This window comes from Kitasatospora sp. NPDC058218 (assembly GCF_042882445.1).
In the GTDB taxonomy this organism is placed as follows: domain Bacteria; phylum Actinomycetota; class Actinomycetes; order Streptomycetales; family Streptomycetaceae; genus Kitasatospora.
Map to the genome: position 1 here is coordinate 69,647 of NZ_JBHVWC010000006.1, position 57,671 is coordinate 127,317.

Genomic DNA, 57,671 nt, shown 5'->3' on the forward strand with positions numbered 1-57,671 from the left:
CGCAGCACGTGCGTGATCCTCTCGGGCCACTTCTCCAGGTCGCGGATGAACTCGTAGGCGTCCTCGACCGTGCCCGGGAAGGTCTCGCTGTCGCTGAAGTCGACGAGCAGTTCCTCCTCGTCCGCCGCGCGTTCGGCCGCGGCCTTGAGCGCGGCCAGCTCGGAGCGGCTGTTGGTGTCGACAGCGCGGGAGATCCGCTCCAGGGCCTGCGGATCGTCATCGATCGCCCGGTAGTGGTGGTCGAGGAACACGGTGCAGCCGTCGGCGCCGCGGTCCTCCAGTCGCCAGGCGCCGCCCATCGAGGCCACCGGGTCCGTCGGCGTGGTCTGCTCGAACTCGACGGTCAGGGCGACCTCATCCAGCCGGCGCCGGGAGGTCCAGGTGCGCAGCTCGCCGTTGGCCAGCGCCCAGATGCGGATCAGCTCGCCGTCCGCGTCGCGGGAGACCTGCTCGGCCCGGACGGTCGGAGGGAAGTAGAGCGGCCAGGAGGTGACGTCGGAGACGATGCGGTGGACGACCTGCGCGGGCGCCACGACGTCGATCCGGTGGGTTACTCGGGTGGTGGTCACAGTTGTCCCTATCCTGCTCAGAAGTTGCCCAGTCCGCCGCAGACGTTGAGCGCCTGGGCGGTGATCGCGTCCGCGGTCACGGTGGTCAGGTAGCCGACCAGGCCCGCGACCTCCTCAGGGGTGCTGTAGCGACCGAGCGGGATCTTCGCGTTGAACTTGGTGAGCACGGCGTCCTCGGTGACCTCCCAGTGCTGCGCGTACCCGGCCCGAATGCGCTGTGCCATCGGCGTTTCCACGTAGCCGGGGCAGACCGCGTTCACCGTGACGCCGGAGCCGGCCAGTTCGAGGCCGAGCGCCTTGGTGAAGCCCACCACGCCGTGTTTGGAGGCGGAGTACGGGGCGCCGTACACCACGCCCTGCTTGCCGGCGGTCGAGGCGATGTTGATGATCCGCCCCCAACCGCGCTCGGGCATACCGGAGTTGAGGACGGCCTGGGTCGTCCGGAAGACGCTGGTCAGGTTGGTGTCCAGGACGTCCTGCCAGAGCTCCTCGGGGATCTCGGCGGTGATGCCGCCGCCGCTGCGGCCAGCGTTGTTGACGAGGATGTCGATCGGGCCGAAGGCCACCGCCTCCTCGACGGTCCGCCGGACCGCGTCGGCGTCACGCACGTCGCAGACCGTACCGGCGACGTTCAGGCCCTCGGCCCGCAGCTCCTTCACGGTCGTCTCGACCACCTCGGCGTTGCGGGCGCAGAGGAACACGGCGGTCCCCCGGGTGGCCAGTTCGCGAACCACGGCCAGACCGATACCGCTGGTTCCGCCGGTGACCAGGGCGGTCCTTCCATTGTGGGGCCCCATGGGTGTTCTCCTTACGTTGTAGGTGGGTTGGTTCCGGTCACTCATAGGATCGGGAGGCCCAGGGATGCTGGGTGTGGCTGTGCTGTTCCAGCCCAGTGGTGGCTTGAAAGGATCGGCCGCCCGACATCCCGCGACGACTCGACCACTCATTGGGATGCGCGCGACAAGATCGCTTGGTAAGGGCACGCTGGCGAGGTCGTCTGCTGGGACCGGCACAGGAACGACTTCGGAGGTGGCCGTGCCCGAACTGTGGGCCGGTATGGACGCGGGCAAGGTCGATCACCACTGCGTGGTGATCGACAGCGAAGGGAAGCGCAAGCTGTCGCGGCGGGTGGCCAACGACGAGACCGCACTGCTCCAACTGATCAGCAACGTAATGAAGTTGATCGATGGGCAGCCCGTGACGTGGGCGATCGACCTCAACGCCGGCGGGGCCGCGTTGATGATCGCGCTGCTGACCGCCAACGGCCAGAAGGTCCTCTACATCCCCGGCCGCACCGTCCACCACGCGTCCGGCTCCTACCGGGGCGACGGGAAAACGGACGCCAAGGACGCCTTCGTCATCGCCGACCAGGCACGCATGCGTCGTGATCTCCAGAGGATGCACCGCGGTGACGACATCGCGGTGGACCTGCGGATCCTCACCTCGCGCCGCCTGGACCTGGCCGCCGACCGCACCAGGACCATCAACCGGCTGCGGGCCCAGATGCTGGAGTATTTCCCAGCCCTGGAGAGGGCGTTCGACTACAGCACCTCGAAGGCCTCGCTGATCCTGCTGACCGGCTACCAGACCCCGGCCGCCCTGCGAGGCATCGGCGTGAACCGGCTCGCGGAGTGGCTCAGGAACCGCAAGGTCCGCAACTCCAAGCTCGTCGCGGCCACCGCGGTCGAGGCCGCCCAGGCCCAGCAGAGCGCCGTCCCCGGGGAGAAGCTGGCCGCCGCCGTGGTGGCCAAGCTGGCGAGGGAGGTGATGGCCCTCGATGAGGAGATCGCCGAAACCGACGCCCTGACGGGCAGGTTTCGCGACCACCCGCACGCCGAGGTCATCCTGAGCATGCCCGGTATCGGCCCTGTCCTGGGCGCCGAGTTCATCGCCCCCACCGGCGGCGACATGGGCGTCTTCGACAGCCCGGACCGCCTCGCCGGCGTCGCCGGCCTGGCACCGGTCCCCAAGGACTCCGGACGGATCAGCGGCAACATGCGCCGGCCCCGACGCTACTGCCGACGCCTGCTGCGGGTCTTCTACATGTCCGCCCAGGTCGCCGCCCGCTGCTGCCCCACCTCGAAAGCCTTCTACGAGCGGAAGAAGGCCGAGGGCAAGGGTCACAAGCAGGCCACCATCGCCCTCGCACGCCGCCGACTGAACGTCTTGCGGGCGCTCATACGCGACGGCCGCACCTTCGAGATCGCCGCACCGTCCAGCCCTGTCGCGCTCGGCTGACACGCTCACAGCGGGTCACCAGACAGGCTTGACAACTTCATTGGGAATCCTTTCGCGGGACGCCCCGACTGTGGCAGGGGCGCTTCGAGCCCCGATCGAGGACGCGTGGTACGTCGTCGCGATGCGGGGAGGGACGGGGCGGGGCCCACGGCGGGTGCCGCAGGCCCCGGTGGTTCAGGTGCTCCGGGTGCCGGTACGCCGAGGGTCAACGCTCGGCCAGGCGGGCCAGCATGAACGTGACCAGGAGTTCCGGGGTCGGGCTCTCGATGACGGCCTCGGCGGGCAGCCGCAGACCCGTGACGGCGTTGAGCCGGTTGCGCAGGTCCACGCCGAGGAGCGAGTCGAAGCCCAGCTCCTTGAACGTCGCCCCGGGCTGGATCTCCTCGTCGGCGGCGTAGCCGAGCACCTCCGCGGCGTGGCTGCGGACCAGGCCCATCAGCTCGGCGGCCGAGGTGCCGGCCTGCGTCCGCTCGGACGGGGCGGGCACGGTCGACGCGGCGTCGGCCGACGCCTGCACCTCGACGGGGGCCGGTGCCGCGACGCCCTCCGCCGGCTCGGGCAGCAACTCGCCGAGGAGGACGGCGAACCGCCCGCCGCGCGAGGTCTCCAGGTCCAGCCGGATCGGTACCGACAGCGCCCGCCCGCCACCCAGCGCGGCGTCGAACAGGGCCAGTGCGCGATCGGTGGCCAGCGGCGCGATGCCACTGCGGCGCAACCGGGCGACGTCCTGGTCGGACAGGTGGGCGGTCATCCCGCTGCGCTGCTCCCAGAAGCCCCAGGCCAGGCTGGTCGCCTCCAGGCCGAGCGAACGCCGGTGCTGCGCCAGCGAGTCCAGGAAGGTGTTGGCCGCCGCGTAGTTGCCCTGTCCCGGGTCGCCGAGCACACCGGCGGCCGAGGAGAAGAGCACGAACGCGGACAGGTCGAGGTGCCTGGTCAGCTCGTGCAGGTGCCAGGCGGCGTCGACCTTCGGACGCATCGTCCGGGCCAGCCGGTCGCCGGTCATGCCGACCAGCAGGCCATCGTCGAGGACCCCGGCGGTGTGGACGACAGCGGCGGGCGGGTACTGGCGCAACAGCTCGGCGAGCGCGGCACGGTCGGTGACGTCGCAAGCCACGACCGTCGCCTCCGCGCCGAGCGCCGCCAGGTCGGCAGCGAGGCGCTCCGCCTCGCCCGCCGCCGGACCGCGCCGGCTGACCAGCAGCAGACGGCGGACGCCGTGCTCGGTCGCCAGGTGCGTGGCGACCAGGCCACCCAGCGCCCCCGTGCCACCGGTGATCAGGACGAGGCCCTCCGGGTCGAGGCGGCGCGGCAGGGTGAGCACCATCTTCCCGCGGTGCTTCGCCCGGCTCAGGTGCCGCAGCGCCTGCGGGCCGTCGAAGACGTCCCAGGTGGTGAGCGGGGGGTGGGACAGGGCGCCCCGGCCGAAGAGAGCGATCAGCTCGTCCAGGACCTCACCGATCCGTTCCGGCTCCTCGCCGAGGATGTTGTACGCCTGGTACGCGATCCCCGGGTGGTCCGTCTCCGTCTTGAGGGTGTCGCGGATATCGGTCTTGCCCATCTCGGCGAACCGGCCGCCGGGGGCCAGTAGCCGCAGCGAGGCGTCGATCGCCTCGTTCGCGAGGGAGTTGAGGACGACGTCGAGGCCGCGGCCGGCGGTGGTCGCCCGGAACTGCTCCTCGAAGGCGAGGGAGCGGGAGGAGGCGATGTGCGCGTCGTCCAGGCCGAGCGAGCGGAGCATGTCGTGCTTGGCCGGACTGGCAGTCGCGAAGACCTCGGCGCCGAGGAAGCGGCAGAGCTGGATCGCGGCGGTACCGACACCGCCGGTCGCGGTGTGGATCAGCACCGACTCGCCCGGCTGAACCCGGCCGATCTCCACCAGGCACTGGTAGGCGGTGATGTAGGTGATCGGCACACCCGCCGCCTGTGCGAAGGACCAGCTCTCCGGCATCGGCCGGACCATCCGCTCGTCGGCGACCACGACCGGGCCGAGCGAGCGCTCGAAGACACCGAACACCCGCTGCCCGACCGAGACCGCGGTGACGGCGGAGCCGACCTCGGTGACTACGCCGGCGCCCTCGCTGCCCATGGTCTTCTCGGTGGCGACCAGCCCCAGGCCGACCGCGATGTCGCGGAAGTTCAGCCCGGCTGCCCGGACCTCGATACGTACCTCGCGCGCGCCGAGCGGGGCGTCGGCCTCCGGGTGCGGCAGCAGGGCCAGGTTGTCCAGGGTGCCCTTGCTGGTCACGTCGATCCGCCAACTGCCCTTGCCAGGATTGGTGCTGAGCTCCGATGCGGGCGGCGTGGCCAGGCGCCGGGCGTAGATCCGGCCGCTGCGGATCGCGAGCTCGGGCTCGTCGCAGGCGAGGGCAGCCGGCAACGCAGCAAGTGACTGGGCGTCCCGGTCGAGGTCGATCAGGACCACCCGGCCGGGGTGCTCTGCCTGCGCCACCCGGACCAGCCCGGGGACGGTCGCCTGCGGGAGTCCCTCCAACGACTCCCGGCCGAGCACAGAGACGGCGCCGCGGGTCACCACGGCCAGCGTGCTCGCGTCGAACCGGCTGTCGGACAGCCAGCGCTGGAGCGTCTCCAACGCGGCCTCGGCCGCGTCGTGGGCGGCGCCCGGCAGCGGGCCCGCGCCGGTGATGACCGTCGTGATCACCTTCGGCGCCGTTCCGGCCACCGCGTCGAGGTCGAAGTAGGTGCGCAGGCCGCCGAGTTCGCCAGAGCCGAGCTGCGCCCACTCATCCGGCTCCAGCACGCCTTCCGGGTTGACTGGCCGCCAGGCCACGTCCAGCAGGGAGCCACGGTCCGAGTCGGGCACCGGCCGAAGGGTTAGCGACCCCACCGAGGCAACCGGCGTGCCCTGCTCATCGGTGACGGACAGCGAGCAGCGTCCGTTGGCGAAGCGCCCGGAGACCCGCAGTAGCTCGGCCTTGCTCGGCCGCAGCTCGACGTCCCGCCAGGCGAAGGGGAGCTGGAGTCCGGCGGAGGAGCACAGCGCCAGCGGGTGCAGGGCGGCATCCAGCGTCGCGGGGTGCGGCCCCGCCCAACCCTGCTCCACCGACACACCCGCGCCGAGGGCGAGTTCGGCGAACACCTCGGAGCCGCGCACCCACATCGCCCGCACGCCGGTGAAGGCTGGGCCGTAGTGGTAGCCGCGCGCGGCGAGCTGCCGGTAGCCGTCCCGGACGTCCACGGCGGTGGCCCCGGCCGGAGGCCATTCCGCCGGCGAGAGCTGCGGCGCCGGGCCGGAGGCAGCCAGAACGCCGCTCGCGTGGCGTGTCCAGACGCCATGACCGGTCCGGGCACTGACGGTCAGCGACCGGCGGCCAGAGGCGTCGGCCGGGACCACCGTGACGCACAGTTGTGCCTCGGTGCCGTCCTCGGCCACGGTCAGCGGCTGCTCGACCGTCAGCTCCTCGACGACCGGGCAGCCGAGCCGCGCGCCGGTCTCGGCGAGGAGCTCCACGAAGGCGGTCGCGGGCAGCAGGACGGTGTCGCCGACCCGGTGGTCGGTGAGCCAGCGGTGACGGGTGGCGGAAACGGTACCGGCCAGCACCACCTCGCCGGAGGGCAGGTCGACCGCCTCGGCCAGGAAGGCGGACTGCCGGCCTGATCCGGTCGCCACAGGCGGTTCGAGCCAATAGCGGCTGCGGTGGAAGCGGAACGAGGGGAGCCGGACCGAGCGGGCCCGAGGCCTCGCCATCGACCAGTCGACCGGCACACCGGCGACGTATGCCGCGGCCGCGGAGGCCAGGAACTGATCGATGCCGCCGCTGCGCCGCCGCACGCTGCCCAGGACCGTGCCGCACACGCCCAGCTCTTCCAGGGTGCTCTGGACGCCGAGAGTGAGGACGGGGTGCGGGCTCATCTCCAGGAACACCCGGTGGCGGGCCCGGACCAGCTCGCGCACCGCGGGGTCGAACAGCACGGGGTTGCGCAGGTTCTCAAACCAGTGGTCGGCGCCCATGGTCGAGGTGTCGGCGAGCTTCCCGGTGAGCGTCGAGTACAGCGGGACGTGCGAGGGGCGGGCCGCCACGCCGGCCAGGTCGGCGGCGATCCGCTCGCGGAGCACCTCCATGTCGGCGGTGTGCGAGGCGTAGTCGACGTCGATCCGGCGGGCATCGATGCCGTCGCGCTCGCAGCCGGCCAGCAGTTCGTCGAGGGCACCCGGCTCGCCGGCCACCACGGTGATCGCCGGTCCGTTGACCGCGGCGATGTCGGCCCGCCCGGCGAGCCCGTCGAGCAGCCGCTGCGTACGGTCGGCCGGCAGCGGGACGGACACCATGCCGCCGGTGCCTGCAAGGCTGCGCAGCATCTTGCTGCGCAGCGCCACGATGCGCGCGGCGTCCTTCAGGTCGAGGGCCCCGGCCACGTGGGCGGCGGCTATCTCGCCCTGGGAGTGCCCGATCACCGCGCCCGGTTCCACGCCGATCGAGCGCCACAGCCGGGCGAGTGAGACCATCACGGCGAACAGGGCCGGCTGGACGACGTCCACGCGGTCGTTGAGTTCGCCGCGCAGGGCGGCCGTCAGGTCCCAGTCGCAGTAGGGGGCCAGGGCCTCGGCACACTCCTTCATCGCGTCCCGGAAGACGGTGGAGGACTCCGTCAGCTCCAAGCCCATGCCCTGCCACTGCGAGCCCTGCCCAGGGAAGACGAACACTGGCTGCACCCGGCCGGGGGCCTCGCCGCGGCTGACGAAGGACGAGACGTAGCGGCTGGGGACCGAGGGCGCCGGACGGCCGTCGGCGAGCGCGTCCAGGCCGGTCAGCAGCCGGCCGAGGTCATCGGCGACCACCACGCCGCGGTGCTTGAATGCCGTACGGGCGGCAAGCGAGTGCGCGACGTCCTGGGCGGGCACGCCGGGGTTCGCCCGGACGTGCTCGGCGAGCGCGGCGGCCTGGTCGCGGAGGGAGTCGGCGTTCGGCGCGGAGACCGTCCAGACGAACGGGCCCTCTGCCGACGGGCCCGGCTCGGGCTCGGCCATGCGGACCGGCTCCTCCAGGATGACGTGCGCGTTGGTGCCGCTGATCCCGAAGGAGGAGACCGCGGCCCGGCGCGGACGGCCGTTCGCGGGCCAGGGCCGGGCCTCGGACAGCAGGGCGAGGCCGCTGTCCGCCCAATCCACGTGCCGACTGGGCGTGCCCACGTGCAGGGTGGCCGGCAGGACGCCGGCGTGCATCGCCCCGACCATCTTGATCACGCCGCCGACGCCGGCCGCGGCCTGGGCGTGGCCGATGTTGGACTTGAGCGAGCCGAGCCACAGGGGCCGGTCCGCGGACCGGTCGCGGCCGTACACCGCGGCGAGCGCGCGGGCCTCGATCGGGTCGCCCAGCGGCGTGCCGGTGCCGTGCGCCTCAACGGCGTCGACGTCCAGCGGTCCGAGGCCGGCCCGTTCCAGGGCCCGCCGGATGACCTGCTCCTGCGCGGTGCCGTTGGGCGCGGTCAGGCCGTTGCTGGCGCCGTCCTGGTTGACGGCGGTGGAGCGGAGCACGGCGAGCACCCGGTGGCCCTTGGCGACGGCTTCCTCGGCGCGCATCAGCAGCAGCAGGCCCACGCCCTCAGCCCAGGCGGTGCCGTCGGCCTCGTCGGAGAACGCCCGGCACCGGCCGTCGGTGGACAGGCCGCTCTGCTGGCTGAAGTCAATGAACAGGCCCGGAGTCGGCATGACGGCGACGCCGCCGGCCAGGGCGAGGTCGCAGTCACCGTCGCGCAGCGCCCGCGCCGCGAGGTGGATGCCAACCAGCGAGGAGGAGCAGGCCGTGTCGACGGTCAGCGCCGGGCCGCGCAGGCCGAAGAAGTACGCGATGCGGCCGGAGGCGACGCTGGTGGTGCTACCGGTGATCCGGTAACCGCCCGCGCCCTGGTTCTCCTCGTACAGGCGGGGGCCGTACTCCTGGGCCATCGCGCCGACGAACACGCCGGTGTTGCTGTCGCGCAGCGCCCGCTGGTCGAGGCCAGCGCGTTCGAAGGCCTCCCAGGCGACCTCCAGCAGCAGCCGCTGCTGGGGGTCGATTCCGGCGGCCTCTCGCGGCGAGATGCCGAAGAAGCGGGCATCGAACCGGTCGGCGTCCTCCAGGAATCCGCCGTGGCGGGTGCAGGACTTCCCGGGGGTGCCGGGGTTCGGATCGTAGACGGAGGCCAGGTCCCAGCCACGGTTCGTGGGGAACTCGGTGATCGCGTCCACGCCTGCCGAGGCGAGCTGCCAGAGGTCTTCCGGAGTGCGGACGCCCCCCGGATATCGGCAGGCCATGGAGACGATCGCGATCGCGTCGTCCGGGTAGGGCCGGGGGCTTTCGGTGGCGGTCATCTCTTCAGCGGACCCTTCCTCTGGTGCGTAGACGCCTAGCGGGTGGATCCCGACCCGAGGGCTTCGATCAGCCGGGCCGGGGTGGGGTGGTCGAACAGGAGGGTGGCCGGGAGCGGGATGCCCAGCGCCTGGGCCAGCCGGTTGCGCAGGAGCAGGCCAGAGCGGGAGTCGAGGCCCATGTCGTTGAAGGACCGTTCCGGGTCGAGCTGCCCGTCGGTTCGGTGGCCGAGCGCCTCCAGAGTGTGGTGGAGCACCAGCTCCGCCGGGTCGGTGACGGCCGGGGCGGCCGCCGGCTCGGGAGCCGGACGCGGGGTGACGGCGCCCAGCCGGTACGGGCGGCGCTGGAAGGCGTAGCCGGGCAGGTCAACGAGGGACACCTCCGCGCCGTGGTAGCCACGCCAGTCCACCGGGCAGCCGAACACATGAGCAACGGCGGCCAGTTCGGCGGTGCCGCGCAGTTCGTCGGCGGTGGACAGTGGCGCGGTGAAGACCTCCGGGCCCGTCCCGGCGACCTCCTCGGCCATGGTGGTGAGTCCGTGTCCCGGTCCGACCTCGGCGAAGAACCGCGCGCCCACCTCGTGCGCGGTGCGGACGGCCCGGCCGAAGCGGACGGTGGCGCAGAGGTGGTGCGCCCAGTACTCGGGACTGCGTAGTTCCTCGGGCCGCGCCGGTTCCCCGGTGACGGCCGAGACGACCGTCGGTCCGGTGGGTTGGCGGAACGTCATCGCCGCCGCGACCGCACGGAGTTCGTCCTGAATCGGGGCCATCAGCGGTGAGTGCCCGGCCCGGCTGATCCGCAGCCGGCGCACCCGTCGGCCCAACGCGGCGAAGTACTCGGAGACCTCCAGTACGGCTCGCTCCTCGCCCGAGACGACCAGCGAGCGGGGACTGTTCACGGCGGCCACCCCGACCAGCCCCGGCCGGTCGGCGAGTACGGTGAGCACCTCGTCCTCGACGGCCTGCAGGGCTACCATCGCCCCGCCGGGGGGCAGTTCGGAGATCAGCCTGCCGCGCTCCGCGACAAAGCGGGCGGCGTCCTCCACCGACAGCACCCCGGCCAGGTGCGCGGCCGTGATCTCGCCCTGCGAGTGCCCGACCAGCAGGGCCGGGACGATGCCCCAGGACTCCAGCAGCCGGTAGAGGGCGACCTCCAGCGCGAACAACGCCGGCTGGGCGTACTCCAGCCGGTCCAGCAGGTCCTCGCGGTGCCAGACGACCTCGCGCAGGTCCGCCCGGATGATCGGCGCCGAGGCCTCGGCTATCTCGTCGAAGGCCCGCGCGAACACCGGGTAGCTCTGGTGGAGTTCGCGGCCCATCCCGGTCCGCTGCATGCCCTGGCCGGGCAACAGGAAGGCGGTGCCGCCGCTGCCGCGCAGGCCCTGGAACACCGCGTCCGAGGACTCGCCGTCGGCCACCGCGCGCAGCCCGGCGGCCAGTTCCGCCCGGTCGGTGCCGACGACGGCGGCACGGTGGCGCAGCTCGGCCCTGGTCGTGGCCAAGGTGAGGGCCAGCGCGGCGGTGTCCGTCGCGGGGCCGGCCTCGACGCGGACCGCCAGGCGCCGGGCCTGGTCTCGCAGCGCGGCGGATGTGTGGCCGGACAGCACCAGCGGAACCACGCCCGCGGGCGCCGGGTGCCCTGTCGGCTGCTCTGCGAGCTGCTTCGCCGGGGCCGGGAGCTCCGGCGGGCCTTCGAGTACGACGTGGCAGTTGGTGCCGCCGAGGCCGAAGGAGGAGACGCCGGCCAGGCGACGGCCGGACGGCCACGGGGTGGTCCGGCGGCAGACCGCGAGCCCGAGCGCATCCGGGTCGATGGCAGGGTTGGGCTGCTGGTAGTGCAGGCTCGCGGGCACCTGTCCGTGGAGCAGACCCAGGGCGGTCTTCACCAGCCCGGCCATTCCGGCCGCGCCCTCCAGGTGGCCGATGTTGGTCTTCACCGAGCCCACCAGCAGCGGCCGGTCGGCCGGCCGCCCTACGCCGACGACCGCGCCCAGGGCCGCGGCCTCCACCGGATCGCCCGCCGGGGTGCCGGTGCCGTGCAGCTCGACGTATCCGACCTCGCGCGGCTCCACCCCCGCCCGGCGGTACGCCGCACCGAGGACCCGCTCCTGGGCCTGTCGGCCCGGGGCGGTGAGCCCGGCGCCGCGGCCGTCGTTGTTGACGGCACTGCCGCGGATGACGCAGTAGACGCGGTCGCCGTCGGCGACGGCCCGGTCGAGCGGTTTGAGCACGATCACCGCGGCACCCTCCCCGCGGGCGATGCCGTCGGCCCGGGAGTCGAAGGTCCGGCACCGCCCGGTGGGCGACAGCGCGCCGAGCGCCTCGATCACCGCGTCCCCCTCGGCGGTCGGGTTGAGCTGGACCCCGCCGACCAGGGCGAGGTCGCACTCGCCGTCGCGCACGCTACGCGCCGCCTGGTGGACCGCGACCAGCGAGGACGACTGCCCGGTGTCAGTGAGCAGGGACGGCCCGTGCAGGCCGAAGACGTACGAGACCCGGTTCGCCAGGAAGGCCCGGCCGGTGCCCGTGAGGGTGTACGCGGACAGGGCTTCGGCTCCGGCGGTGCGGGTCAGGAAGGTGTGCTCGTCCGAGCAGGAGCCGACGAACACACCGGTGTCCGTGCCGTGCAGGGAGTCCGGGGCGATCCGGGCGTCCTGGAGTGCGTCCCAGCACAGCTCCAGGAGCAGCCGCTGCTGGGGGTCCGCCGCGGCGGCCTCGTGGGCGGAGACCCCGAAGAGTTCGGCGTCGAAGAGGTCGGTGTCCTCCAGGTACCCACCCGGTCGGCGCCCTACCCGGGAGCCGGTGCCCGGTGCGACCGCGTCCCGTCCCTCTACGAGCAGTCGCCAGAACTCGTGACGGTCGGCAGCGCCGGGGAACCGGCACGCCAGACCGACGACCGCGACCGGGCCGTCGGCCGGGGTCTGCGGTCGCTGCTGGTCTCGGGACATGGAGTCCTCCGTTGGGGGCTTGAAGCGGGGCGGGGGCACCGGGTCAGGACTTCGGCGCACGGCGGGGCGTGCCGGTGACGGCGTGGCGGGCAGAGCGGACCGACTCCAGGTCAGCGAGATCGCCCCGCTGCCGGTCGGGCAGCAGCGGCAGGACCCGGCTGCGGCCACGCACCACCGTCGGGTGGCGGCGGGCGAGCATGCTCAGGCTGTTGCCCGGCCCAGCTTCCAGGAGCAGACAGTCGTGGTCGGTGAGAAGCCGGTCCAGGGTGGGCGCGAACATCACCGGCTCGGCGGCCTGGCGGGCCCAGAACCCCGGGTCGATGACATGGGGTTCGGCCAGCACGCCCTGGGTGTAGGCGGAGTAGACGGTGATCCGCGCCGGCCCCAGCGCGGTGGCCCGCCACTGCGGCAGCGACGCGGCGGCTGCGCCGTCCACCACCGGGCTGTGGAAGGCCTGCCGGGCACGGACGTCCCGGCACACCACGCCCCGGCCGCGGAGCACCCCGGCGGCCCGGTCGAGCGGCTCGCGCTCCCCGGCCAACAGCAGTTGTCGGGCCGCGTTGACCGCGGCCAGATGGACGTCGGTGCCGAGGAGGTCGCGGACCCCGTCCAGTGAGGTCGCGACCGCGAGCATCCCGCCGTCCGGGGTGCCCGTGAAGCAGCGGGTGCGGTCGCGCATGAGCCGGAACCCGTCCTCGGCGGAGAGCACCCCGGCGAGCGTCGCGGCCGCGAGTTCGCCGACGCTGTGTCCCAGCATCGCGACCGGCTGCACGCCCCAGTCGAGAACCATCCGGCCGAGCGCCAGGTCGACGGCGTAGAGCAGCGGCTGGGCTACCGACACATCGTCGTAGTTGTCGGACGGTTGCTCCGACAACCATTCGGCCCGGATTCCCGTTCCGGCCTCGCCGAGCATTCCGAAGGCCTCGTCCATGGCCTTCGTGAAGACCTCGGATTCGCCGTACAGCCCCGCTGCCATCCGGGGGTGCTGTGCCCCCTGGCCCGGGAACAGCAGAGCGACCCGAAGCGGGCGTTCCTCGGTCGGTGTGGCCATCCCTCCGCCTTTCGTCGCGTTGACGGCATTGCACGGGGAAGGGTTCAAGCCTCGTACGAGGATGCTTCGAACGCCGTGACCTCCGTCGATCCTGGATCCCGTCGCGACCAGCCCCGCGCACACTCCGGCCAGGACCTGTCCGTCACTCGAGAGGAGAAGCGGTGAGGGCTGACAACCTCTTCGTGTCCGGTACCGGGGTTGATCTCCCGCCGTCCATGGCTGTCAATGCCGCGGTGGAAGCGGGGCTCTACGACGCGCGGGCTGCCCGCCGCAACGGAGTTCGGGCGGTGTGCGTGTCCACCGACTCAGGCCCGGAGATGGCGGCCCGGGCCGCCCGGCGGGCGATCGCCCACCCGGAGGAGATCGATCTGGTGCTGCACGCCAGCACCTACTTCCAGGGGCACGACCTCTGGGCGCCGGCTTCGTACGTCCAGCGGATCGCGGTCGGCAACGACTGCTTCTCCGCGGAGGTACGCCAGCTCTCCAACGGTGGCATGGCCGCCCTGGAGCTCGGCGCGAGCTACCTGAAGGCCGATCCGGCCCGCAGGTCCGTCCTGATCACCACCGGCGACCGGTTCTGCCTCCCGGGCTTCGACCGCTTCGACACCGACCCCGGCACGGTCTGTGGTGACGGCGGCACGGCCCTGGTGCTGTCCGCCCACCAGGGCTTCGCCCAGGTGCTGAGTCTGGTCACCGTCTCCGCGCCGGAGCTGGAAGGCATGGGCCGGGGCGCCGACCCGTTCGCGTGCGCGCCGCTGGCGACGCGGGCCCCGATCAGCGTCGAGGAGCAGCGCGCCCTCCTGATGAAGGAGTACGGCGCCGGCCCGCTGCTGGAACGGATCCAGGCGGGCCAGCTCGACGCGTACCAGCGGGCGTTGAAGGAGGCGGGGGTGGAGCACAGCGATGTCCGGTGGTTCGTCCTGCCCAACCTCGGCCGCCCCAAGATGACCTTCCAGTTCTTCGAGCCGCTGAACATCGACCCGGCCAGAACCACCTGGTCCTGGGGCAACGGAATCGGCCACCTCGGCGCGGGGGACCAGATCGCGGGGCTGGATCGGCTCGCCTCCACCGGGGCGCTCGTTCCCGGGCAGCTGTGCGTCCTGGTCAGCGCGGGCGGCTCGTTCGCCTGGTCTGCGGCCGTCCTGCGCGTCCTGTCCCATCCTCGGTCGGTGGCCGGCCGGCCCGCCACCGACCGGTTCGCCAACGACACCCGAGGAGCCTGACCGTGGACGACATCCGCGACGCCGTACTTTCCGGACTCCGGTCCCCCGAAGCCTTCGCCGCGCTGCCGGTCCCGGACCACTACCGCGCGGTGACCGTCCACCGCGACGAGGTCGACCTGTTCGAGGGCGTGGCACACCGGGACAAGGACCCGCGCAAGAGCCTGCACATCGAGGAGGTGCCCGTCCCCGAACTCGGCCCGGGCGAGGCCCTGGTGGCGGTGATGGCCAGTTCGGTGAACTTCAACACGGTGTGGAGTTCGATCTTCGAGCCCTTCCCCACCTTCCGCTTTCTGGAGCGCTACGGGCGCACCTCGCCGCTCGCCCGCCGCCACGACCTGCCGTACCACGTGCTCGGCTCCGACCTGGCCGGGGTGGTGCTGCGCACCGGCCCGGGTGTGCAGGCCTGGAAGCCCGGGGACGAGGTGGTCGCGCACTGCCTTTCCGTCGAGCTGGAGCACCCCGACGGCCACGACGACACCCTGCTCGATCCCGAGCAGCGGATCTGGGGGTTCGAGACCAACTTCGGTGGACTCGCCGAGCTAGCCGTGGTGAAGAGCAATCAATTGATGCCCAAGTCGGCCCACCTGACCTGGGAGGAGGCCGCCGCGCCCGGTCTGGTGCACAGCACCGCGTACCGGCAGCTGGTCTCCCGCAACGGCGCCGGAATGAAGCTCGGTGACGTCGTACTGATCTGGGGTGCCGGCGGCGGGCTCGGCTCGTACGCGACGCAGCTGGCGCTTGCCTCCGGCGCCACCCCGGTCTGCGTGGTGTCCGGCCCGGACAAGGCGGAGATCTGCCGGGAGATGGGGGCCGAGCTGGTCATCGACCGATCGTCGGAGACCGGCGAGGGCTACCGTTTCTGGCGGGACGAGGAGACCCAGGACCCGTCCGAGTGGAAGCGGCTGGGCGCGCGGATCCGCGAGCTCACCGACGGCCGGGACCCGGACATCGTCTTCGAGCACCCGGGCCGGGAGACCTTCGGCGCGAGCGTGTACGTGGCCCGCAGGGGCGGCACCGTGGTCACCTGCGCCTCCACCAGCGGCTACCGGCACGAGTTCGACAACCGCTACCTGTGGATGCACCTGAAGCGCATCGTCGGCTCGCACTTCGCCAACTACCGGGAGTCCTGGCAGGCCAACGAACTGGTCCGCCGCGGCATCGTCCACCCCACGCTGAGCCGGACGTACCGTCTGGAGGACGCCGCTCAGGCGGTCCACGACGTCCATCGCAACGTCCACCGCGGAAAGGTCGGCGTCCTGGCCCTGGCCCCGGACGAGGGCCTCGGCGTCACGGACGCGGAGCTGCGCGCCCGGCACCTGTCCGCGATCAACCGCTTCCGCCTGGGGTGAACACCCACAGGGCCGGGCCAGGCTCCCGGGCGCATATTTGGATATGGTCATGACAGACTTGCCCAGCGGAACGAACGCCGTTCCGAACCCCTTCGCGCACCTCCTCACCCGGATCCTGAGGTCGGTGTGGCACGCCGTCGTACTGTACGGCGCGCTCCACATTCCTCCGATCACCCCTTTCGACCCGCCCGCAAAGCCGCCGGACGGGCCGCCGCCCGGCCACCCCGAGCGGCTCTGCGGCGACCGGCCGCCCACCGCCGAGGAGCGGGAGCTCTGGGAGCGACTGCGGGACGGGCGGCGCTTCCGGGCGCGGAGGTGATCGGACACCGCCGCCCACGGCGACTGCACCCGGGTCGCCGTACCCTGAATGTCAATCAGCTCCCGGACGACGATCCGAAAGATACTGCGTCGAACCGTTCGGGCCGACGCGGTAACCGGTGGAGTGCCGGGAATGTTGTTGGGTTCACGAGAGCGTGGTCGAGGCTCGCGCCTTCCTATATTCAGGACTGTCGTGCACTCGTTCGAAGGGCAGTTGACCATGCTTCAGTACAGGATCCTCGGGCCGCTCGAAGCCACGCGCGGCCACCATCCCTGCACCCCCACGGCGCCCCGCGCCCTCGCCACCCTCGCGCTGCTGGTCGTGCGGGCCAACCACGTGGTCTCGCTGGACACGATCATCAAGGAGCTTTGGAACGACCAGCCCCCGCGCAGCGGCGCCACCACGGCGCAGACGTACGTGTACCAGCTCCGCCGGCTCATCGACGAAGCGGCCGGCGGGACCGGGAAGGACGTCCTCGTCACCAAGGCGCCCGGCTACAGCCTGCTGGCCGCGCCGGACGAGATCGACGTCTTCCGCTTCGAGCGTCTCACAGCTGGAGCACACACCCTCATGGAGGCCAACCGGCCTGACCTGGCCTCCGTCAAACTCCGGGAAGCCCTGGACCTCTGGTCCGGCCCACCGCTGGCCAACGTGGAGGTCGGGCCGGTACTCGAAGGCTACGTCGCCGCCCTGGAGGAGCAGCGCATCCACGCGCTCAACCTGCGGATCGAGGCGGACCTCCGGCTCGGCAGGCACCACCAGATGGTCGCCGAACTGCGCTCGCTGATCGTCGAGCACCCCTACAACGAGTGGTACCACAGCCTCCTGGTCTTCACCCTGGCCCGGGTCGGGCGCAGGCACGACGCTCTGGAGGCCTACGCCCGGACGCACCGGGTGCTCTCGGAGGACCTCGGGCTCGCCCCGTGCAGCGAGCTGCGCCGGATCCAGCAGGACGTCCTGCTGGGCCGTCAGATCGAGCCACCCCGCTCCATGACGCTCTCGATCGAGCCTCGAAGCGCCTGAGGGAGTCTCGAAACCCAGCCGGGCTCCCCGCTCGGCACCGATTGGAGGAGCGAAGGAATGACTGGCGACAAGATTGCGGTCGACGCCGACCTGCGGGCTTCCGTGGAGCAGTTCTACGCCCATCACATGCAGCTGCTGGACGCCGGCCGGATCGAGGAGTGGGCGGCCTTCTTCACGGAGGACGGCACCTTCACCGTCGACTCCCACCCCGTCCCGGCACGCGGCCGCCAGGAGATCGTCGCCGGGGCATCCCGGACGGTCGAGCAGCTCCGCGAACAGAGCATCGCCCGCCGCCACTGGCTCGGGATGTCCGACCTCACTCCCGAGGACGACGGCACGACGACGGTGCGCAGCTACGCGCTGGTCTTCCAGATCACCGAGGCCGACGGTCCCGCCTTGCGGTCGAGCACGATCTGCGAGGACGTCCTGGTGCGGGACGGCGGCTCCTGGCTGATCCGCGCCCGACTGGTGCGGCAGGACCGCGCGGCCTGATCGCATGATGTGATGTGACGCCTCGCCCGCTACTTGGCGAAGCGGACGTCCACGTCCGCGTTCGACGGTGCGAGGAAGCGGGCGAGCCGCTCACCGGTGACCAGCAGCGCCACCTCGTCCGCGGCGCCGATCCTCTCCAGCAGGGTGATCGTGACCACCCCGGCGTCGGCCCGCCACGTCCCGGCGACCATGCCGTCGACCAGGACGGAGCCGGGCACGATTCCGTTCTTCAGGAACAGGTGGCCGCGGTGCTGCTCAGGGACGATCCGGCTGCGGTCGGCGTACGAGAGGACGACGTTGTCGAAGTCCGGCAGGAACCGTACCGGTGCCGGGACGTCGGCGCCGGGGCGGGGCGCGTCCGGCAGATCGAGCAGTTCAGCGCCCCGCTCGCCGCGCAGTCGCAACAGGTCGCCCATCGAGTCCGTCACCTCCCGCAGCCTGGTCAGCCCGCACCAGGCCTGGACGTCCTGGACGGTCGCCGGGCCGAACGCGGCAAGGTAGCGGCGGATCACCGAGGGCAGCGACGCGGCCTTCAGCGGCGCACCGAGCCAGGACTCGGCAGTGGCGTACCTGGTCACCCCGCCGATGCCCCACACCGCACGCGGCGGCGTCTGCACCAGGGCGAGCTTGGCACGGGCGACGTCCCCGAGCTGTCGCGGGACCGCATTCGGGAATCGCTCGGTGAGGGCGTCGCCCAGCTCCTTGGGGGTAAGCGGCTCCTTTTTCAGGATCTCGACGCCGTGCCGGGCGATCGTCTCGGGGTCGCCGGTGGCGGCGACGGTCCGGGCGGGCACGTACATCCGGTCGATCACCCGCTGTACCACCGGCCGCAGCGCGAGGCAGTCCGCCGCGCTGACCAGGTGGATGGTGCCGCGGTACAGCAGGATCCGGACGGCCGACCGATCCTGGAGCAGCCCGCCCAGTTCGTCGTGGGTGAACTCGCGCAGCCGCGTCCAGAGGCCGGTGTATGGCGGGTACGGCGCTTGTGCCTGCATGCCGACCAGATGCTCGATCATCTGGAGCGGCGCCATGTCGGAGGACTCCAGGAGGTATTGGCGCTGGAGCGTGGCACGGTTCAGCGCACGGTCGGTCATGATGGCCATGCCAGGGTTCCCCTCGGGCTGCTGGTGGTACTGGTTCTTTTGATTAGGCGTCGGCGTAACGTGCCGCCAACAAAGCGTGGTGTGCGGCTACTTGGCGGCAGGCCTCACGTAGCTCGGCGGGGCCGAGGACCCTGAACGGGACGTCGAAGGTGCCGAGCCACCGCGCAATCGCGGACATCGACTCGCCGTGCAGCACCGCCGTGCAGCTGTCCGGTCCCTCGGCTTCCACCACGCCCCAGCGGGCGGGTACTTTGTCCGCCACCTGCTCGATCGGGGCGTCCAGTTGCACTCGGCCGCTGGCCTGGCTGAACGCGCGCCGGAAACCGTCCACCACGAAGGAGGTCGCGCCGCCCTCGGGCGGCGTTCGCGGCTGGAACCGCGGTCCGGCGGGGGGGCGCAGCGCCATACGGTCGACCCGGAAGGATCGCCAGTCGTCGCGACCGAGATCCCAGGCGACCAGGTACCAGCGGGAGTCAGCCCGGACCAGCCGGCACGGCTCCACCTCCCGCCGCGTCGAATCGCCGTTGCGGGCCTGGTAGTCGAAGCGCAGGCGCTCCCGCGCGTGGCAGGCCGAGGCGACACTGGCGAGGTCCGTGGCGGAGACCGCGGACTCTGCCTGGGGCCGGTCCACGACCTCGATCTGGAAGGCGTCCAAACGCCGCTGGAGACGGGAGGGCATCACCTGACGCAGCTTTGCGAGCGCGCGCAACGAGGGCTCGGTGATCCCGATGACCGGACCGGTGGCACCGGACTGGAGCCCGAACGCCACGGCCAGTGCCTCCTCATCGTCGAGTAGGAGGGGAGGCATCTCCGCGCCGGCGCCGAGCTGGTAACCGCCACCGACGCCGATTCGAGCGTTGATTGGGTATCCGAGATTCCGCAACCTGTCGATGTCCCGCCGCAGTGTGCGCGTGGTGACGTCGAGGCGTTCCGCGAGTTCCGCGCCGGTCCACTCCCGGCGCGTCTGCAGTAACGACAGCAACCTCAGGAGTCGTGAAGAGGTCTCCCGCATGCCGCAACACTATCGTCGTTGACGGACAGGATAGGTCCTAAATACAGATCTACTGATCACCTGATCTTGGCCGCCCTATTGAGGACCCTACCTGTCCTATAGGCCTTCTACGGTTCTTGACGTGCAGATGTGAGGCGCCGGGCGACGAGTCCGCTCCGGTGTGGCCCTCGCCGTTGGCAGCGACAGATTCTTGGAGTGATCCCATCCGATGACGACTTCTGTGGAACCGGCCGGAAAGGCCGGAACGCGCCTAGGACTGGTCCTACTGGCCTGCTGTGTCGGCCAGTTCATGGTGGTACTGGACGCCTCGATCGTGAACGTCGCCCTCCGGCCCATCCAGGAGGACCTTGACCTCGCGCCCAACACCCTCCAGTGGGTGATCAACGCCTACACGATCGTTTTCGCCGGTTTCCTGCTCCTCGGCGGCCGCCTGGCGGACCTCTTCGGCCGGCGCCGGGTCTTCGCCGTCGGCCTCGCCCTGTTCACCCTGGCCAGCCTGGTCGCCGGTGTGGCGGTCGACCCGACGACACTGCTGATCTCCCGCGGCCTCCAGGGCCTCGGCGGCGCCGTGCTGGCGCCGGCGACCCTGACCGTCTTGTTCACCACCTACACCGACCCGATGGGCAAGGCCAAGGCCTTCGGCACCTGGAGCGCGGTCGCGGCGGGCGGCGGTGCGATCGGCGCCCTGCTCGGCGGCGTGGTCACCCAGTGGCTGTCCTGGCGCTGGATCTTCCTGGTGAACGTCCCGATCGGCATCCTGCTGATGGCCCTTCTGCTGACGGCCGTTCCCGAGTCGCGCAACGAGAACGCCGACCGCCGGATCGACAGCATCGGCGCCGTGCTCGTCACCGGCGGTCTCATGGCCGTGGTCTACGGGATCGTCGAGTCCCACGAGAAGGGCTGGGACTCCGCCACGACCATCGTGTCGCTGGCCGTCGGCATCGCCCTGTTGGTCCTCTTCGTGGTGAACGAGGCCAAGTTCGCCAAGCAGCCGCTGGTGCCACTGTCCATCTTCGCCAACCGCTCGGTCTCCGCCGCCAACATCGTCAACTTCACCACCAGCGCGGCGCTGGTCGGCGTGCTGTTCCTGTTCACCCTGCTCATGCAGTTCGTCTACGGCTACGGCTCGCTGGAGACCGGCCTCGCCTACCTGCCGCTCTCCCTGGGCATCGTGGCCACCGCCCGCGGCTTGGCGCCGAGCCTGATCAACAAGTTCGGCCCCAAGCCGGTCTTGGTCACGGGCAGCATCCTGTCGATGGCCTCCCTGCTGTGGCTGTCCGCGGTCGTCGGCGACGGAGGCTTCGTGAGCGACCTGCTCGGCCCCTCGCTGGTGTTCGGCGCTGGCCAGGGCATGGTGTCCTCGACCGTGACCATGGCCGGCACTGCCAAGGTCCCCTACACCCAGGCCGGTCTGGTGTCCGGTCTGCTGAACGCGAGCCGACAGGTCGGTGGCGCGCTGTGGCTGAGCGTCCTGGCAGCGGTCGTCGCCGGCTACACCAACAGCCTCACCCCGGGCGCCTCGGCCGACGGTTACAGCACCGCCTTCCTGATCGCGGCGGTCTACCCGCTGGTCGGCGCCCTTGCCGGCCTAGCCGTACCGGGGGTTTCCCCGGAGGCCCTCGCCGCGGCGAGGAACTGGGGGGCCGCCAAGAAGCCGGCAGCCACCACCGCGGAGAAGTGACCGCGGACATGTGACCCGTCCTTCCCCCGGGGACGGCAGGAAGGGCCCGGTAAGCACCGGGCCCTTCGGCATGTCCGTGGTCAATCGCGAAGCGGGCGGAAGAACGCCCGGACGTCCTCCACAAGCTCGTCCGGGGCCTGGAGCGAGGCGAAGTGGCCGCCGTTGGCGTACTCCGACCACCGGGTCACGCGGTTCGACCGCTCCGCCAGTGAGCGGATGGCCCTGTCCCCGGAGAACACGGCCACCCCGGTGGGAACCGGGCCCTGCTCCGGGCGGGCGCCCCAGGCCTCCGGGGCCATCTCAAGGTAGATCCGGGCGGCGGAGCCGGCCGTGCCGGTCAGCCAGAAGATCGAGACGTCGGTCAGCACCGCGTCGCGACCGATCGGGGTCTGCTTGCTGGTACTCGGGTCCCAGTCGACGAACCACTCCAGGTTCCAGGCGAGTTGGCCAGCCGGAGAGTCGTTCAGCGCGTACGCCAGGGTTTGCGGCCGGGTGCTCATCTGGGTGGCGTAGCCCGAGCGCCGCTGCCACCAGGCGGCGTTGCGCCGTCCCTGTTCGAGTTCGCCCTCGGAGAGTGCCTCCCGGTCCTCACCGGAGGTCGGCATGGCCGCGCCCACCAGCGCGTTGACGTGCACGCCGAGCACCCGGTCGGGTGCGATCCGGCCGAGCTCCGGGGCAACCAGGCTGCCGAAGTCCCCGCCCTGCGCGCCGTAGCGGTGGTAACCGAGCCGCTCCATCAGCTCTGCCCAGGCCCGGGCGACCCGGCGGATCCCCCAACCGCGCTCCCCGGTCGGCCCGGAGAAGGCGAAGCCCGGGACGGACGGGGCCACCACGTGGAAGGCATCCGCCGGATCGCCGCCATGCGCCGCAGGATCGGTCAACGGGCCCAGAACGTCCAGGAAGTCGTAGACAGTGCTGGGCCACCCGTGCGTGATCAGGAGTGGGGTCGCGTCCGGCTCCGGGGAACGGGCGTGCAGGAAGTGCACGTTCTGCCCGTCGATCTCGGTGGTGAACTGCGGAATCCGGTTGAGCCGCGACTCGTGCAACCGCCAGTCGTAGCCGCCGCGCCAGTAGTCGACCAGCTCGACCAGGTAGTCCCTGCTGATGCCGTACGACCAGTCGGCGTCGGGCAGCTCGTCCGGCCAACGGGTCCTGGCCAGGCGGTGGCGGAGGTCGTCGAGGTCGGCTTCGGGGACGTTGACCCGGAAGGGGGCGATCGTGCTCATGCCGCCAGCATGTCCCTGATGGTTGACACCTGCAGTCCTCCATCGCCCCAGCGGTCGCGGACCTCACCCGTCCGGGTGAATGACGGAACGGACGAGCTAGATGACGTCCGGGTGAGCGAAACGCCGCGTGGCCGCCTGGGTGCTGGCGGTCACGGGGCACTCGAGCCGGTCGGGTCGGGCGGTGGGCGTCGTCAGGCGGCGGTAGCGGCGCCGACCGTGACCGGGCCTTCCCAGTCGATGTGGTGCTCGTGCATCCAGAGCGTCCGCTTGCCGTCGGTCTGCGGCTTCTTGTACGTCCGGGCGATGAAGTAGTCACGCATCGCGCCGCGGAACGACCCGAGCAGGTTGCCCTCGATGTTGCGCTTGCCCTGGGCGACGACGGCCTCGACGCGGGCACGGCGGGCGGCCTCGAAAGCCCGGAACGCCTTTTCAACGGTGGGCTGGTCGCGCAAGCACTTCGCGAGCACCACGGCGTCCTCCATCGCAATCGACGCACCCGAGCCGGAGGTCGGCGAGGCCGCGTGGGCCGCATCCCCGATGACCACCATGCCGTCGTGGTGCCAGCGGGCGAGCGAGGGCAGGTCACAGTTGAGGAAGGGGGCGGGGATGTCCTGGGTGGCCCGGATGATGTCGGCGACCGGGGAGCGGTCCCGCTCGAACATCGACGCCATCTCGTCCCGCCAGGCCGGGCCGCCGCGCAGCGACTTCGGGTCCGGGCGCTCGGCCCTGACCGGGTTGGCGTACCAGCGGAGCTCCCCGCTGGGCGCCTGGGTGTACATGAAGAAGCACTTCTTGCCGAAGAACATCCGGATGACCCCGGGTGCCTCGTCGGTGGGGTGGTTCGGCAGGTAGCCCCAGGCGTTCAGCACGCCGACGTAGCGCGGCTTCACCGCAGCCGGGTCGATGATGTCCCGGACCCGCGAGTGGAGGCCGTCCGCACCGATCAGCACGTCGCCCTCGGCCCGGGTGCCGTCGGCGAAGGTCGCGACCACCGTCCGGCCGATCCGCTCGGCGTCGGTGACGCGCTTGCCGTACTCGATCGGGATGCCTCGGCGCTCGGCCTCGGTGCGCAGGGCGATGTACAGGTCGGAACGCTCGACCGTGGTGTTGCCGGTGCCCCGGACCCGGTCGAAGGCGATGTCGCCGGTCAGCCGCCGGCCGTCGTGCCGGTAGAAGGCCATCGCGGGGGTGTCGAAGCCGACCCCGCGCACCAGGTCGGACAGGCCGAGGCAGGCGAGTGCGTCCAGCCCGTTGGGGGCGATGTTCATGAACGACCCGACCCCGTCCGCGCTGCGGTCGTAGGCCTCGTAGATGGTCGTGTCGAAGCCTGCCTTCTGGAGGGCCATCGCGGTGACGGGGCCGGCGATGCCGCCGCCGATGATGAGAGCTCGCGCCATGGTGGTTACCTCTGTTCGATTGCGGGACGGCCTGCTACCGCGGCCGTACGAGGGAGCGTCCGGGGGGGTACCGTCACCACGCCAGGGGCAGCGCGGCAAGACGGTAGACGAAGCCGCCGTCCAGGACCTGCACGTCCTTCGCCGGGACGGCCAGCCGCAGGTCGGGCAGTCGTCGGGCGATCGTGGCGAACACGTGCTGGAGCTCCAGCCGGGCCAGGTCGGCCCCGAGGCACAGGTGCCGACCGAACCCAAACGCGACGTGCTTGCGGACGTCGGGCCGCGAGGGCCGGAAGGCCTCCGGGTCCTCGAACATCTCGGGGTCGCGGTTGGCCGAGGCCGTGGACGGGTAGATGCCGTCGCCCACCGGGATCGTGCTGTCGCCGATCGTCAGCTCCCGGGCGGCGACCCGGGCGGTCGCCAGGTCGGTGACGGTGAGGTAGCGCAGCAGCTCCTCAACGACGTTCTCGGCCAGCGACGGGTCCTCGCTCAGCGCCTTGTACTGCTCCGGGTGCTGCAGCAGGGTCAGCAAGCCGAGCGAGATCATACTCGCGGTGCTGTCGTGACCGCCGTTCAGCAGCAGCCGCGCCAGGTGGACCGCCTCGGTTTGGGTCAGCTGGGGGTTCTTGCTGATAACCCGGCTCATCATGTCGTTTCGGGGGGAACGGAACTTGCCGGCGATGAAGTTCTCGAAGTAGGTGTCGAGGAAGGTGATCGCGGCGTGCCGCTCCTCCTTGGTGCGGGCCCCGTTGAACATGTCCTGGGTGGCCTTGTGGAGCGAGTCCAGGTCCTCGGTCGGGATCGCCAGCAGCTCGCCGATCACGGCCAGCGTCAACGGCTTCGCAAAGCCCGACACCAGATCGGCGGGTCCTCCCCCGGCGATGAACCGGTCGAGGTGCTCGTCGATCAGCTGCTGGACCCGGGGGGCCATGGAGTTCACGCGCTGCAGGGTGAACTCCGCCTTGACCATCTTCCGGTACACGGTGTGCTCGGGCGCATCCATGCCCAGGATCGAGCCGTTGGTGCGCATGGCGGGCGGGATCGGGACCGGCGACGGGTACCCGGCCTGGGTGCGGTCGTTGCTGAGCCGGTCGTCGGCCAGAGCGGCCTTGACGTCCTCGTAACGGGTCACCAGCCAGGCGTGGCCCCCGGCGGCCAGCGGGATCCGCGGCACTTCACCGTCCTCGCGGAGCCGGGCGTACTCTATCGGGAGGTCGAACGGGCAGGCCCGTCGGAACGGGAACACCCTGGCGCTGCTCTGGTCATCGGTCACGATGCGCTCCTGGCGGTCATGGACTGAGGGTCGGCGCGACTCAGCCTGGCCCCTCCGCTTCGAGCCTCAGTCGAAGCACCGTCCTGCTCCTGATTGCCGATCGCCGGCTACCGCGACGTAGCGCATCCCGCTGCGGTCAACCTTGCTCGCTATGCCCGTACCGCACAGCCCCGCCGCTCCGAATCCGCCGATCAGCGGTCGGTGGGAGGGCTCGGTGAGCAACCGGGTGACCTGAGCGGAGGGCAGGATGAAGGAAGCAGCGGCACCGCAGGGCGGGACCACCGCGCCGTCGCGCCGTCAGCGGCTTCGGGCTGAACTCGAGAACGAGGCGCGCTCACAGGCACGCCGGCTCATCGCCGAACACGGTCCGAACGGGCTGAGCCTGTCCGCTGTTGCCCGCGCCGTCGGCGTGACACCGGCGGCACTGTACCGGTACTTCAAGAACAAGAACGCTCTGATTATCGCCGTGTACACCGACCTGACCGCAGAGTTCGTCGCCACCGTCGCCGCCGCCTCGCAGTGCGAGAGCCCCGAGGACATCGGAGCGCAGCTGTACGCGGCTGCCCGGGCCGTGTTCGAGTGGTCCGTGTCCCACCCCGCCAGGGCGGGCGGCACCGGGCCGGGTAGCGGGGCTTCTCTCAGGGGCCGCGGCCGGGGCCGGCCCGGTTGGGGCGGCCCGGACCGGGGAGTGGGGCGGTCAGCGGGTGCGGGCGGACCAAGCGGTGCTGTCCTTGTGAGTGAGCAGGGCGAGCAGGGCGATGCCGGCGGCGATCTGGGCCAGGGCGGTCAGGATCGGCGGGGTCGGGCTGTCGCCGTTGGCGAGGGCGAGCGCGAAGAGGCCGCCGAGGCCGTGCCAGGCGCCGTAGACGATCGCGCCGATGCGCCAGGCCCTGCCGCCGCGGGCGAGGCGGACGGCGAGGGCGGTGCCGACGGCGGCGTACAGAATCGCCCAGACGAGGGCGGACTGCGCGGAGAGGATCTGGGCGTCGGCCACGTGCCGGGCGTCGTCGACGACCGGGGCCATCCACGAGCCCGGGCCGCCGTGCGGGGAGAGGGAGTCGCGCGCCGCCTGGGCGCGGACGAGCTGGGCCAAGGCGAGCAGCGGCATCAAGCCGGCGTGGACGAACAGCACGAGGCGGGCGGTGCGCACCTGCCCGGGCATGGCGGCCGCGATGGTCGGTGGTGCGGGAGGCAGTGGGGGGTACGGGGGCGGCGGGATGTGCATCGGCGGGTCAGGGATGCCGATGGGGTTGTGGGCTGGGCGGGGGGAGGTGTCCATGGGGTGTCCTCGTCTCTGGAAGGGCGGCGTGGGCCCCAGGGGCCGGCGTGCGGTCCGGCCCCCGGGGCGGTGTGTCGGTCAGAGGCTGTGCGGGGCCTCCCAGTGCGCGGCGGGCAGGACCTTCTCGAAGTAGTCGTTGGGGAACTGCTTGGTGGCGCTGGGCAGTCGGGGATCGTTGCGCAGGACTTCGCTGTAGCCCTTGAAGACGGCCATCGACATGTGCAGGCAGTTGTTGAGGGCGGCGTCGTAGCCGCGACCCTTGACGGCGCCGTACCAGGACTGGGCGCGCTTCACGTCGCCGTCCCTGGTGTTCACGCACCGGTAGCGGGTGTAGTACCGGGCGCCGTTGTGGTCCCGGTCGCGGACGTCGGTGAAGTGGACGCGGGCCTGCTCCCACGTTCCGCCCTTGATCCAGCCCGCCTTCGGGGTGTCGTTGGTGCTGCCGAACGAGCCGTAGATCCAGTGGTTCGCCTCGCCGCGGACCTTCACCGCGAAGGCGGCGTGCCCGAGGCCGAACGCGCCGTCGGGGGCCTCGAACATGCACACCCGCCCGAGCGGGGCGGCGGCCTGCGCGTCAACCGGGGCAGTGACGGCTCCGCCGGCAAGCAGCGCGAGCGCGCCCGCCAGGCACGCGGCCGCCCTGGCGGCGGCGCTGCGGATCATCCTGGGGTCCACCATCGGGGGACTTCCTTCCAGTCGTCGAACTGCTCCGGCGATGCCCCGGCCGGGGCCACTCGGCAGCTCGTTGACGGAAGGTTGGTGGACCGCCTGATGACCCGCCACACTGGTGCCCGCGCTAATCAAAGGGTCATCAAAACCGGATGAGGGAGAGCGGGTTGACCAGCAGGCAAGGGCGTCAGGAGCGTCCGATCAATCCCGAGGACGGGCCGCTCGCGGTGTTCGCGATCGGCCTGCGGGAGGTCCGCAGAAGATGCGGAAACCCGACCTACGTTCAGCTGGAGGCTGCCTCCGCCCGCTCCCGGGGGGAGAGGTCGTACTCAAGTACGACACTCTCGAACGCGGCCCGGGGCGATCGGCTGCCGTCCCCGGAGGTCGTGCGCGCCTTCGTCCTCGCCTGTCACCGGTACGCGAAGTCCGATCGTGCGACGGCCGAGGCCGCCGCCGCCGAATGGGACGCCCGCCTACTGCGCCTCCAGGCCGAACTGAACCCGGACCCCGCCGAGCCCGTCCCGGCCGACCCACCGCAGGCGGCACAGCCCGGCCCGGCACCCACCACGCCCACCGTCACACCCGATCCGACCGCTGCCTCCGACGGCGGGCTGGTCGCCGGGACCGTGCCGGCAGATTTGCCGGACACCCCCGTGCCTTCGGACCCGCCAGGGGCCCGGCGCCGAGCCCTGGCCAGCAGGTGGACGCGACTGGCCGTCGGCGTCGGCGTGTGTGCGATCGTCGTCGCGGTCGCCTGGCCCATCGTGCGCGCCACGTCCGCGCCGGGCTCGGCGTCCGCCGACACCCTCCCGACCGCCGCGGCGAGCGCCCCCGTGCTGCCGACCGGCCCCGCCTCCGACGGCCCCGCCCGACTCAAGCCCGCCACCCCCTCCGAGCAGCCCGGCCTGGAGAAGGACTCCCTCGGCCCGGACAGCCGCTGCAGCCCGCCCAACTTCGGACCGGGCTCCGTCAAATGGCGGGTGTGCACGTGGGTCCAGGCCGACCGGGTCTCCTTCGCCCTGGAGATCACCAACCGCGACACCGAACCGGCGACGGTCAAGGCCAGACTCAAGTACACCGCCAAGACCTCCGACTTCCGCACCTGCCCCGGAGCCGGAGCGGCGGACTTCCAGATTCTGACAGTCCCGCCAGGCCAGACCCTGACCACCGACACCGCCCAGTGCGCCGTCGCCCGCACCCCCAACCCCACCGCCTACAGCGGCGTCGGCTGGGTCGTCGCCCCCGACGTCGACTACGGCACCCGCGTCCTCTCCCCCGGCGCCCACGTCTATCCCGGCGAGATCCACTGGACCCCGGACGTGCTGTAGATCTCGGCCGCTCGATCTGGCCGGGCATCCGCACCAGCGCCACCGTCTCCAGCGTGTGGCTGGTCCGGGGGCTCCAGCGCCCCAAGGAGGGCTGGTACAGCTTCGAGCGCATCCACCAGCTTCACCTCGGCCGGCCCTGATACCGCCCCGGGCCGCCGCCCGCCGCACCCACCTCGAAGGAGACACCACCGTGTAGCGGTTCGTACCGAGGTTCCAGACGAAGACAGGCCCGACGGCGGCGCCCGCGTGCTGCTCGTCTACGCGACGTCCGACCTCACCGGCCACCCCGAACTGGCCCAGCTGGTCGGCTGTAGGTTCGCATTTCATAGAAGAGAGCCGCCGTCAATGCGCTTGAACCGCCAGTCCTCGGCGTGGCCCCGGATCGGCCCACCCCAGGTTGAAGCGATGAGGCACCCAAAGGTCTAGACCATAAGCGTGACGGCCAGTCAGAGAGGTCAGCAAAAGGTCAGCATCGATCCGAGTAGATCCTGCTATACCTAGCCAGACTTGCGATTCGGCACCGCCTGCCGACGCCAGTTCCGACCCAGCCCGAGAGGCCTCGAGACGTCGCGGCCGGCCATCGCCCAGCACCCCGGACGGACCGGGCCCGCAACCTTGCATGCACACCCCTGGCCAGCATTACCCCAGGTCAGCGCACTCGACCCCGCGCCTTCAACGGGAGGCCGGAGAGCTCCGGAGCCCTCAGCCGGGTACCGTCATAGCCGTGCACCTCGCCGAAGCGCGAGCTCTTCTCCCAGTCGTTTCGTGCCTGTACGATCTCCTCACCGGAGCGGCCGATGAAGTTCCACCACATGACCAGCTTCTCCTCGAACGGTTCGCCGCCGAGGAGGAGGACGGCGGCGTCGGTGCGGGCGAGGAGGGGGAGTTCGCGGCGGTCGGTGCCGAGGTAGAGCATGGAGCCCGGTTCGACGCGGACGCCGTCGACGTCGACGCTGCCGGACATGGCGAGCACGGCGTACTCGAAGCCGGGCTCCAGGGGGAGCTTGAGGTCGGCGCCCTCGGTGAGGGCGAGGTCGGCGCCGACCAGGGGGGTGTAGGCGGCGCCGGGGGAGGTGGCGGTGTCGAGGCTGCCCAGGATGACGGTGCCGCGCAGGCCGGGGGCGGTGACGACGGGCAGGTCCGCGTGGTGCTCGAAGGCGGGGGCGGTGTGCCGGTGGGCGTCCGGTAGGGCGACCCAGAGCTGGGCGCCCTCCAGGAAGCGGGCGTGCTCGCGCGGGGACTCCTCGGAGTGGGAGATCGCCCGGCCGGAGGTCATCAGGCCCAACTCGTAGGGGCGGACGGTCTGCAGGCTGCCGAGGCTGTCGCGGTGCAGGACCTCGCCCCGGTGGAGCCAGCTGACCGTCTGCAGGCCCATGTGCGGGTGCGGCGGGACCTGCATGCCGGGCTCGTCGGCGATGTCGTCGGGGCCGTAGTGGTCGACGAAGCACCATGCGCCGACCATCCGGCGGCCGAGGTTGGGCAGCAGGCGGCGCACGACGGTGCTCTCGCCGAGCGGGACCTGACGCCCGGTCAGCAGTTCGCGGACCGGACCGGCACCGGACGCGCCGCCGCAGGGGGTCGGAGCGGGCTTCTGGTCGAGGTTGCTCATGTCGCGGATCCACCACCGTACGGGTCGGGGCCGGCCGGGGACGTACGGTCCGGGGCCGGAGGGGGTCGTCGGCAACGATCATCCACCAACCGGGGGCGTTCCTCCACCTTCGGCCGGCACGGCCCGCGCGTGCGCGCCCCCGACGGCCCCCCGGCCGATCCCGTCAGCCGGCGCCGCGACCCGCGAGGGCGCGGCCGAGGAAGGCGACCGCGTCCGGCAGGACCTTGCGCCAGTACGCCGCGTCGTGCACCCCGGGGGTGAAGCGGGCCTGGACGGTGTCGCCGGCCAGCTTGCGGGCCGCGTCGCAGAACGGGTCCTCGGTGCCGCACCAGACGCCGATCGGGCGGCCGTGCGGCTGGTCCTGGTGGAGCAGCGGCTCGTTCTCGCGCCAGTCGGCCTCGTCCTTGAAGACGCCCACCGCCTTGGCGTCCCCCCAGCTGCGGAACAGTGCCGGGCTGAGCACCGCGACCGGGCCGAAGCCGGCGCCCCGGTTGCGGGCGTAGCGGAGCGAGCCGAAGCCGCCCATCGATATGCCCATCACCGCCTCGGGTGCGCGCAGCCCCTGCTTGGCGAGCCAGCCGGGCAGCTCGTCCAGCAGCATCTTCTGCGGGTCGTCGCCGGACGGCGTGCGGCGCCAGTAGGTGGCGTCGCCGCCGTCGACGGCGACCACCGCGAACGGGGGGACGCCGGCCGCGATGGCGGCGACCAGGATCTGCGGCAGCCCGAGGTCGGTCCACGCCTGGGCGGTGGCGCCGCGCCCGTGCAGGGCGACGCAGACCGGCAGGTCGGCCGGGCGGGCGGCGCCCTGCGGGATGATCGTGATCATCTTCACCGCGGCGCCGTTCCGGGCCGTCGAGCGCTGCTCCTCGCTGCGGAGCGAGGGGACGACGGACGTGGCGGCCGACGGCTGCGCCGTACCGGTGGGCGCCGTGGCCGGGGTCGTACCGGCGCCGGAGGGCGTGCCCGGGCCGCCGGAACCGCCGGGTGCGGTCGGCTCCGACGAACCGCCGGACAGGGCCACCGCCGTGCCGGTACCGATGACGGCCAGGCCGCCGAGGCCGAGGCCGGCCCTGAGCAGTCGGCGCCGCCCGAGCGTCCCCGGGCCGAACGTTCCCGCAGGCGCACCCCCGCCCACCGCGCCCGTGCCCAGCCCGAGCACGGGCGACCCGATCACGGGCGGCACGGCGGGCGGCGGCGGTGAGACGGGTGGCGGCGGCGAGGCGGGCGGCGGCGGCACGGTCACGGCGCGCGCGCCGGCGCCGGCTCCGACGCCCGCTCCGGCTCCGACACCTACTCCGGCACCCGCTCCGGCGTGCCCACTCCCCTGGTGGTCCAGGTCCACGGTTCTCCCCTCCGACAGTCAGCCAGCACTGTACGTCGGGCCGACCCGTCGGGCCGCACCGTGTCCGTCACAGCTGATCAACAACTCGTCACCGCAGGTCGGGGGCGGTGTCCCCGGGTTCTTCAGTGCTTGCAGGCCCACCAGGCGTCCGCGGTCGCCGCGTCCGCGAGCGCGCGCAGCTTGGTGACGGCCTCGGCCGGGTCCTGCGCGCCGTACACCGCGGAGCCGGCCACGAAGACGTCCGCGCCCGCCTCGGCACAGCGCTCGATGGTGCTCGCCGAGACCCCGCCGTCCACCTGCAGCCACAGCTCCAGGCCGTGCTTGTCGATCAGCTGCCGGGTGCGGCGGATCTTCGGCAGCATGATGTCGAGGAACGCCTGCCCGCCGAAGCCCGGCTCGACCGTCATGATCAGCAGCATGTCCAGCTCGGGCAGCAGGTCCTCGTACGGCTCGATCGGCGTGGCCGGCCTGAGCGCCATGGACGCGCGGGCACCCTTGGCCCGGATCTCCCGGGCGAGGCGGACGGGCGCCGCCGCGGCCTCGACGTGGAAGGTGACGGACCCGGCGCCGGCCTCGACGTACTGCGGGGCCCAGCGGTCCGGCTCCTCGATCATCAGGTGGCAGTCCAGCGGGGTGCCGGTGGCGCGGGCGAGTGCCTCGACCACCGGGACGCCCAGGGTCAGGTTGGGCACGAAGTGGTTGTCCATCACGTCCACGTGCAGCCAGTCCGAACCCCTGACGGCCTCGGCCTCGTCGGCGAGCCTGGCGAAGTCCGCGGACAGGATGCTGGGGTTGATCTGCGCCATTTCCGATGCTTCCTACGAGGGTTCCGGCGCCTGGAGCGGGCACCTCGCCCCATCATCTCGCGGGGAGTCGGCAGGAACTGAACAGTGAGACCTCCCCGTGACCCGCATCACACCCGCCCGAGGGTTATCGTGACCGCCGCCGTGGTCATCAGCCCTGTGCAACCCGGCGTTCGCACCTCCGGCCACCCTCGTTCCCGCTCCATTTCCACCACACACCCTCCGCACGGTCCGCACCACAGCTCCCCGCGCGACGCCGTCCACGCCCGCCCGCGCCCCGTCCACCCCCGCCCCGCCGGCCCCCCTGGCCGCCCGCTCCACTCCCTCCAGCTTTCTCGCACACCCTCCACGCCCATTTCGAGGAAGGTCTTCCGTTGGCCGATCTGGTCCATCCCGCCCGGGCCCTGTGGTGGCTCTTCGAGCCGGTGCACGCCGTCACCTACTTCTCGCCCGAGGGCCGCGCGGCGTTCGAGGACGCCGGGTTGCGCGGCGGCTGGCGCGGCTACTTCGCCGGCCGGTCGGCGCCGTTGGGCGCGGTCGACGCGCCGCCGGTGATCGCCGCGTTCTTCAACTTCGCGCCCTCGGCGGTGGAGCGCGCCCTGCCGGACGTCTGGAAGCTGGTGGACCCGGACACCGCCCTGGCCGCCCGGGTCAAGGGCTCGTCGGCGGCGCTCGCACGGCTGCTGGAGCACGTGGAGCCGGCGCAGGTCGAGCTGGTGGCCGACCTGCTGGAGCGGGCCGTCGACCGCCTGGACTGCGCGGGCCGGGTCCTGGCCGCCGCCAACGCCGCCGTCCCCCGGCCGACCGGCCTGTACGGGCGCCTCTGGCAGGCCGCCACCGTGATGCGCGAGCACCGCGGCGACGGCCATGTCGCCGCGCTGGTCTCCGCCGGGCTGGACGGCTGCGAGGCGCTGGTGGTGCGCTGCGCGCTGGACGTGCGCCGCGAGGTGCTGCAACCGCTGCGCGGCTGGACCGACGAGGAGTGGGCGGCCGCCACCGCCCGCCTGGTGGAACGCGGTTGGCTGACCGAGCGCGGCACCATCACCGAGTGCGGCCGGATCCGCCACCAGTCCCTGGAGGCCGCCACCGACCTGGCCGCCGCCCGGGTCTGGGAGAGCCACCCGCGCGCCGAACTCGACCGGCTCGCCGCCGCCCTCACGCCGATCTCCGCGCTCTGTCGCAGCTCGCTGCCGCCGATCAACCCGATCGGCCTGCCGGCCACGACGGCCTGACGCCCCGACACCCGAAGCCCGACACCCTGACACCCGGCACCTGACGCCGGCACCCCGCACCCCGCACCCCGCACCCCGCACCCCGCACCCCGCACCCCGCACCCCGCACCCGGATCGCAGGTACCGGGTGCGGGTGCCAGGTGCCGGGGCTCCCGTGCGACGCACACCACCCGCGATCGGGAGCCGCGGACCGGCGCCCCTGCCTCCGGCTTTTCGTTGACACGGCCCCGGAGCGTCCCGACGATGGTCCCCATGCGTTTTCTTCGACGGCTGCGCGCGGATCTCTCGGCAGGGCAGAACCTGGAGATCTACACGACCGCACTGCTGTCCCTGGTGCTGGCCGTGCTCGGGGCCCTCGGCACGGTCGGCAGCGAGGTCCTGTCGGCCGCCGTGCTCGCGACGCTGGCCCTGCTGGCCGGCGGCATGCTGGTCAGCCGCCGGCAGGTGGCGGAGCTGACCGCCGAGGTGCGCGCCCGGGGCCGGGGGGAGGTCTCCGCCGCGGACTTCCTCGGCACGGACAAGCCCGGCCTGGTCGAGCAGGTGCGCACCGCGGAGGACATCCGGATCGTCGGAGTGACGCTCTCCCGCACGATGCGCAACCTGGTGGACGAGCTCCAGCGCCGGGCCGTCGCCGGAGCCGTGGTCAAGGTGGCGCTTCTCGACCCCGCCGGCTCCGCCCCCGAGGAGGCGGCGCGCCGCAGCACGATCCCCGACCGGGCCGAGATGTACCGCAACCGGCTCCGCTCGTCCGTCGACCTGCTGCGCGAACTCGCCGAGACGCCCGGCGTGGAGGGCAGGGTGGAGGTTCGCTTCCTCGGGTTCGTCCCGGCCTTCGGGTTGCTCCTGCTCGATCCGCAGCAGCCGGGCGGCCGCATCCACGTCGACATCTACTCGCACAGCTCGGCCAGCGGGGACGCCGTCTTCACCGTCCTGCCGCACCGCGAGGACCTGTGGTTCCGGCACTTCCGGACCGAGTTCGACAGCGTCTGGGAACACGGCCGGCCGGCCGACGCCTCGGACGGCTTCCCGACGACCACGAGGGCATGAGCCGAGCGCACCTTCCGCTCCCTCAACTCCCGGCCCCCGGATCCCCTTCCGCCTCCTCCGGCCCTGCCCCGCCGGCCGGGCGGGCGCGGTCCGGCGGGCCGAGCACGATCCCCCGGCCCGCGTAGAACCGGTCGAGCCGCCGCCACGGCACGTGCGCGTAGGCCTGCGACTCCCCCGCGAACCCGGACGGGTTGTGGATCACCAGCGCCGTACCCGTGACGCCCACCGCCAGTACCAGGTGCCCGCCGCGCCGGTGCGGCTCGGGACCGTCCGGTTCACGGATCTCGGGGTGCACGGACAGCATCACCAACCGCCCGGCGGTCACCTCCGCCGCCACCTCCCCGGCCGTCAACTCCCGTGCCTGCGCGGACAGGCCCCACCGCTCGCGGACGTACGCGGCGAACGGCGTGTGGATCAGCCCGCGCAGCCGCTCGCCGTCCCGCTCGTACGCGCCGGCCGCCAGGCACTCCGCCGCCAGCGCGACCTGCGGCGGCGCCACGCCCCACCAGCGGTCGAGCGCCATCCGCAGGCAGGCCACCCCGCACAGCCGCCAGGACCAGTACGCGTACTCCTCCGGCGTCGCCGCCCCCGACTGCCCCCAGCGCGGATCGTCCGCCGCGCCCACCGAGCCGTCGATGATCTCCCGTACCAGCTCCGGGGACTCCCACTGCGCGTAGTACGGCACCTCGTGCACCACGGCCGCCCGGCCGCCGCCTTCCACCATCCCCCGACGCTCTCACGCCGTTCGGCCACCACGGGCCCGCGACACTCGCACCGGCTCCGGCCCGGTGACCGGTCCCGCCGGATTGTCGGTGGTGCCCGCTAGGGTCGATCGGGATCGTCGGTTGGGGAGGAGTGGCCGGGCATGAGCATCGAGGCGCACTGGGACGGGCGCCTGCGCCTGGAGTCGGCAGGCCTGCCGGAGGAGTTGTCCCACCAGCCCAGCCGGGCCTTCCTGACCGGGGAGGGGCTGCCCGAGAAGGGCGCCTTCCTGGACTTCGCCGCCCTGGACGCACCTCCGCTGGGGGTGGCGGGCACGGGCCCGGCGGAGCGGCTGTTCGTCCTCGGCGAGACGGGGTACGTCGCCGCCACCGACTACGAGGGTGACGCCGTCCTGCTGGACGGGGCGACGGGCGAGGTCTTCCTCGCCGCCCGGCGTCGAGGCGGCCGCCACGACGGGCTGCGCCGCGACCTGATCGCCTCCAGCCTGCCCGCACTGGTCGAGCTGATGCGCGAGGTCGACGCCGTGGCCGTGGCGGCGGCGGAGCCCGCCGCGCTCGACGGGCACCGGGGGCCGGCGGTGGTCGCGGAGGTGGTCGGGGTCGCCCGGCGGCGGATGCGCGCGATCGACCCGGAGCTGTTCGACCGCGCCGACGACGCTCCCCCGCACTGGGACACGGCCCTGCTGGTGCGTTCCCTCTCCTGGGGCGCGCTCCCCGGTGGCCCGGGCGCGCTCGCGTACGAGCTCGGGCCGGAGCTGGTCGAGGACCTCGCCGCACTCGGGGCCGACGGGCTGGTCCGCCGCTACCGCCCGGAGGAGCTGCCCGACGGGCTCACCCACGCACCGACCAGGCGACTGCTCGCCGAGGTCGGACTACCCCTCGGCGGCGGGCTGTTGACCGTCTCCGACGACGAGCCGCTGCGCACGATGGCCGAGGCCTATCCCGAGCACTTCACCCCGGACGCGCCCTCGGACGCGACCCCGCACGTACCCCCGCACATACCCTCGGGCAGCGCCCTGGACGACGGCCCCGGCGCCTCGCCGCAGAACCGCGACCACCAGCGCGACCACCTGGCCGTCGGCGACTGGCCCTACGACCTCGTGATCGCCCTCGACGGCGCCACCGGCCGGCTGGAGCTGCCCGACTGGAACGAGGTCGGCGAGCCGGAGGCCTATCTCAACCGGGACTTGTCCGCCCTGCTGTACTCGCTCTGGGTCTGCGAGCGGCTGCGCGCCGAGTGGCGCCGCTGGGAGTACGGGCGCGCGGCCGGCAGCTGGGAGGTCTTCGACCCGCAGTCGCTGCTGAGCGGCGTGGTCGAGGAGGTGGTCGCCGCCATCGACCCGGAGGCCTTCGCGACCCCGGGCCACTCCTGGCAACTCCTCGCCGACGACGCGCACATGGGCGGCCTGCTGAACTGACCGCGGGCCGCCCCCGCCACCACCCGGCCCGCCACCGCTAAGCGGCCGTCTCCGCCCCGGACGTCTTGCCCGACCCCGCCTCGGACACCTTCCCCGGCTGCTCCCCCGACTCCGCGCCCGACTCCTCCTCGGGCCGCTCCCCGGAGTGTTCCCCGCCCGCGGTCCGCGAGCGGTAGGCGAGCCGGTCCGCCGCGCGCCGCCCCCGGCGCTCCACCGGCAGCGAGCCGTGGGCCCCCGCCAGCCCGAAGGGCGGCATGTCGAAGTAGATCGCCTCGTACGAACCCTCGGGCACGATGTACGTCTCGTGCCAGAGCCCCACGTACTGCCGCAGCTTCCCGGCGCGTATCTTGCGGTTGGCGATCCCCCACACCTTGTGGTGGAAGGCGTCCGGCGCGGCCGCGTAGCCGTACAGCTTCTCCTTGGACTCCCAGTACTGGACGACGTAGTACGTCCGCGGCGAGGCGGTCAGCAGGATGCGTCCGCGCAGCCCGCGCTCCGGCTCCTTGGCCAGGTCGTGGAGCATCCGGAACATGGCCGCCATCACCGGCATCCAGTGGTGGACGGCCCAGAAGCGGTTGATGCGCATCCCGATCAGCAGCACCACGGTGTCCCCGGTGACGGCCGCGGTGGTGTATCCCGGAGTCGGTTTGGCGAACATGTGTGCCTCCAGCTCTCTCCTCCACCCATGTAAGCGGTGATTACATCAGCGGCCGAGAGTCCGGTCAAGGCTCCACGCACCCTCAAATCCTTTGCGGTGAGCGATGGTTGACGTCAGCGGTCAGCCCCGGTTGCCGACCCCCTGACCGAAGGTGTCCACCACCTGCTCGGCCAGCTCCTCCGCCTTCTCCGCCGGCAGGTACCCGTCGACGATCATCTGCGCGAGCCCGTACACCAGCGCCTGCCCGGCCAGCCCCACCAGGGCCGGATCGCCGGGGCGCAGCCGGCCCGCCTCCTGGTCCGCGACGATGAACTCGATGAGCGCCTCGTCGATCCCGGAGAGCCGCTGCCGAAGCTCGGGCTGCCGGGAAGCCGTGAACACCCGCGAGCGGACCAGCTCGAACCGGTGCGGGTGGCGGATCGCGTACCGGATGAAACCGAGCCCGAGCGCCTTCATCGCCGGGCCCTCGCGCCGCTCGATCTCGGCGAGCTGCCACCGCTCGAAGTCGGCCAGCACCCGGTCCGCCACCTCCGTCAGCAGCGCCTGCCGGTCCGGGAAGTGCCGGAACGGCGCACCCGCCGACACCCCTGCCCGCCGTGCCACCTCGCGCATGGTGACCTTCGCCGGCCCCTCCTCGTCCAGCAGTGCGAACGCCGCCGCGACCAGCGCCTCGGGCAGGGCCCCGTGGTGATAACTGCCGCGCTCGGCAGGCCTCTCCGTCATGCCAGCTAGTGCTACCACAGCCCACCGGGGTGACCGGCGAGTACGCCGAAGGCGCGCGATGCCCGGCTCACCGCACCAGGAGGACGGGAGCCCGCTCGGACCGGCGCTGCCGCCGTACGCGGCGCCGCCGCTTCGGGCCGAGGAGGAGGAAGAGACTGTCCGTCCACGGCGGACACGGCGGGCACGGCGGATGGAGCGTCCCGCCTCCTTGCCGTGATCAACATATAGCGCACGGGGGGCCTTGCGGCAAGGCCCCGGTCATGCCGCAGAATCGCCGACCTGAGCACGAAGCAGTCGAAACGGGGAGTACTGGCATGCGCGTGGTGTTGTCGACGTACGGGGCGCGCGGGGGCGTCGAGCCGATGGTGGGGCTCGCGGTGCGGCTGCGGGAGCTGGGTGCGCAGGTGCGGGTGTGCGCGCCGCCGGACGAGGAGTTCGCGGAGCGACTGGCCGGGGTCGGCGTGGAGGCGGTGCCGACCGGCCGGCCGGTGCGCCCGCTGGTGACCACCGTGACGCCGGGTTCGGCGGAGGGTCTGGCGCAGCGCACGGCCGAGTTGATGGCCGCGCAGTTCGACACCGTCGCCGCGGTGGCGCAGGGAGGTGACGCACTGGTGGCGACCGGTCCGCTGCCGGCCACGGCCGGCGCGCGGTCGGTGGCCGAGAAGCTGGGCATCCGTTACGTGCACGCGAGTCACCAGCCGGTCAGCCTGCCGTCGCCGTACCGCCGGCCGCCCGCACGACGGGGGCAGCCGTTGCCCACGGACGCGACGGACAATCAGGCGCTGTGGGACGTGGACGCCCGGATCGCGAACACGATGTTCGGCGAGGAACTCAACGCCCAGCGGGCGTCGTTCGGCCTTCCGCCGGTCGACGGCGTCCGTGACTTCGCCTTCACCGACCGGCCGTGGCTGGCCACCGACCCGGTGCTGTCCCCGTGGCAGCCGACGGACCTCGGCGTGGTGCAGACCGGTGCCTGGGTCCTGCCGGACGAACGCCCGCTCCCCGCCGAGCTGGTGGAGTTCCTGGACGCCGGCGCGGCGCCGGTGTACGTGGGCTTCGGCAGCACCCCGGTGGGCGACCCGGAGGCCGTCGCCCGGGCGGCCGTCGAGGCGATCCGCGCCCAGGGCCGCCGGGTGGTCCTCGCCCGCGGCTGGGCCGGGCTTGCCCCGATCGACGACCGGGACGACTGCTTCGTCGTCGGCGAGGTCAACCAGCAGGCGCTGTTCCGCCGGTCGGCCGCCGTCGTGCACCACGGCAGCGCGGGCACCACGACGACCGCGACCCTGGCCGGGGTGCCGCAGGTGGTGGTGCCCTGGGGAATGGACCAGCCGTACTGGGCCGGCCGGGCGGCCGACCTGGGCGTCGGCGTGGCGCACGACGAGCAGGCCCCGACCACCGCGTCCCTGTCGGTCGCGCTCAGGGCGGCGCTGACCCCCGAGGCCCGCGCACGGGCGAGCGCCGTCGCCGGCACCGTCCGCACCGACGGGGCGGCGGTGGCCGCGAAGCTGCTGCTCGACGGGGAGGGCTGAGCGGGGCCGCCACCGCACGGAGGTACCGCGCGGGCCCGGCGGGATCAGGGAGTTGGCGACATCGCGTCCGACGCCTTGGTCATGGCGCACTTCTCGACGCTCTGCCAGAAGACATCGCCGAGCTGCTTCCAGATGGCTTCCGGGGAGCCCTTGAGCTCGGCGGTGAGGTCGTCGAAGGCGGTGATGGCGAAGGAGGGGGTCAGGGTGAGGTCGCCGACGTTCTCGCCGAGGAGGCTCGCCTGCCCGGTGAGCGTCAGGGCGACCGAGGCGCCCTCCGGGCCGGCGTCGAGCGTCAGGGCGCCGCCCAGGCTGATGTCGAGGATGTCGGGGATGCCCTTGGGCGCGGGGATGTCGAAGTCCAGTCGGACCTGTGCCGTCGCGTGCAGGCCGTCCTTCCCGAGCGTGCAGTCGAGGTGGCTGGTGAGGACCTTCAGATCCAGGTCGGCGTGGAAGGTGAAGCCGCTCGTCCCCAGGGTGGCGTCGAGCGAGGCCGAGACTCCCAGGATCGCGATCCTCCCGGAGATCGCGAAGACCTTCTCCGGGATCTTCGTCTTGAAGTCGGAGAGGTCCAGCAGGTACTGGGGCCCCCGGGTGCCGCCGGCGTCCGAGAGGGTGAGGACGCTGCCGATCGTCATCGGCTTCTCGACATCGCTCCTCACGTACAGGCCGGTGGCGCTGATCCTCACCTTGAAGCGCCAGGAGTTGTGGAAGTAGTCGATGTCGCCCTTGGCGTAGAAGCCCTGCTCCCACTGCTCCTTGGTGACGGGATTGGTCCAGCCGCCGGGGACGGTGACGACGCACAGGGCCAGCTCGTTGAGGACGATCTGCTTCAGGAAGTCCAGGATCGGGGGTGGCGTGCCGACGATGGCGACGACGTCGTGGAGGGAGACACCGTGACCGGCCGGGGTGTCGGTGGTCAGGGCGAAGGAGAAGGCGCTGACGTCCGGCGGCTCGACGCTGCCGTAGACGGCGAGTTCGAGGTGGGTGCTGCCCGCGACGGTGACGGCGCCGCCCCCGCCCAGGGAGAAGACGCCGCCCCCGTAGTCGACCCCCAGATAGAAGTCGTCGATGTCGAAGCCGTCGATGCCGAAGGCGTTCTTCCACGCGGGGTTGGTCCCCGCCCCGCCGCGGCGGACGGGTGCCGGGAGGTCGGCGACCCGGCGGACCGGCGCCCGGAGGTCGGCGTCGGGGGCCGGGGCGGGGAGGTAGTGGCCGGGGGCGTCCAGAGCGAGGACGAGGCGGTCCGCGGCGAGCGTCCCGGAGTTCGCGCCGGCCGCGCCCTGAAGGATGAGGGTGAGGCTGAGCTCCCACCCCGTGCCGCTCTTGGAGACGCTGCCCGCGCCGGTGAACTGCAGGGCGCCGTTCCCCGGGGCGGCGGAGGTGTCGAGCGAGCTGAGGTCGAGGACGAAGGTGGTGGCGAGGGTGATGCTCCAGGAGGCGGGCTTGATGGTCAGGCGCAGCTCGCCGAAGCCCTTCTGCATCGCGGCGGCGCCGATGGTGGCGGCGAACCAGGAGTTCTTGACCTGGGCGGCGAGCAGAGCGGTCAGGGTGATCCGGTCCGCGCCCGGGAACAACGTGTTGAGGAATCCCAGGTCGCCGGATTTGCTGAAGGTGATCTCGGTGAAGAAGGTGAGGCCCTTGTCCACGGTGGCGGGCAGGTTGGGCGGGGTCCTCGCCCCGTCGATGTGCTGGCCGTCGGCGGTGCTGACCGCCAGGCCGGACCGGCCGAAGGTGAGCGCGTCGAGGATGCCGAGGTCGGGCCAGCCCCCGACGTCCTTGGGCGACCACGTCCAGCCGTCCTGCCAGAGGGCGGCGGCGAACACGGTGCCGCTGCCCCCGGTGGCGGCCTTGCCGACCAGACCGAGGCCGGTGGCCCCGTCGAACTCGGCGGTGGTGTCGACGGCGAACTCGTAGCCGCCCCCGGTGTGCCGCTGGACGGTGACGGCCGGGACCTTGAGGGTGATCGCCGGCAACTGGTCCGGCAGGGTCAGGCCCACGTCGGCGGCGAGGTGGGCGAGGAGCTCGGTGAGCTGGATGTCCGGGAGGGTCGCGGCGAGCCGGAAGGTGGCGGGCGTCCACCACTCCGCGTGGAAGACGAGGGCCTGGGCGGAGCCACCGGTGGAGCCCTGAGCGGAGTCGGCGGTGATGGCAAGGGCTGAGTGACCGGTGGGGGCCAGGGAGGCGACGGCCGAGAGGTGCGCGCCGGTGACGGGCTTCTCGGGGTAGCCGTAGTGCCAGAACTCCGCGCCGACGGCGGTCAGCGTGAGGGTGGCCGCGCCGATGGGCACCGGGACGTTCGTCTCGACCTCGGCGGCCAGGGCGTAGCTGTGCTGGGCGGGCCGGACGGTGCCGTTGAAGCTGGTCAGCGTCATCCGGGGGACGGCGGACAGATCCGTGGTCGGCAGGAAGTGCCGGAGGACGTCGGTCAGTTCGACCTTGTCCCCGGGTGTGGAGGCGAGGGTGAACTCGCCGGGCGGGATCTCGGCGGTGGCGCTCAGGTGCACGCTGTCGGCGACCAGGAAGTCGGCCCGGGCGGTGACGGTGGCGGTCCGGGTGGGAAGCAGGGGTGTGGCGACGGTCAGGGTGGCGCCGGCGCCGGTGAGCGCGAGGTCGGGCTTGTCCAGGACGTGCCAGGAGAAGTCCGGTGTGGTGGCGAGGGTGACGCTGACGGCGGTCAGGGCCTTCGCGAGGCCGCCGGCCACCAGTTGGGTGGGGTCGATGGTGAGGTCGGCGGCGGAGAGCGTCACCTTCTCGCTCAGGCCCAGCTCCACCGCCTTGAGCTGCTCGACGGCCGTGCCGGTGCCCGGCCAGTCGGCGAGCAGTGCCGTCGGCACCAGGTCCGGGGGGAGGTCCTCGGCGGCGAGGACGAGGGGGCGCGGGGCGTCGGCGGCGGCGCGCAGGGTCAGCCGGAGGGTGTCGGAGACCGCGAGGACGGCGTCGAGACCGACGCCGTAGGCGGGCTTGCCGTGGCTGTCGGGGTGGGAGCCTGCCCAGAGGGCGAAGGCGGCTCCCAGGGTGGTGCCACTGTCCCGCGTGGTGGAGGACAGCCGGATGTCCGGCCCCGCTCCGGCGAGGCCCGGCCGAATCGGACCGGACAGGACCAGGTCGTCACCGGCTTCGGCCCGGAGCACGGTGGCAAAGTCCTGCAACACGGTGGGCATCTTCAGGGCGGCCGCGTCGAAGCTCAGCCCGGCCGGCAGCGCGGGGAGGTCGTGGTCGGCCTGACGCGGGACGGAGGTCAGCAGCAGCCGGGGCGCGGCGGCGAAGGCCAGGCCGTCGAGGGCGCTCGCGGCGGTCTGCGGGAACGAGGTGCCGAAGTGCCAGTCGGCGGTGAGCGGGAAGGGGAGGAACAGGGCCGGCGCCCCGTCGGCGGGGTCGACGGTGAACGCGAGGCCGGTGAGCGGGCGGTCGGCGACGCCGAGCCAGCTGAGGGTGCCGTCCACCTCAAGACCTGTGTCGGTGTCGCGCGCCTGGGCACTACGGACACTCAGTGTGCCGCCGAACCAGGTGGTGAGCAGGGTTCCGGCGGCCCCCGGACCGAGGTCGGCCGTGGTCAGGGTGAGGACCCCGCCGCCGAGGTGGGAGCGGATGATGGTGCGCAGCTCGGTGATGTCCATCGGCGGGGCCTCGGGTCCTGAACTCGGCGGGGTCTGGACGACGGTGGGTCTGAAACGACAGTGGGTCCGAACGACGGCGGGTCCGAACGACGCTGGGCAGGTCAGCTCGCGGACGGCGTGTCGAGCCGCTGGGCGATGGCCTCGCGGACCAGGCGGCTGACCTCGGGGCCGAGATCGGGCAGCTGCTTCTGCAGGGCCTCGTTCACCCGCTTCACGATCTGCTCCTTGATCTCGTCCCTCTTCAGCGCCTCGTTCGCGTACTCCTCGACCACCGGGTGCTCGCCGGTGCCGCCGGAGAGGTCGACGGTGATGGTCAGGCCCTGGTCCGGCACGGTGGCGATGAGGCCGTCGATCGTGATGGCGAGGTCGTCGAGTTCGGTGCCGGAGAACGACAGGTCGGTCGCGATGGTGACCTCGTCCGCCAGCACCGCGAAGTCGCCCGGCAGGTCCTTGTGGGTGCCCCAGTCGGCCGTGAGCTTTCCGCTGGCGTCCAGCGGCCGGGGGCGGCTCGTCAGGGTCGACAGCTTGAGCACGGCGCTGACGCGGCCGGCCGTGAGAGCGGCCAGCTCGGGCGGTGCCACGGTGTTGGAGCAGCCCCTGATCGAGAGGCCGGTGAAGGTGACGTTCTCCAGCGGCTTGAGCTCCGAGCTCAGGCTGATCTCCCCGATCACCACCTTGTCGACGGTGTACGGCTCGACGGTGGGCTTGGCCATGCCCGTGATGAGGGTCGGCGGGTAGAACGGCGACGTCTCGTCGGCGACGGCCGCGCGCAGCCGGTCGAACAGGTACTGGTCGACGGGGTTGTTACCGCTGGATCCGCCCTCGGCGACGGCGTGGGTCTTGAAGACCGCGTCGAGCGCCGCGCCGAGCCGCTCGGTGAGGGCGTCGGCGATCGCGGTGAGGGTGTCCTTGGTGTTGAGGGTCTCCTTGAGACTGTCGGTCAGGCGCGGCGCACTCTCGGGGTCGTCGAAGGCCTTCTCGGCGGCGTCGAGCCACGGCTTCTTGTAGACCTCCTTGGTGCTCTGGTCGATGGTCAGCTTCGAGCGGTCCAGGGTGTACACCGGCTGCGCGGCGCTCTCGCCGCGCGGGGTGAGGGATTCCAGGGTCACCTGGAGTCCGCGCTCACCACCACTGCCGGTGAGCTGGACGCGGAGGACCGCGTCGACGGCGAGGCCCTCGACGCCGAGGGCGAAGGTGCCGGTGCCGGTGACGGTGTCGACGGGCCACTTCACGTCCGGCAGGGTCTCCCGCACGGCGGTGACGGTCGTGGTGCCCTTGTCCATCACGCTGACGCTCTGGTCGAGTTGGTAGTGGCCCGCGACGGTGATCGTCTCGGGCAGCTTCGTGCCCTTGAAGCGGCCGAACAGGAGCGGAATCGTCAGACGGTAGCCGTCGGCGAGGGTGTCCACGCCCGTCAGCGGGCCGAGTTGGACGTTGTCGAGACCGGTGACGGTGATCGAGCGGGTCGTGACGACGGTCAGCGGCTTGTCCGGCGAGGGGCTGGGGACGAAGCGCTTGTTCAGCTCCTTGGTGCCGCCGATGTCCGGGACCATCGTGTGTCCGTCCGCGTCGTCCTCGACGAACTGCCACCACTGCTGGGCGATGTTGGTGGCGACGGTGGTGCCGTTCTTGAAGGCGCCCAGGTCCCACTCGTCGGCGGTGAGCGGGACGAGGCTGTGCCCGCCGATCTTCGTCCCCGCCAGGATCGCGGGCAGGTTGTGCGGGTTGTCCAGATCGTTCAGCCGCTTGCTCATGGTGGCTTCGATGAAGCGGACGAGGGACTCGCTCACGTGCTGTTTCCTTCGCTGTGGTGCGGGCGGCGGGCCGGGGTGGGGAGCGGAGGTGGCTCAGGGGGCCCGGTCGACGATGTGCAGGGCGATGTCGCCGAGCGCGGTGCGGTAGGCCGAGGCCGGGAACGGCCGCAGCCGTCGCCAGGCGTCCAGGGCCTGCGCGCGGGCCTCGGCGTACGCCGTGGCATAGCCCGCCGTGCCGCGGACGGCGGCCGCGCAGGCCCGCAGGCCGGCCTCGTCGCAGGGTTCGCCGCGGACGACCCGCGAGACGCGGTGGTCCGGGCCGAGTTCGGCCATGGCGTGGATGAGCGGCAGTGAGAAGCGCCCGCGGGCCAGGTCGATGCCCTGGGGCTTTCCGGAGGCCTCCTCGTCCTGGGCCAGGTCGAGGAGGTCGTCCATGACCTGAAAGGCGCGGCCCACCCGTCGGCCGTAGAAGCCGGCCCGGCGGGCGTCGGCGGCGGGCCCGCCGGCCAGGGTGACGCCGGCCTCGCAGGCGAGCCCGAACAGCACGGCGGTCTTGCGCTCGATGGTCTGCCAGTAGTGGGCGAGCAGCCGCGCGGTGTCCCAGCCGGGTTCGGCGGCGAGCTCGTCGAGCTCGCCGCAGCAGATCCGGAAGGCGGTGTCCAGGACGGCCTTGACGAGTTCGATGTCGCGCTGGGCGTCGATCTCCTCCACGAAGCCCCGGATGGCCTGGACGAACTGCATGTCGCCGATCAGTACGGCGGTCTGCGTCCCGCGCGCCGCGTTGACCGACGGCAGACCCCGGCGCAGCAGCGAGTCATCGACGATGTCGTCGTGGATGAGGGTGGCGATGTGGAGCATCTCCAGGCAGACGGCGCCGTTGACGGCCTTCTGCGGGAGCGGGCCGGAGCCGTGGACGAGCCGGGCACAGAGGAGGAGGAGCAGTGGGCGGATCTTCTTGCCGCGCTGGTAGAGCGCGTGTTCGGTGGCGCTGAGGTAGTCGGCCTGGGAGGCGAGGGCGGTGTCGAGGGCCTCGTGGTAGCGCGCGAGGTCCTCGGCCAGCGGGCCCTCCCAGAGCGCGGTGACGGGGTCGCGCAGTGCGCTCGGGTCGGGGGTCGGGGCCAGGAGCACGGGTCAGCCGGTTCCCGTCTGCAGGTCGGGGTGGCCGTAGGGGCCGGTACCGGTACGGGCGGCCACGGCCACTCGTTCGGCGAGGGCGTCGCGCAGCAGGGTGCGGATGAACTGCATGCCGGCGAGGCGTTCGCGGGCGGTGTCACCGGCCTCCCCCTGCCAGTCCTGGTCGTCGAGTTCGAGGTCCGGCTCGGGCGCCTGGACGGTGAGCCAGTCGAGGGCCTTGGCACCACCCCGGGTGGTGGTCTCGAAGGTGACGGTGGCGCCCTCGACGCGGGCCCGGCAGTCGCCCTGGTGGAGCGGCTGCCCGATGGCGGGTGCGGCGGCCGCGTCCGCCGCGAGGCAGGCGGCGCGGGCCCGCCGGATGTCGTGCAGGTCGGCCTCGGTCAGCCCGGGCGGGCAGGCGGACCCGCCTTCGGCGGCGATGCGTGCCAGGAAGGCGTCGGGGTCCCTGAACGGCGCCGGATCGAAGGGGGTGACGGCCGGGGTGGCGGCGGCCTGCTTGACGGCGGCGCGGACGGCGGCGGCGGTCATCGGCGTGACGGTGGTCCGGTCGTTGTGGGTGTCGTCCTTGATGCGCTTGCCGAAGTCCCCGGCTGCTCCGGCCGCCGCCTGGTACTGCGCTTTCTTCGGGTCCTGGTCTTCCAGCCGCTCCGCCATGTGCACGAGGGCTTCCTGCATGGTGAGCTGCTGGGTGATCGCGTTCTCGTTGTAGCTGACCTGCTTCGGTGCAGGGTCGGGGTTCGCGTACGTCTTCGCCTGGTCGTTGACCGGCCCCTGGTCGGTGTGGACCGCCTGGTGGGTGTCGGCGGCCATGGCTTCCGTCCCACCGTTGCTCTGCCAGACCGAGTCGACGCGGCCGCTGTCGAACACGTCGGCGTACGACTCGTTGTGCTCGTAGAACTTGGCGACGAGCTGGTAGCCGTTCTCCCCGCTCTCCAGGAGCTTCTCGCGTTCGGCCCTGGCCGTGTCGAGCCGCTCCTTCTTGACATCGGGCGAGGCGGACGGGGGTTGGGGCAGTCCCGGCGAGGCGGGACGGGTGGACAGCGGGGTGAGGTCACCGGCACTGTCGAGTCGGCTGCCCGGGTCGGGGCGGACGTCCAACGAGTACCGGCCGGTCAACACCAGTGGCGCCAGCCGGTACGAGGTCCGCGTCCGGCCCCCGCCGAGCTCCTCCACGGCGGCCTCGCCGGGCTCGCCCTCGGCGGTGACGCCGAGGGCGCCGAGCCGCAGGCTCAGGGTGCCGGCGGGTGCGAACGGGTGCCCCTCGGGCAGGGGGACGGTGCTGGCGAGCGGATAGCCGGGGCTGTCGGGCAGGAACAGCACACCCGGTCCGGGGTCGGTCATGGCAGGTGGTTCCTTCATGGGGAGCGGAGACCGTCGCGGCGGGATGGGCAGGTCGGGTGGCGTCAGACGATGTGGACGTCGGCCTTCACCAGCAGCATCCCCGCGAAGTCGTCGATGCCGCGGGGCGTGGCGCGGGCGGTGACCTGGGTGCTGCCGGCCTGGAAGGTGTAGTCGAGGCCGGTGCCGAGGGAGATGGTCCGCTCCTGGCCCACCCACTTGTCGTGCGCCCACTTCCAGGCGTCGCCCTGGCAGTGGGCGTCCAGGTATTCGGCGACGAACAGGTCGGTGATGTCCGGCGGCCAGTACCAGCGGAACCCCGAGATGTCGGTGACCGTGTAGTGGAGGTCCGTCGCGGTGATGTCGGTGATCTCCGCGGTCGCGGTGGCGCCCGGAGGCTCCATCACCATGTTGAGGTGACGACCGTTGAGGAAGAAGTCGAGTTTCGGCACCTCCACCGCGAGGGACGCGGTCCGCGGGTCGTCCCCGAGCGCGATCCCGCGCGGCACGACCACGTACTCCACATGCACCTCACGGCCCTGCACGGTCGTCGTGTAGCCGATCTCCCGGCCCCAGTCGACCTCCTTGGTGAACATCACCGCGACATCGAGGAAGTCGCCGGCGAGGTTGCGGCCGATGAGGATCCACAGGTCGTCGGTCGGGTAGGAACCCTGACCGGCCGCCGCGCCGGCCGGCCGCTCCTCGCCGGGCGAGACGTGGGCCTCGGCGGTGAGCACCAGGTGCGTGCTCGTCGTCTCGACCGCGTAGTCGGTGAACGAGATCCGGGTGCCGAACGGCTCGATCGTCGGGATGGTGATGCCACTGACGGCGCCCGCGGCCACCTGGAGGACCTTGGGCAGCAGTTCCTCGACGGCCTCCTGATCCCATTCGCTCAGGCCGGAGGTGTCCGTGCGCACGGCGAGCGGGACCGCACCGATCGTCCCGCCGGACGTCGAGATCTGGAGATACACCTCGACGTCCTTCCCGTCGATGATGTTCCTGCTGCTCGTACCGACGTGGGCACTGGTGTTGACGAGAGTGAGCCGCAGGACGCCTTCGTCCGGCATAGGCGCCGCCGGGGGTGTGTTTCCCTTGGCGTCGGTCGCGCTGTCCCAGCTCTTCTTGTCAGGCGCTCCGATGTCGACGGTCGGCGCCCCGGCGACGTCCCAGACGACGGTGTCCTCACCACGTCCCTCTTCGCCCTTGAACAGGGCGGGATATTTCGCGTGCAGTTCTTCGAGCACCCCGTTCAGCGCCCGGGCGTTCATTCCGACAGCGAGCCAGCTCATCGGACTGCCTTTCAGAGATGGTGCGGTTCAGGTGATGTCGATGTCGCCGGCGGCCAGGAGAGAGCCGTTGAAGGCGCTCAGGTCCAGGTCGCCCTTGGCACTCGCGTGGATGTCCTGGCCCTCGACGGTGAAGGAGAAGCCCAGGTTCTTCCCCAGATCGAAGCTGTGCTCCCGGCCGACGACGTTGTCCGTGATCCAGCTGTTGAGCGTCTTCGCGAAGGCGGGTGCGCAGAGCGCGATGAAGCTGGCGATGCTCCCGTAGATCGGGACGCCCCCGCCCACCGGATCGAGGGTGATCTTCAGCGAGGGGACGTCGGTGATCTTCCCCTTCACCTGGGTCGCGCTGACGCCGGTGAGCTGTGCCTTGATTCCGACCGGATCCGGGTCCTGTTTGATGGTGAAGAGAAACACGATGTTCCTTCCCTTCCACTCCCCTTCGGGAGTGGCCCCGTCACGACATCGCGTCCGATGCCTTCTTCGCCGAACAGTTCGGCAGGATCGGCGACTTGAGATCGACGCCGTACGAGAATGCGAGATCCGCGCTCGCCTTGAGGTCCGTCGCGCTCAGCGTGAGGTTCTTGTAGGAGTCGAGGCCGTAGGTGATCGTCGCCACCCAGGGCCCCTCCGCTTTGCTGAACGGCTTCGGCGGCGAGCTCTTCTCCTTCGCGATCTGGTCGTCCAGGACGGCTCCCAGCACCTTCTCCACAAGGCCGGTACTCAGCAGCACCCACAGGTCCTTGGTGGTGGTGGGCCAGGTGTCGCCCGCGCCTGCGTCAGCCGCCCCGGAGCCGGACGGCGACGTGAGGAGCGCCGTGACCACCACATGGGTACCGGTCGTGAGCGCCGTGTCGCCGACCAGCGCGATCTTCGTACCGAACAGCTCCTCGGTGGGGATCGAGAATCCCGGCAGCGAACCCTCGGCCAGCGCCGCGGCCTTGACCAGGAACTCCTCCACGGGCTCCTTGTCCCACTCGGACAGGCCGGACAGGTCGGTGCGGACGGCCGAGATCTTCACCGCGACCTTCCCTCCGGCCACGGACAGGGAGCCGTAGAGCAGCACGTCCTTCTGATCGATCAGGTTCCTGGTGACGGTGCCGACCCTGGCGTCGGTCTTGGTCAGGGTGATCTGGAACCCGCCGTCGGCGGGCTTGTCCACCTTGGGCGGGCAGTTGCCCTTGAGGTCCGTCGCCTTCGCCCAGTCCTCGTCGGCGGGCGACTGTGCGACGACCTTCGGCGGTGCGGTCACGTCCCAGACCACGTGCTGCTCCCCGGCTCCCTCCTCGCCCTTGAACAAGGCCCGGTGCGCGGTGTGCAGTTGCTTGATGGCGGCGTTCAGAGCATCGGAGCTCATGCCGACGGCGAGATCGAAGCCTGAAGTGGACACGGGAGGGCGACCTTCCGATCAGGAGGGGCAGCCGGGCGCCTGACCGAGAAGGCGGGCCACGGCTTTGTTCGGACCCTAACGATCCGATCCGGCCCGGCGCGAGCCCCAACTGGCCCCTTCAGCCTAAAGACTGAAGATCGCCCCCGAAGCTGACTCAGCCGCAGTCGGAGAGCCGCTGGAACTTCACGTAGTGGTCAGGGCTGTACCAGGTGATCGGGGCCTGACCGTCGGCCGTGGCACGCACCAGTCGCGCCTGGCCACGGTACTTCGGGTCGGGGATCGTCGAGTAGGCCTTGACGTCGTATTCGTGGAACAGGCCCGGCCAGCCGGCCCACAGCGGCGTGCCGCTCCCCCGGTACCCGCTGAAGATGGCACCACCCCGGTACCAGACCTCCTTCCAGCTCCCCACCGTGTCGTTGCGCCACGTGTACCCGCCGGTGGTGGGCCACCCCGCCAACGCCCAGTTCGCACAAGCGGGCTGGACCAGGTACCGGTCACCGGCCGGCAGGTCCGCGACCGGCCGGGGAGTCTGGTCCCACGGCACCTCCTGGCTCTCGGGGACCGCCGAGGCCGGCGTGGCGCACAGCGCCACCAGCACCCCGACGAGCACTCCGCCCACCAACCGCCGCATCCCGCCGCGCATTCGTTCCACCACAGCCACCCTCCCGCCGCGGTCCGGGAGTCCGACAGGCACACCCCGGCGCCACCGCGCGTCCGTCCATCGGCTCGAAGCCCGGCACCCGGCGGGCGAGTTCGCCAACCGCCGGGTGCCCGGGTCACGCCGGCGGCTTCCGACGAGCCCCGGCACGGCCCGGACGCTACCGCACGTACCCGCACCAACTCCCGCCGCCACACCGCGGGCTACGAGCAGACAGCCGCTAGGCACAACTGCGCCCGGGCTTCGAGCGAAGCCCGGGCGCAGTCGCGGGTGGCCGCAGGGCTACCAGGCGTAGTCCTCCGGGGCCGGCTGGTGGCCGGGGAAGATCTCGTCGAGGCGGTCGAGGGTCTTCTGGTCGAGCTTGAGGTCGACCGCGGCGACGGCGGCGTCGAGGTGGGCGAGGGTACGGGGGCCGACGATGGGGGCGGTGACGGCGGGGCGGGTGAGCAGCCAGGCGAGGGCGAGGTCGGCCGGGTCGGCACCGAGTTCGGCCGCGAAGTCCTCGTAGGCCTGGATGCGCTCGCGGTTGGCCGCCAGGATCTCGCTCGCGTGACCCATGGCGCCGCGGACGGCCGCGCCCTCGTTCAGCTTGCGCAGGACGCCACCGAGCAGGCCGCTGCGCAGCGGCGACCACGGCAGCAGGCCGAGGCCGAAGTGCTGGAGGGCAGGGATGACCTCCAGCTCGATCGTGCGGTCGATCAGGTTGTAGAGGGACTGCTCACTGACCAGGCCGAGGAAGTGCCGGGAGCGGGCGGCCTCCTGGGCCAGGGCGATGTGCCAGCCGGCGAAGTTGCTGGACCCGACATAGATGATCTTGCCCTGGGCGACCAGGACCTCCATCGCCTGCCAGATCTCCTCCCAGGGCGTGTCCCGGTCGATGTGGTGCATCTGGTACAGGTCGATGTGGTCGGTGTTCAGGCGGCGCAGGCTGTCCTCGACGGCGCGGCGGATGGCGAGGGCGGAGAGCCGGCCCTCGTTGGGCCAGTCGCCCATCGGGGCGTACGCCTTGGTGGCGAGCACCGTGCGCTCGCGGCGACCGCCGCCCTGGGCGAACCATCTGCCGATGATCTCCTCGGTGCGGCCCTTCAGGTTGCCCTCGTCGTCACGGCCGTAGGCGTTGGCGGTGTCGAAGAAGTTGATGCCCCGCTCGTGGGCGGTGTCCATGATCTGGTGGGCGTCGGACTCCGCGGTGTGCGGGCCGAAGTTCATGGTGCCCAGGCAGAGTCGGGAGACGGTCAGGCCGGTACGGCCGAGATGGGTGAACTCCATGGTGCCCACCCTCTGCCGCACCGGCCCGGGTGTCCAGCACATTCCACCGACCGGACCCCGAATGTGCCGGCCGACCCGGCGGGGGCGCCGGGTTCACCGCCCGTGGGTGGCGAACTTCCGTACCGCGAGCGGCCCGCAGAGCGCCAGCAGCACCGCGCACCAGAGCAGGGTGGCGGGCACCGCGTGCTGCATGGGCCAGGCCGGGCCGGGCGCGGACGGGTTGCCGAACAGCTCGCGGCAGGCCTGCACGACGGCGCTGACCGGATTCCAGTCGGCGATCGTCCGCAGCCAGCCGGGCATGCCGCCGGTGGGCACGTACGCGTTGGTCACCATCGCCAGCGGAAAGAGGACGACGGCGAGTTGGCCGGCCGTCTCCTCCTTGCCGACGGCCAGCCCGACGAGCGTGCCGACCCAGGTCATCACGAAGCGGAACAGCAGCAGGAGCGCGAAGGCCTCGGCGGCGTCGGCGGATCCGCCCCTGACCCGCCAGCCGGCCGCCAGGCCGACGACGGCCACCAGCGCCAGCACGACGGTACTGACCAACAGGTCCGCCAGGGTCTGGCCGAGCAGCAGGCCGGTACGCGAGAGCGGCATCGACCGCAGCCGGTCGGTCACCCCGCGCCCGACGTCGCGGGCGGCGCCGATCATGGTGGGCATCATGCCGTTGACGGCCACCATGGCGAACAGGCCGGGCATCAGGAACTCGCGGTAGTTCCCGCCGCCGGGCACCCGCATGGCACTGCCGAAGACGTAGCCGAAGACCACCACCATCACCACCGGCACCGCCAGCGAGGCCGCCACGATGCCCGGCGAGCGGCGGTAGGAGAGCAGCACGCGGAGCATCGCGGACCAGGTGTCGCGGACCAGCCGGCCCGGGCCGGAGAGCACGGGAGGGGCCACGTACCCGGCGGCCATCAGGCGGCCTTCCCCAGCTCGTCGGCCCCATCGGCCGTGTCCGCCCCACCCGCAGCGCCGCCGGTCAGTGCCAGGAACACGTCGTCCAGCGACGGCGGGCGCAGCGCGACGTCCCGGGCCACCACACCCACCGCGTCCAACTCCCGCACCAGCCCGGGCAGCAGCACCTCCACACCCGGCCGGGTGACCACGGTGACGGTGCGCTCGGCGTGGTCCGCCACCACGTCACCGTTCTTGGCCAGCGCGGCCAGCACCACGGCGGCGGAGCCGAGCCGGCCTGCGTCGGCCGACTCGGCGAGCGTGACCGAGATCCGGGTGCCGATCGCCGCCTTGAGCCGTTGCGGCGGTCCGGTGGCGATCGCGGCACCGTGGTCGACGACCACGATGTCGTCGGCCAGCCGGTCGGCCTCCTCCAGGTACTGGGTGGTGAGCAGGACGGTCGTCCCGCCGCCGGCCAGCTCCTTGACCGTGGCCCAGATGCCCTGCCGGCTGCGCGGGTCGAGGCCGGTGGTCGGCTCGTCGAGGAAGAGCAGGGGCGGGCTGGTGACCAGGCTGGCGGTCAGGTCGAGCCGGCGCCGCATACCGCCGGAGTAGGTGCGGACCAGGCGGTCGCCGGCTTCGGCGAGGCCGTGGCGTTCGAGCAGTTCGTCCGCGCGGGCCCGGGCCGCCCGGGCGCCGAGGTGGTGCAGCCGCCCGAGCAGCCGGAGGTTGTCGCGGCCGGTGAGGCCCTCGTCGACGGCGGCGTGCTGCCCGGCCAGCCCGATGCTGCGCCGCACGGCCTCGGCGTCGCGGACCACGTCGTACCCGGCGACCCGGGCGGTGCCGCGGTCGGGGGCGACCAGGGTGGCGAGGACCCGGACGGCGGTGGTCTTGCCGGCCCCGTTCGGGCCGAGCAGGCCGCAGACGGTGCCCGCCGGGACGGTGAGGTCGAGGCCGCGCAGGGCCTCGGTGGTTCCGAATCGCTTCGCCACGCCCGCCATCTCGACGGCGGGCCGGCTGGTGTCCGGCATGGCTCTGCCCCTCTCTAGGTACAGCGTACGTAGAAGCGCTTGCGCTCGCATCGTACTACGTACGCCGTACGTATCTAAGATGGGTAACCGAGGTGATCTTCCAGTGCCGTCCGACAAGCCCCCCGCCAACCCCGCGCCCGCGCCGCCCGAGGCCCCCGAGCTGATCTGGCTGCGCCCCGAGCGCACCGGCCGCGGCCCCAGGCCGGCCCACAGCCGGGCCTCGATCGCCGCCGCGGCGATCGCCATCGCCGACGCGGAGGGGCTGGACGCGGCCTCCATGCGGCGCGTGGCGGCCGCGCTCGGCGCCGGGACGATGTCGCTCTACAACTACGTCCCGAAGAAGGAGCACCTGCTCGACCTGATGCTCGACGCCGCCGCCGCCGAGTACGAGTTCGCCGCCATCGCCCCCACCGGGGACTGCCGCGAGGACCTGCGCCGGCTCGGCCACCAGCAGCTCGCCATCATGCGCCGGCACCCGTGGCTGCCCACCCTGGTGATCGCGCGCCCGGGCATCGGCCCGAACGCCCTGCGCTACACCGACCACTTCCTCGCCGTCACCGAGCCGAGCGGCCTGGACGGCGCCGCGCGGATGGAGGGCATGGCGCTACTCAACGGGTTCGTCTGCCAGTACGCGCAGTACGAGCGGACGGCCGCCTCGGGCGCCAAGTGGCAGGGCGAGCTGGTGGGTTACCTCACCCGGGCCGCGACGAGCGGCGCATACCCGCACCTGGCCGCGGCGTTCGCGACGACCGGACCGCCCGCCGACCCGGACGCCGTCTTCGACCGCTCACTGCACCGGGTGATCACGGCCATGCTGACGCCGGTGCCGCAGTCCTGACGATCGGTCGGCGACCGTGGTGACCACCACCATCCGTGCCACCCGCGCGACGCGGAGAAGGCCGCGCGGCGTGAGCATTGCCGTGATCACCCGGTGACGTTCTCCGGTCGCGTTGTCCGAGCGCGTTGTCCGAGTGCGTCGCCCGGGCTCAGTTGGCGCTCGGCTGGATCATCTTCCGGCCCGCGGTACTTCCGCCGTCCACGGTGACCGACGCACCCGTCATGTAGGGGAAGTCGTCGGACGCGAGCCCGAGCACGGCGCGCGCGATCTCCTCGGCCTCGGCCATCCGTTCGAGACCGTCGACGTTGAGCGGCCCCCATGCCTGCTTGTACGCGGCCCATCCCGCGTCCGGGATTCCCGGCGGGCGGACGAAGGGGGTGTCGGTGGTGCCGGGCAGCAGGGCGTTGAGGCGGATTCCCTTGGGCCCGTACGCGAGCGCCGCGGACTTCACGATGCCCTGCACCGCCCGCTTGCTCGCGGTGTAGGCGGCGCCGTTCGGCCGCGCCTGTTCGGCCGCCGACGACGAGGTGCAGATGATGACGCCGCGCTGAGCCCTGAGCATGTGCGGGATCTCGTACTTGATCGCGAGGAACACGCCTCGGGCGTTGGTCGCCTGGACGTCGTCCCACTCCTCGACGCTCATCTCGTGGGGCAGTTTGCCGCTGCCGATGCCGGCGTTGTTGAAGGCCACGTCGATGCCGCCGTAGCGGCTCGCGACCCGGTCCACGAAACTCTGCACCTGGGCCGCTATCCGGACATCGGCCTGGATGTACGTGGCTTCGCCGCCCGCGTCCCGAATCTCGCCTTCCACCTGGCGCCCCAAGTCGGCTCGCCTGCCGCAGAATCCGACATGGGCGCCCTCCTCGGCGAACGCCTTCGCCGCCGCCCTGCCGATACCCGAGGTGGCACCCGTGATGAGCACCGACTTCCCCTGGAAGCGGCCGGCCTTGGTGCGGGACTTCGACTGGGGGCCGACCGCGTGGGCGGTACTGCCGAAGGCCGCGCCCGCCAGGCCCAGGGCGGCAGCACCGACGAGGACGGACCGCCGCCCCGTGGCCGCGGACCTCGCATGCGTGTCGGTACTCGTACCCGGGTCCGTGTTCGTGTTCGCGTTCGTATCCATGACGAGCACACTGGCAGCCCGTCCCGGGCGCACGGCTCCGTCCTCGGGCCGGACCTCGCGGCCGGTGGGAGGAGTTGCCCTCCTCCCGTGGCAGGACCTCAGGAGCACGGGCGTCCGCCTATCGTGGGTCGCGTGAACCGATCTTGGATCGAGCTTGCGTTCGACAGGAGATTCGCCGGCATACGCGTCCTCGCGCTCGCCGGCCTGCTGATGGGCGACTTCCTGCTGTTGCGGCGGCCGTCCGGAGCGCAGGACTGGGGCCTGGCCGCGGCCGGGCTCGTGCTGTGCCTGGCCGCGGGCACGTGGACGTTCGGCGCGCTCCTGGCGCAGTCGGTCCTGCTCGTCGTCGCACACGCGCTGGGCGCGAGCACCGTCTCCGCGTTGAAGGTGCTGGCCGCCGTGACCCTCTTCGAGCTGGCGGTTCGCCGGCCCGGGCGTCGCCTGGCCGCCGGGACGGCGACCCTGGCGCTCGCCGTCGCCGTGAACCGTCTTGCGGACCTGCCCGGCGAACTCCTCCCGGTGCTCTACAAGATGGGCATCGTCGCAGGCCTGCCACTACTCCTGGGCTCGTACGTCCGGGCGACCCGCGACGCCGCGGTGCACGCCCGTCAGCACGCGGAACAGCAGGAACTCCGCGCCGAGCACCAGCTGTTGGCCGCCCGCGCGGCGGAGCGCACCACCATCGCGCGCGAGTTGCACGACCTCGTGGCCCACCACGTCTCCTCCATGGTGCTTCGCGTCGGTGTCGCCCGGCACGTCGTCGCCGCCACCGGCACCACCGACCCGCGGATCACCGAGGTCCTCGACGACCTCCACTCCAGCGCCGGCGCGGCACTGACCGATCTGCGCCGCCTGGTGACCGTCCTGCGCGCCCCGGACCGCACAGGTCCCGACACCGGCTCCCTCGTCTCGCCCGGGGCACTGCCGGCGGCGTTGGAGTCGGTGGTGGAACACAGCCGCCAGACCGGCCTGGCCGTCACCGCCTCCGTGGATCCCCGCGTCGCACGGCTCGACGCGGTACGCGGCCTCGCGGTCCTCCGCCTCGCCCAGGAGGGCCTGGCCAACGCGGCCAAGCACGGCGGGCCCGGCGCCCGCGCCGAGCTGGCCGTGCGGGTGGCCGACGACGCCGTCCACGTGACGATCCACGACGACGGGGCCGGAAGAACCCGGCCACCGGCCCCGGGCCCGTCCGGACACGGCTTGATCGGCATGCGCGAACGCGTGGACCTGCTCGGCGGCCGGCTGGATGCCGGCCCGGCAGCTCGGGGCTGGCGACTCACGGCCGAACTGCCCGCCCTCGCAGCCGACATGGAGCTCCAACAATGATCCGCACTCTCGTCGTCGACGACCAGCAGCTCGTCCGCATGGGGCTGCGCATGCTCTTCGAGCAGGCTCCGGACATCGAGATCCAGGGCGAGGCGGACAACGGAGCGGAGGCGGTACGACTGGCCGAACGCCTCACTCCCGACGTCGTCCTCATGGACCTGAGGATGCCCGGCATGGACGGCATCACGGCCACCCGCCGCATCCTGGCGGCGCGCCCCGCCACCCGGGTCGTCGCCCTCACCACCTTCGACGACGACGACCATCTGTATCCGGCGCTCGCGGCCGGAGCCTGCGGATTCCTCGTCAAGGACACCCCGCCCGCCGAACTCCTGGACGCCGTACACCGGGCCGCCAGAGGAGAGGCCCCCTTCAGCCGGGACATCCTCGACCGCCTCGTCGCCCGGGCTCTCCACGCCCGTTCCTCCGCCGACGCCCCTCCGGACCTCCCG

General features: G+C 72.1%; 45 protein-coding genes and 1 pseudogene (2 of these 46 running past the window's edge). 16 read left to right on the top strand and 30 right to left on the bottom strand.

All coding sequences use genetic code 11. The features are described 5' to 3' along the window. Both ACFVYI_RS05330 and ACFVYI_RS05335 read right to left on the bottom strand, forming a co-directional pair. Positions 1 to 569, bottom strand: the 5' portion of a protein-coding gene (locus ACFVYI_RS05330; protein WP_387881788.1) for an aromatase/cyclase. The gene continues 367 nt to the left of window position 1, outside the view; 569 of the gene's 936 nt are visible here — the first part of the coding sequence; the start codon lies at positions 567 to 569; the stop codon falls past the left edge of the window. Positions 570 to 586: 17 nt separating this feature from the next. Next, complete coding sequence (locus ACFVYI_RS05335; protein ID WP_387881790.1) at positions 587 to 1,366, bottom strand: SDR family NAD(P)-dependent oxidoreductase; 780 nt, start codon at positions 1,364 to 1,366, stop codon at positions 587 to 589. Positions 1,367 to 1,598: 232 nt separating this feature from the next. Between ACFVYI_RS05335 and ACFVYI_RS05340 the strand changes: the two genes are divergently transcribed. Continuing rightward, positions 1,599 to 2,807 (top strand): IS110 family transposase, encoded by a 1,209-nt coding sequence (locus ACFVYI_RS05340; protein WP_387881792.1) that lies wholly within the window; start codon positions 1,599 to 1,601, stop codon positions 2,805 to 2,807. Between the two features lie 205 nt (positions 2,808 to 3,012). Here ACFVYI_RS05340 and ACFVYI_RS05345 read toward each other — a convergent pair whose 3' ends face one another. From ACFVYI_RS05345 to ACFVYI_RS05355, 3 genes are read right to left on the bottom strand one after another with little or no spacing between them, the layout of a single operon-like run. Then, complete coding sequence (locus ACFVYI_RS05345; protein WP_387881794.1) at positions 3,013 to 9,117, bottom strand: type I polyketide synthase; 6,105 nt, start codon at positions 9,115 to 9,117, stop codon at positions 3,013 to 3,015. 35 nt (positions 9,118 to 9,152) lie between these two features. Continuing rightward, positions 9,153 to 12,062, bottom strand: coding sequence for a type I polyketide synthase (locus ACFVYI_RS05350; protein ID WP_387881796.1), 2,910 nt, complete (start codon positions 12,060 to 12,062; stop codon positions 9,153 to 9,155). Positions 12,063 to 12,105: 43 nt separating this feature from the next. Then, entirely contained in the window at positions 12,106 to 13,113 is a 1,008-nt protein-coding gene (locus tag ACFVYI_RS05355) for an acyltransferase domain-containing protein (protein WP_387881797.1), read from the bottom strand. 293 nt (positions 13,114 to 13,406) lie between these two features. On the opposite strand from ACFVYI_RS05355, the gene ACFVYI_RS05360 reads away from it, so the two are divergent. From ACFVYI_RS05360 to ACFVYI_RS05380, 5 genes are all read left to right on the top strand, one after another. Beyond that, positions 13,407 to 14,336: a ketoacyl-ACP synthase III family protein gene (locus ACFVYI_RS05360; RefSeq protein WP_387881798.1), complete on the top strand. Its 930-nt coding sequence runs from the start codon at positions 13,407 to 13,409 to the stop codon at positions 14,334 to 14,336. A 2-nt stretch (positions 14,337 to 14,338) separates the two neighbouring features. After that, positions 14,339 to 15,685, top strand: a complete 1,347-nt coding sequence (ccrA, locus tag ACFVYI_RS05365) for a crotonyl-CoA carboxylase/reductase (RefSeq protein ID WP_387881799.1) — start codon at positions 14,339 to 14,341, stop codon at positions 15,683 to 15,685. A gap of 49 nt (positions 15,686 to 15,734) precedes the next feature. After that, positions 15,735 to 16,004: a DUF6059 family protein gene (locus ACFVYI_RS05370; RefSeq protein ID WP_387881800.1), complete on the top strand. Its 270-nt coding sequence runs from the start codon at positions 15,735 to 15,737 to the stop codon at positions 16,002 to 16,004. A 219-nt stretch (positions 16,005 to 16,223) separates the two neighbouring features. Then, the gene (locus ACFVYI_RS05375; RefSeq protein WP_387881801.1) at positions 16,224 to 17,027 is read left to right on the top strand and encodes a BTAD domain-containing putative transcriptional regulator; all 804 of its coding nucleotides are present in this window, start codon (positions 16,224 to 16,226) and stop codon (positions 17,025 to 17,027) included. 57 nt (positions 17,028 to 17,084) lie between these two features. Beyond that, a complete protein-coding gene (locus ACFVYI_RS05380) occupies positions 17,085 to 17,519 on the top strand; it encodes a nuclear transport factor 2 family protein (RefSeq protein WP_387881802.1) in 435 nt (144 codons plus the stop codon). Between the two features lie 29 nt (positions 17,520 to 17,548). On the opposite strand, the gene ACFVYI_RS05385 is transcribed toward ACFVYI_RS05380, so the two are convergent. Together ACFVYI_RS05385 and ACFVYI_RS05390 are read right to left on the bottom strand one after the other, a co-directional pair. Further along, positions 17,549 to 18,622 carry a winged helix DNA-binding domain-containing protein gene (locus tag ACFVYI_RS05385; protein ID WP_387881803.1) on the bottom strand — a complete coding sequence of 358 codons (1,074 nt, stop codon included), beginning with the start codon at positions 18,620 to 18,622 and terminating at the stop codon, positions 17,549 to 17,551. A gap of 43 nt (positions 18,623 to 18,665) precedes the next feature. Continuing rightward, positions 18,666 to 19,634: a helix-turn-helix transcriptional regulator gene (locus tag ACFVYI_RS05390; RefSeq protein ID WP_387881804.1), complete on the bottom strand. Its 969-nt coding sequence runs from the start codon at positions 19,632 to 19,634 to the stop codon at positions 18,666 to 18,668. A gap of 208 nt (positions 19,635 to 19,842) precedes the next feature. Between ACFVYI_RS05390 and ACFVYI_RS05395 the strand changes: the two genes are divergently transcribed. Further along, positions 19,843 to 21,315, top strand: coding sequence for an MFS transporter (locus ACFVYI_RS05395; protein WP_387881805.1), 1,473 nt, complete (start codon positions 19,843 to 19,845; stop codon positions 21,313 to 21,315). 80 nt (positions 21,316 to 21,395) lie between these two features. Here ACFVYI_RS05395 and ACFVYI_RS05400 read toward each other — a convergent pair whose 3' ends face one another. From ACFVYI_RS05400 to ACFVYI_RS05410, 3 genes are all read right to left on the bottom strand, one after another. After that, a complete protein-coding gene (locus ACFVYI_RS05400) occupies positions 21,396 to 22,541 on the bottom strand; it encodes an epoxide hydrolase family protein (RefSeq protein ID WP_387881806.1) in 1,146 nt (381 codons plus the stop codon). 191 nt (positions 22,542 to 22,732) lie between these two features. Next, positions 22,733 to 23,938 (bottom strand): FAD-dependent oxidoreductase, encoded by a 1,206-nt coding sequence (locus ACFVYI_RS05405; RefSeq protein WP_387881807.1) that lies wholly within the window; start codon positions 23,936 to 23,938, stop codon positions 22,733 to 22,735. A 73-nt stretch (positions 23,939 to 24,011) separates the two neighbouring features. After that, a complete protein-coding gene (locus tag ACFVYI_RS05410) occupies positions 24,012 to 25,208 on the bottom strand; it encodes a cytochrome P450 (protein WP_387881808.1) in 1,197 nt (398 codons plus the stop codon). A gap of 247 nt (positions 25,209 to 25,455) precedes the next feature. On the opposite strand from ACFVYI_RS05410, the pseudogene ACFVYI_RS05415 reads away from it, so the two are divergent. After that, positions 25,456 to 25,665, top strand: a pseudogene (locus tag ACFVYI_RS05415) (helix-turn-helix domain-containing protein); the annotation flags it as partial. Positions 25,666 to 25,905: 240 nt separating this feature from the next. On the opposite strand, the gene ACFVYI_RS05420 reads toward ACFVYI_RS05415, so the two are convergent. Together ACFVYI_RS05420 and ACFVYI_RS05425 are read right to left on the bottom strand one after the other, a co-directional pair. Beyond that, positions 25,906 to 26,487 (bottom strand): hypothetical protein, encoded by a 582-nt coding sequence (locus ACFVYI_RS05420; protein ID WP_387881809.1) that lies wholly within the window; start codon positions 26,485 to 26,487, stop codon positions 25,906 to 25,908. Between the two features lie 78 nt (positions 26,488 to 26,565). Beyond that, complete coding sequence (locus ACFVYI_RS05425; RefSeq protein ID WP_387881810.1) at positions 26,566 to 27,165, bottom strand: hypothetical protein; 600 nt, start codon at positions 27,163 to 27,165, stop codon at positions 26,566 to 26,568. A 158-nt stretch (positions 27,166 to 27,323) separates the two neighbouring features. On the opposite strand from ACFVYI_RS05425, the gene ACFVYI_RS05430 reads away from it, so the two are divergent. After that, on the top strand, positions 27,324 to 28,484 hold the full coding sequence (locus tag ACFVYI_RS05430; protein ID WP_387881811.1) for a hypothetical protein: 1,161 nt from the start codon (positions 27,324 to 27,326) through the stop codon (positions 28,482 to 28,484). A gap of 649 nt (positions 28,485 to 29,133) precedes the next feature. Here ACFVYI_RS05430 and ACFVYI_RS05435 read toward each other — a convergent pair. The 3 genes from ACFVYI_RS05435 to rpe all read right to left on the bottom strand — a co-directional run bounded on the left by ACFVYI_RS05435 (position 29,134) and on the right by rpe (position 32,241). Next, a complete protein-coding gene (locus ACFVYI_RS05435; RefSeq protein WP_387881812.1) occupies positions 29,134 to 30,093 on the bottom strand; it encodes a pirin family protein in 960 nt (319 codons plus the stop codon). A gap of 163 nt (positions 30,094 to 30,256) precedes the next feature. Then, the gene (locus tag ACFVYI_RS05440; RefSeq protein WP_387881813.1) at positions 30,257 to 31,267 is read right to left on the bottom strand and encodes an alpha/beta hydrolase; all 1,011 of its coding nucleotides are present in this window, start codon (positions 31,265 to 31,267) and stop codon (positions 30,257 to 30,259) included. Between the two features lie 290 nt (positions 31,268 to 31,557). Beyond that, positions 31,558 to 32,241, bottom strand: a complete 684-nt coding sequence (rpe, locus tag ACFVYI_RS05445) for a ribulose-phosphate 3-epimerase (RefSeq protein WP_360639069.1) — start codon at positions 32,239 to 32,241, stop codon at positions 31,558 to 31,560. A gap of 371 nt (positions 32,242 to 32,612) precedes the next feature. Here rpe and ACFVYI_RS05450 point away from each other — a divergent pair, with 371 nt between their 5' ends. After that, complete coding sequence (locus ACFVYI_RS05450) at positions 32,613 to 33,470, top strand: hypothetical protein (protein ID WP_387881814.1); 858 nt, start codon at positions 32,613 to 32,615, stop codon at positions 33,468 to 33,470. 252 nt (positions 33,471 to 33,722) lie between these two features. Then, the gene (locus ACFVYI_RS05455) at positions 33,723 to 34,517 is read left to right on the top strand and encodes a hypothetical protein (protein ID WP_387881815.1); all 795 of its coding nucleotides are present in this window, start codon (positions 33,723 to 33,725) and stop codon (positions 34,515 to 34,517) included. Positions 34,518 to 34,539: 22 nt separating this feature from the next. Here the strand turns inward: ACFVYI_RS05455 and ACFVYI_RS05460 are convergent, their stop codons facing one another. Next, positions 34,540 to 35,241 (bottom strand): C39 family peptidase, encoded by a 702-nt coding sequence (locus ACFVYI_RS05460; protein ID WP_387881816.1) that lies wholly within the window; start codon positions 35,239 to 35,241, stop codon positions 34,540 to 34,542. Between the two features lie 141 nt (positions 35,242 to 35,382). Between ACFVYI_RS05460 and ACFVYI_RS05465 the strand changes: the two genes are divergently transcribed. Further along, entirely contained in the window at positions 35,383 to 36,657 is a 1,275-nt protein-coding gene (locus ACFVYI_RS05465; protein ID WP_387881817.1) for an SUKH-4 family immunity protein, read from the top strand. A gap of 37 nt (positions 36,658 to 36,694) precedes the next feature. Here the strand turns inward: ACFVYI_RS05465 and ACFVYI_RS05470 are convergent, their stop codons facing one another. Together ACFVYI_RS05470 and ACFVYI_RS05475 are read right to left on the bottom strand one after the other, a co-directional pair. Then, on the bottom strand, positions 36,695 to 37,315 hold the full coding sequence (locus tag ACFVYI_RS05470; protein WP_387881818.1) for a DUF4188 domain-containing protein: 621 nt from the start codon (positions 37,313 to 37,315) through the stop codon (positions 36,695 to 36,697). Between the two features lie 120 nt (positions 37,316 to 37,435). Then, positions 37,436 to 38,038, bottom strand: coding sequence for a TetR/AcrR family transcriptional regulator (locus ACFVYI_RS05475; protein ID WP_387881819.1), 603 nt, complete (start codon positions 38,036 to 38,038; stop codon positions 37,436 to 37,438). A gap of 314 nt (positions 38,039 to 38,352) precedes the next feature. Here ACFVYI_RS05475 and ACFVYI_RS05480 point away from each other — a divergent pair, with 314 nt between their 5' ends. Further along, positions 38,353 to 39,567 (top strand): glycosyltransferase, encoded by a 1,215-nt coding sequence (locus ACFVYI_RS05480; RefSeq protein ID WP_387881820.1) that lies wholly within the window; start codon positions 38,353 to 38,355, stop codon positions 39,565 to 39,567. A gap of 44 nt (positions 39,568 to 39,611) precedes the next feature. On the opposite strand, the gene ACFVYI_RS05485 is transcribed toward ACFVYI_RS05480, so the two are convergent. From ACFVYI_RS05485 to ACFVYI_RS05535, 11 genes are all read right to left on the bottom strand, one after another. Further along, positions 39,612 to 43,184: a hypothetical protein gene (locus ACFVYI_RS05485; RefSeq protein ID WP_387881821.1), complete on the bottom strand. Its 3,573-nt coding sequence runs from the start codon at positions 43,182 to 43,184 to the stop codon at positions 39,612 to 39,614. A gap of 101 nt (positions 43,185 to 43,285) precedes the next feature. Then, on the bottom strand, positions 43,286 to 44,974 hold the full coding sequence (locus ACFVYI_RS05490) for a hypothetical protein (protein ID WP_387881822.1): 1,689 nt from the start codon (positions 44,972 to 44,974) through the stop codon (positions 43,286 to 43,288). Positions 44,975 to 45,031: 57 nt separating this feature from the next. Next, complete coding sequence (locus ACFVYI_RS05495; RefSeq protein ID WP_387881823.1) at positions 45,032 to 46,066, bottom strand: polyprenyl synthetase family protein; 1,035 nt, start codon at positions 46,064 to 46,066, stop codon at positions 45,032 to 45,034. Between the two features lie 3 nt (positions 46,067 to 46,069). After that, entirely contained in the window at positions 46,070 to 47,413 is a 1,344-nt protein-coding gene (locus ACFVYI_RS05500; protein WP_387881824.1) for a hypothetical protein, read from the bottom strand. Between the two features lie 62 nt (positions 47,414 to 47,475). After that, the gene (locus ACFVYI_RS05505; RefSeq protein WP_387881825.1) at positions 47,476 to 48,699 is read right to left on the bottom strand and encodes a hypothetical protein; all 1,224 of its coding nucleotides are present in this window, start codon (positions 48,697 to 48,699) and stop codon (positions 47,476 to 47,478) included. A gap of 27 nt (positions 48,700 to 48,726) precedes the next feature. Beyond that, positions 48,727 to 49,110 carry a hypothetical protein gene (locus tag ACFVYI_RS05510; protein ID WP_387881826.1) on the bottom strand — a complete coding sequence of 128 codons (384 nt, stop codon included), beginning with the start codon at positions 49,108 to 49,110 and terminating at the stop codon, positions 48,727 to 48,729. Positions 49,111 to 49,150: 40 nt separating this feature from the next. Beyond that, positions 49,151 to 50,083 (bottom strand): hypothetical protein, encoded by a 933-nt coding sequence (locus ACFVYI_RS05515; RefSeq protein WP_387881827.1) that lies wholly within the window; start codon positions 50,081 to 50,083, stop codon positions 49,151 to 49,153. A gap of 154 nt (positions 50,084 to 50,237) precedes the next feature. Next, positions 50,238 to 50,735: a hypothetical protein gene (locus ACFVYI_RS05520; protein WP_387881828.1), complete on the bottom strand. Its 498-nt coding sequence runs from the start codon at positions 50,733 to 50,735 to the stop codon at positions 50,238 to 50,240. Between the two features lie 288 nt (positions 50,736 to 51,023). Then, the gene (locus ACFVYI_RS05525) at positions 51,024 to 52,010 is read right to left on the bottom strand and encodes an aldo/keto reductase (protein ID WP_387881829.1); all 987 of its coding nucleotides are present in this window, start codon (positions 52,008 to 52,010) and stop codon (positions 51,024 to 51,026) included. Between the two features lie 93 nt (positions 52,011 to 52,103). Beyond that, the gene (locus ACFVYI_RS05530) at positions 52,104 to 52,925 is read right to left on the bottom strand and encodes an ABC transporter permease (RefSeq protein ID WP_387881830.1); all 822 of its coding nucleotides are present in this window, start codon (positions 52,923 to 52,925) and stop codon (positions 52,104 to 52,106) included. Further along, positions 52,925 to 53,935 carry an ATP-binding cassette domain-containing protein gene (locus tag ACFVYI_RS05535; RefSeq protein ID WP_387881831.1) on the bottom strand — a complete coding sequence of 337 codons (1,011 nt, stop codon included), beginning with the start codon at positions 53,933 to 53,935 and terminating at the stop codon, positions 52,925 to 52,927. Before ACFVYI_RS05535 ends, ACFVYI_RS05530 begins: the two co-directional genes overlap by 1 nt. 103 nt (positions 53,936 to 54,038) lie before the next feature. Between ACFVYI_RS05535 and ACFVYI_RS05540 the strand changes: the two genes are divergently transcribed. Next, positions 54,039 to 54,773 (top strand): TetR/AcrR family transcriptional regulator, encoded by a 735-nt coding sequence (locus ACFVYI_RS05540; RefSeq protein WP_387881832.1) that lies wholly within the window; start codon positions 54,039 to 54,041, stop codon positions 54,771 to 54,773. Positions 54,774 to 54,921: 148 nt separating this feature from the next. On the opposite strand, the gene ACFVYI_RS05545 is transcribed toward ACFVYI_RS05540, so the two are convergent. Further along, a complete protein-coding gene (locus ACFVYI_RS05545; protein ID WP_387881833.1) occupies positions 54,922 to 55,896 on the bottom strand; it encodes an SDR family NAD(P)-dependent oxidoreductase in 975 nt (324 codons plus the stop codon). A 132-nt stretch (positions 55,897 to 56,028) separates the two neighbouring features. Between ACFVYI_RS05545 and ACFVYI_RS05550 the strand changes: the two genes are divergently transcribed. Further along, positions 56,029 to 57,222, top strand: a complete 1,194-nt coding sequence (locus tag ACFVYI_RS05550) for a sensor histidine kinase (protein ID WP_387881834.1) — start codon at positions 56,029 to 56,031, stop codon at positions 57,220 to 57,222. Beyond that, positions 57,219 to 57,671, top strand: the 5' portion of a protein-coding gene (locus ACFVYI_RS05555; protein WP_387881835.1) for a response regulator. Its footprint extends 201 nt past the window's final position; only the first 453 of its 654 coding nucleotides appear in the window; it begins with the start codon at positions 57,219 to 57,221; its stop codon lies beyond the right edge, outside the window. The genes ACFVYI_RS05550 and ACFVYI_RS05555 overlap by 4 nt, the downstream gene beginning before the upstream one ends.

Bases quoted from the DNA above. Each gene is read 5' to 3' on its own strand.
- ACFVYI_RS05380 (WP_387881802.1), top strand. From the start codon at position 17,085: ATGACTGGCGACAAGATTGCGGTCGACGCCGACCTGCGGGCTTCCGTG.
- ACFVYI_RS05400 (WP_387881806.1), bottom strand. From the start codon at position 22,541: ATGAGCACGATCGCCCCCTTCCGGGTCAACGTCCCCGAAGCCGACCTC.
- rpe (WP_360639069.1), bottom strand. From the start codon at position 32,241: ATGGCGCAGATCAACCCCAGCATCCTGTCCGCGGACTTCGCCAGGCTC.
- ACFVYI_RS05345 (WP_387881794.1), bottom strand. From the start codon at position 9,117: ATGACCGCCACCGAAAGCCCCCGGCCCTACCCGGACGACGCGATCGCG.
- ACFVYI_RS05460 (WP_387881816.1), bottom strand. From the start codon at position 35,241: ATGGTGGAAGGCGGCGGCCGGGCGGCCGTGGTGCACGAGGTGCCGTAC.
- ACFVYI_RS05500 (WP_387881824.1), bottom strand. From the start codon at position 47,413: ATGACCGACCCCGGACCGGGTGTGCTGTTCCTGCCCGACAGCCCCGGC.
- ACFVYI_RS05395 (WP_387881805.1), top strand. From the start codon at position 19,843: ATGACGACTTCTGTGGAACCGGCCGGAAAGGCCGGAACGCGCCTAGGA.
- ACFVYI_RS05480 (WP_387881820.1), top strand. From the start codon at position 38,353: ATGCGCGTGGTGTTGTCGACGTACGGGGCGCGCGGGGGCGTCGAGCCG.
- ACFVYI_RS05405 (WP_387881807.1), bottom strand. From the start codon at position 23,938: ATGGCGCGAGCTCTCATCATCGGCGGCGGCATCGCCGGCCCCGTCACC.
- ACFVYI_RS05435 (WP_387881812.1), bottom strand. From the start codon at position 30,093: ATGAGCAACCTCGACCAGAAGCCCGCTCCGACCCCCTGCGGCGGCGCG.
- ACFVYI_RS05425 (WP_387881810.1), bottom strand. From the start codon at position 27,165: ATGGTGGACCCCAGGATGATCCGCAGCGCCGCCGCCAGGGCGGCCGCG.
- ACFVYI_RS05485 (WP_387881821.1), bottom strand. From the start codon at position 43,184: ATGGACATCACCGAGCTGCGCACCATCATCCGCTCCCACCTCGGCGGC.
- ACFVYI_RS05475 (WP_387881819.1), bottom strand. From the start codon at position 38,038: ATGACGGAGAGGCCTGCCGAGCGCGGCAGTTATCACCACGGGGCCCTG.
- ACFVYI_RS05350 (WP_387881796.1), bottom strand. From the start codon at position 12,062: ATGTCCCGAGACCAGCAGCGACCGCAGACCCCGGCCGACGGCCCGGTC.
- ACFVYI_RS05465 (WP_387881817.1), top strand. From the start codon at position 35,383: ATGAGCATCGAGGCGCACTGGGACGGGCGCCTGCGCCTGGAGTCGGCA.
- ACFVYI_RS05335 (WP_387881790.1), bottom strand. From the start codon at position 1,366: ATGGGGCCCCACAATGGAAGGACCGCCCTGGTCACCGGCGGAACCAGC.
- ACFVYI_RS05545 (WP_387881833.1), bottom strand. From the start codon at position 55,896: ATGGATACGAACGCGAACACGAACACGGACCCGGGTACGAGTACCGAC.
- ACFVYI_RS05355 (WP_387881797.1), bottom strand. From the start codon at position 13,113: ATGGCCACACCGACCGAGGAACGCCCGCTTCGGGTCGCTCTGCTGTTC.
- ACFVYI_RS05390 (WP_387881804.1), bottom strand. From the start codon at position 19,634: ATGCGGGAGACCTCTTCACGACTCCTGAGGTTGCTGTCGTTACTGCAG.
- ACFVYI_RS05370 (WP_387881800.1), top strand. From the start codon at position 15,735: ATGACAGACTTGCCCAGCGGAACGAACGCCGTTCCGAACCCCTTCGCG.
- ACFVYI_RS05535 (WP_387881831.1), bottom strand. From the start codon at position 53,935: ATGCCGGACACCAGCCGGCCCGCCGTCGAGATGGCGGGCGTGGCGAAG.
- ACFVYI_RS05470 (WP_387881818.1), bottom strand. From the start codon at position 37,315: ATGTTCGCCAAACCGACTCCGGGATACACCACCGCGGCCGTCACCGGG.
- ACFVYI_RS05455 (WP_387881815.1), top strand. From the start codon at position 33,723: ATGCGTTTTCTTCGACGGCTGCGCGCGGATCTCTCGGCAGGGCAGAAC.
- ACFVYI_RS05385 (WP_387881803.1), bottom strand. From the start codon at position 18,622: ATGGCCATCATGACCGACCGTGCGCTGAACCGTGCCACGCTCCAGCGC.
- ACFVYI_RS05420 (WP_387881809.1), bottom strand. From the start codon at position 26,487: ATGGACACCTCCCCCCGCCCAGCCCACAACCCCATCGGCATCCCTGAC.
- ACFVYI_RS05375 (WP_387881801.1), top strand. From the start codon at position 16,224: ATGCTTCAGTACAGGATCCTCGGGCCGCTCGAAGCCACGCGCGGCCAC.
- ACFVYI_RS05505 (WP_387881825.1), bottom strand. From the start codon at position 48,699: ATGAGCTGGCTCGCTGTCGGAATGAACGCCCGGGCGCTGAACGGGGTG.
- ACFVYI_RS05525 (WP_387881829.1), bottom strand. From the start codon at position 52,010: ATGGAGTTCACCCATCTCGGCCGTACCGGCCTGACCGTCTCCCGACTC.
- ACFVYI_RS05530 (WP_387881830.1), bottom strand. From the start codon at position 52,925: ATGGCCGCCGGGTACGTGGCCCCTCCCGTGCTCTCCGGCCCGGGCCGG.